The 57,671-nt window shown below is 71.7% G+C and carries 50 protein-coding genes (1 of these 50 running past the window's edge); 35 read left to right on the top strand and 15 right to left on the bottom strand.

The window, feature by feature from the left end; genetic code table 11:
* Positions 1-467, bottom strand: a 467-nt coding sequence (locus ON36_RS34450) for a hypothetical protein (protein WP_218001163.1), incomplete at its 3' end; no start/stop codon positions are given.
* Positions 468-506: 39 nt separating this feature from the next.
* Here ON36_RS34450 and ON36_RS32515 point away from each other — a divergent pair.
* From ON36_RS32515 to ON36_RS04085, 14 genes are all read left to right on the top strand, one after another.
* On the top strand, positions 507-3,524 hold the full coding sequence (locus tag ON36_RS32515) for a hypothetical protein (protein WP_157224761.1): 3,018 nt from the start codon (positions 507-509) through the stop codon (positions 3,522-3,524).
* Positions 3,525-3,542: 18 nt separating this feature from the next.
* On the top strand, positions 3,543-3,905 hold the full coding sequence (locus ON36_RS04025; protein ID WP_218001164.1) for a toxin-antitoxin system YwqK family antitoxin: 363 nt from the start codon (positions 3,543-3,545) through the stop codon (positions 3,903-3,905).
* Complete coding sequence (locus tag ON36_RS32520; RefSeq protein ID WP_052313624.1) at positions 3,902-5,092, top strand: hypothetical protein; 1,191 nt, start codon at positions 3,902-3,904, stop codon at positions 5,090-5,092. The genes ON36_RS04025 and ON36_RS32520 overlap by 4 nt, the downstream gene beginning before the upstream one ends.
* A gap of 166 nt (positions 5,093-5,258) precedes the next feature.
* Positions 5,259-7,103: a hypothetical protein gene (locus tag ON36_RS04035; protein ID WP_157224762.1), complete on the top strand. Its 1,845-nt coding sequence runs from the start codon at positions 5,259-5,261 to the stop codon at positions 7,101-7,103.
* A complete protein-coding gene (locus tag ON36_RS04040; RefSeq protein ID WP_052313625.1) occupies positions 7,100-7,876 on the top strand; it encodes an ESX secretion-associated protein EspG in 777 nt (258 codons plus the stop codon). The genes ON36_RS04035 and ON36_RS04040 overlap by 4 nt, the downstream gene beginning before the upstream one ends.
* 10 nt (positions 7,877-7,886) lie before the next feature.
* Positions 7,887-8,219, top strand: a complete 333-nt coding sequence (locus ON36_RS04045) for a hypothetical protein (protein ID WP_043647716.1) — start codon at positions 7,887-7,889, stop codon at positions 8,217-8,219.
* A 2-nt stretch (positions 8,220-8,221) separates the two neighbouring features.
* The gene (locus tag ON36_RS04050) at positions 8,222-8,518 is read left to right on the top strand and encodes a YbaB/EbfC family nucleoid-associated protein (protein ID WP_043647718.1); all 297 of its coding nucleotides are present in this window, start codon (positions 8,222-8,224) and stop codon (positions 8,516-8,518) included.
* 99 nt (positions 8,519-8,617) lie between these two features.
* Complete coding sequence (locus tag ON36_RS04055) at positions 8,618-8,929, top strand: type VII secretion target (protein ID WP_043647720.1); 312 nt, start codon at positions 8,618-8,620, stop codon at positions 8,927-8,929.
* A gap of 2 nt (positions 8,930-8,931) precedes the next feature.
* Positions 8,932-10,275, top strand: coding sequence for a hypothetical protein (locus ON36_RS04060; RefSeq protein WP_052313626.1), 1,344 nt, complete (start codon positions 8,932-8,934; stop codon positions 10,273-10,275).
* A 31-nt stretch (positions 10,276-10,306) separates the two neighbouring features.
* A complete protein-coding gene (locus ON36_RS04065) occupies positions 10,307-10,618 on the top strand; it encodes a PE domain-containing protein (protein ID WP_043647722.1) in 312 nt (103 codons plus the stop codon).
* 27 nt (positions 10,619-10,645) lie between these two features.
* The gene (locus tag ON36_RS04070) at positions 10,646-11,635 is read left to right on the top strand and encodes a PPE domain-containing protein (protein WP_043647724.1); all 990 of its coding nucleotides are present in this window, start codon (positions 10,646-10,648) and stop codon (positions 11,633-11,635) included.
* Entirely contained in the window at positions 11,632-12,423 is a 792-nt protein-coding gene (locus tag ON36_RS04075; protein WP_043647726.1) for an ESX secretion-associated protein EspG, read from the top strand. The genes ON36_RS04070 and ON36_RS04075 overlap by 4 nt, the downstream gene beginning before the upstream one ends.
* 47 nt (positions 12,424-12,470) lie before the next feature.
* Positions 12,471-12,803: a WXG100 family type VII secretion target gene (locus ON36_RS04080; protein WP_043647728.1), complete on the top strand. Its 333-nt coding sequence runs from the start codon at positions 12,471-12,473 to the stop codon at positions 12,801-12,803.
* 44 nt (positions 12,804-12,847) lie between these two features.
* Positions 12,848-13,141 (top strand): WXG100 family type VII secretion target, encoded by a 294-nt coding sequence (locus tag ON36_RS04085; RefSeq protein ID WP_043647730.1) that lies wholly within the window; start codon positions 12,848-12,850, stop codon positions 13,139-13,141.
* Between the two features lie 102 nt (positions 13,142-13,243).
* On the opposite strand, the gene eccE (ON36_RS04090) is transcribed toward ON36_RS04085, so the two are convergent.
* Positions 13,244-14,977, bottom strand: a complete 1,734-nt coding sequence (gene eccE / locus ON36_RS04090) for a type VII secretion protein EccE (protein WP_043647732.1) — start codon at positions 14,975-14,977, stop codon at positions 13,244-13,246.
* Between the two features lie 136 nt (positions 14,978-15,113).
* Between eccE (ON36_RS04090) and eccB (ON36_RS04095) the strand changes: the two genes are divergently transcribed.
* Positions 15,114-16,616 carry a type VII secretion protein EccB gene (eccB, locus tag ON36_RS04095; RefSeq protein WP_043647734.1) on the top strand — a complete coding sequence of 501 codons (1,503 nt, stop codon included), beginning with the start codon at positions 15,114-15,116 and terminating at the stop codon, positions 16,614-16,616.
* 13 nt (positions 16,617-16,629) lie between these two features.
* On the opposite strand, the gene eccA is transcribed toward eccB (ON36_RS04095), so the two are convergent.
* Positions 16,630-18,465: a type VII secretion AAA-ATPase EccA gene (gene eccA, locus ON36_RS04100; protein ID WP_043647737.1), complete on the bottom strand. Its 1,836-nt coding sequence runs from the start codon at positions 18,463-18,465 to the stop codon at positions 16,630-16,632.
* A gap of 158 nt (positions 18,466-18,623) precedes the next feature.
* Between eccA and eccD (ON36_RS04105) the strand changes: the two genes are divergently transcribed.
* The 3 genes from eccD (ON36_RS04105) to ON36_RS04115 are packed head-to-tail and all read left to right on the top strand — an operon-like array spanning position 18,624 to position 25,573.
* Positions 18,624-20,084, top strand: coding sequence for a type VII secretion integral membrane protein EccD (gene eccD / locus ON36_RS04105; protein WP_373281769.1), 1,461 nt, complete (start codon positions 18,624-18,626; stop codon positions 20,082-20,084).
* On the top strand, positions 20,081-21,499 hold the full coding sequence (gene mycP / locus ON36_RS04110; RefSeq protein WP_043647739.1) for a type VII secretion-associated serine protease mycosin: 1,419 nt from the start codon (positions 20,081-20,083) through the stop codon (positions 21,497-21,499). The genes eccD (ON36_RS04105) and mycP (ON36_RS04110) overlap by 4 nt, the downstream gene beginning before the upstream one ends.
* Positions 21,500-25,573 carry a type VII secretion protein EccC gene (locus ON36_RS04115; RefSeq protein WP_043647741.1) on the top strand — a complete coding sequence of 1,358 codons (4,074 nt, stop codon included), beginning with the start codon at positions 21,500-21,502 and terminating at the stop codon, positions 25,571-25,573. It begins immediately after the preceding gene.
* On the opposite strand, the gene ON36_RS04120 is transcribed toward ON36_RS04115, so the two are convergent.
* Both ON36_RS04120 and ON36_RS04125 read right to left on the bottom strand, forming a co-directional pair.
* Entirely contained in the window at positions 25,559-26,128 is a 570-nt protein-coding gene (locus tag ON36_RS04120) for a GNAT family N-acetyltransferase (RefSeq protein WP_052313628.1), read from the bottom strand. The two genes, ON36_RS04115 and ON36_RS04120, sit on opposite strands and share 15 nt — an antisense overlap.
* Complete coding sequence (locus ON36_RS04125) at positions 26,125-26,934, bottom strand: GntR family transcriptional regulator (RefSeq protein ID WP_245557887.1); 810 nt, start codon at positions 26,932-26,934, stop codon at positions 26,125-26,127. Before ON36_RS04125 ends, ON36_RS04120 begins: the two co-directional genes overlap by 4 nt.
* A gap of 173 nt (positions 26,935-27,107) precedes the next feature.
* On the opposite strand from ON36_RS04125, the gene ON36_RS04130 reads away from it, so the two are divergent.
* On the top strand, positions 27,108-27,608 hold the full coding sequence (locus tag ON36_RS04130; RefSeq protein ID WP_052313629.1) for a DUF4254 domain-containing protein: 501 nt from the start codon (positions 27,108-27,110) through the stop codon (positions 27,606-27,608).
* 11 nt (positions 27,609-27,619) lie between these two features.
* Here ON36_RS04130 and ON36_RS36735 read toward each other — a convergent pair whose 3' ends face one another.
* Entirely contained in the window at positions 27,620-31,387 is a 3,768-nt protein-coding gene (locus tag ON36_RS36735; RefSeq protein ID WP_306306896.1) for a nucleotide-binding protein, read from the bottom strand.
* Between the two features lie 283 nt (positions 31,388-31,670).
* Between ON36_RS36735 and infA the strand changes: the two genes are divergently transcribed.
* The 11 genes from infA (at position 31,671) to ON36_RS04190 (ending at position 39,764) form a co-directional block, all read left to right on the top strand.
* Complete coding sequence (infA, locus tag ON36_RS04140; protein WP_003418601.1) at positions 31,671-31,892, top strand: translation initiation factor IF-1; 222 nt, start codon at positions 31,671-31,673, stop codon at positions 31,890-31,892.
* Between the two features lie 154 nt (positions 31,893-32,046).
* The gene (rpmJ, locus tag ON36_RS04145) at positions 32,047-32,160 is read left to right on the top strand and encodes a 50S ribosomal protein L36 (RefSeq protein WP_011207363.1); all 114 of its coding nucleotides are present in this window, start codon (positions 32,047-32,049) and stop codon (positions 32,158-32,160) included.
* A gap of 211 nt (positions 32,161-32,371) precedes the next feature.
* Positions 32,372-32,743: a 30S ribosomal protein S13 gene (gene rpsM / locus ON36_RS04150; RefSeq protein WP_043647746.1), complete on the top strand. Its 372-nt coding sequence runs from the start codon at positions 32,372-32,374 to the stop codon at positions 32,741-32,743.
* Positions 32,744-32,752: 9 nt separating this feature from the next.
* A complete protein-coding gene (rpsK, locus tag ON36_RS04155; RefSeq protein WP_019045110.1) occupies positions 32,753-33,166 on the top strand; it encodes a 30S ribosomal protein S11 in 414 nt (137 codons plus the stop codon).
* A gap of 21 nt (positions 33,167-33,187) precedes the next feature.
* A complete protein-coding gene (gene rpsD / locus ON36_RS04160; RefSeq protein ID WP_043647748.1) occupies positions 33,188-33,793 on the top strand; it encodes a 30S ribosomal protein S4 in 606 nt (201 codons plus the stop codon).
* A gap of 91 nt (positions 33,794-33,884) precedes the next feature.
* Positions 33,885-34,943 (top strand): DNA-directed RNA polymerase subunit alpha, encoded by a 1,059-nt coding sequence (locus ON36_RS04165; RefSeq protein ID WP_022567324.1) that lies wholly within the window; start codon positions 33,885-33,887, stop codon positions 34,941-34,943.
* Positions 34,944-34,990: 47 nt separating this feature from the next.
* Entirely contained in the window at positions 34,991-35,500 is a 510-nt protein-coding gene (gene rplQ / locus ON36_RS04170; protein WP_043647751.1) for a 50S ribosomal protein L17, read from the top strand.
* Between the two features lie 129 nt (positions 35,501-35,629).
* Entirely contained in the window at positions 35,630-36,436 is an 807-nt protein-coding gene (gene truA, locus ON36_RS04175; RefSeq protein WP_043647795.1) for a tRNA pseudouridine(38-40) synthase TruA, read from the top strand.
* Between the two features lie 217 nt (positions 36,437-36,653).
* Positions 36,654-37,649: an AraC-like ligand-binding domain-containing protein gene (locus ON36_RS04180; RefSeq protein ID WP_052313630.1), complete on the top strand. Its 996-nt coding sequence runs from the start codon at positions 36,654-36,656 to the stop codon at positions 37,647-37,649.
* Between the two features lie 92 nt (positions 37,650-37,741).
* Entirely contained in the window at positions 37,742-38,746 is a 1,005-nt protein-coding gene (locus tag ON36_RS04185; protein WP_083884893.1) for an AraC family transcriptional regulator, read from the top strand.
* A gap of 70 nt (positions 38,747-38,816) precedes the next feature.
* Complete coding sequence (locus ON36_RS04190) at positions 38,817-39,764, top strand: nitrilase-related carbon-nitrogen hydrolase (RefSeq protein ID WP_052313631.1); 948 nt, start codon at positions 38,817-38,819, stop codon at positions 39,762-39,764.
* A 3-nt stretch (positions 39,765-39,767) separates the two neighbouring features.
* On the opposite strand, the gene ON36_RS04195 is transcribed toward ON36_RS04190, so the two are convergent.
* Positions 39,768-40,109 (bottom strand): metal-sensitive transcriptional regulator, encoded by a 342-nt coding sequence (locus ON36_RS04195; RefSeq protein ID WP_043647755.1) that lies wholly within the window; start codon positions 40,107-40,109, stop codon positions 39,768-39,770.
* Between the two features lie 134 nt (positions 40,110-40,243).
* Here ON36_RS04195 and ON36_RS04200 point away from each other — a divergent pair, with 134 nt between their 5' ends.
* Positions 40,244-41,053 (top strand): S-methyl-5'-thioadenosine phosphorylase, encoded by an 810-nt coding sequence (locus ON36_RS04200; protein ID WP_043647758.1) that lies wholly within the window; start codon positions 40,244-40,246, stop codon positions 41,051-41,053.
* A gap of 2 nt (positions 41,054-41,055) precedes the next feature.
* On the opposite strand, the gene ON36_RS04205 is transcribed toward ON36_RS04200, so the two are convergent.
* Positions 41,056-42,045 (bottom strand): GAF domain-containing protein, encoded by a 990-nt coding sequence (locus ON36_RS04205; RefSeq protein ID WP_043647760.1) that lies wholly within the window; start codon positions 42,043-42,045, stop codon positions 41,056-41,058.
* A gap of 106 nt (positions 42,046-42,151) precedes the next feature.
* Here ON36_RS04205 and ON36_RS04210 point away from each other — a divergent pair, with 106 nt between their 5' ends.
* Positions 42,152-42,712: an NADPH-dependent FMN reductase gene (locus ON36_RS04210; protein ID WP_043647762.1), complete on the top strand. Its 561-nt coding sequence runs from the start codon at positions 42,152-42,154 to the stop codon at positions 42,710-42,712.
* Here the strand turns inward: ON36_RS04210 and eccE (ON36_RS04215) are convergent.
* Positions 42,709-44,352 (bottom strand): type VII secretion protein EccE, encoded by a 1,644-nt coding sequence (eccE, locus tag ON36_RS04215; protein WP_052313632.1) that lies wholly within the window; start codon positions 44,350-44,352, stop codon positions 42,709-42,711. The two genes, ON36_RS04210 and eccE (ON36_RS04215), sit on opposite strands and share 4 nt — an antisense overlap.
* 116 nt (positions 44,353-44,468) lie before the next feature.
* On the opposite strand from eccE (ON36_RS04215), the gene eccB (ON36_RS04220) reads away from it, so the two are divergent.
* Entirely contained in the window at positions 44,469-45,947 is a 1,479-nt protein-coding gene (eccB, locus tag ON36_RS04220) for a type VII secretion protein EccB (protein WP_043647763.1), read from the top strand.
* Here eccB (ON36_RS04220) and ON36_RS04225 read toward each other — a convergent pair whose 3' ends face one another.
* The 3 genes from ON36_RS04225 to eccD (ON36_RS04235) form a co-directional block, all read right to left on the bottom strand.
* Entirely contained in the window at positions 45,948-46,700 is a 753-nt protein-coding gene (locus ON36_RS04225; RefSeq protein WP_043647765.1) for a potassium channel family protein, read from the bottom strand. It lies immediately after the preceding gene.
* A gap of 66 nt (positions 46,701-46,766) precedes the next feature.
* Positions 46,767-48,164 carry a type VII secretion-associated serine protease mycosin gene (gene mycP, locus ON36_RS04230; protein WP_043647766.1) on the bottom strand — a complete coding sequence of 466 codons (1,398 nt, stop codon included), beginning with the start codon at positions 48,162-48,164 and terminating at the stop codon, positions 46,767-46,769.
* A complete protein-coding gene (eccD, locus tag ON36_RS04235; protein ID WP_043647769.1) occupies positions 48,161-49,627 on the bottom strand; it encodes a type VII secretion integral membrane protein EccD in 1,467 nt (488 codons plus the stop codon). Before eccD (ON36_RS04235) ends, mycP (ON36_RS04230) begins: the two co-directional genes overlap by 4 nt.
* Positions 49,628-49,833: 206 nt before the next feature.
* Here eccD (ON36_RS04235) and ON36_RS04240 point away from each other — a divergent pair, with 206 nt between their 5' ends.
* A complete protein-coding gene (locus ON36_RS04240; RefSeq protein WP_043647771.1) occupies positions 49,834-53,874 on the top strand; it encodes a type VII secretion protein EccC in 4,041 nt (1,346 codons plus the stop codon).
* Positions 53,871-55,298 carry a type VII secretion-associated protein gene (locus ON36_RS04245; RefSeq protein WP_043647773.1) on the top strand — a complete coding sequence of 476 codons (1,428 nt, stop codon included), beginning with the start codon at positions 53,871-53,873 and terminating at the stop codon, positions 55,296-55,298. Before ON36_RS04240 ends, ON36_RS04245 begins: the two co-directional genes overlap by 4 nt.
* Before the next feature lie 139 nt (positions 55,299-55,437).
* Here the strand turns inward: ON36_RS04245 and ON36_RS04250 are convergent, their stop codons facing one another.
* The 3 genes from ON36_RS04250 to ON36_RS04260 form a co-directional block, all read right to left on the bottom strand.
* Complete coding sequence (locus ON36_RS04250; RefSeq protein ID WP_043647775.1) at positions 55,438-55,740, bottom strand: WXG100 family type VII secretion target; 303 nt, start codon at positions 55,738-55,740, stop codon at positions 55,438-55,440.
* Between the two features lie 33 nt (positions 55,741-55,773).
* On the bottom strand, positions 55,774-56,097 hold the full coding sequence (locus ON36_RS04255) for a WXG100 family type VII secretion target (protein WP_043647777.1): 324 nt from the start codon (positions 56,095-56,097) through the stop codon (positions 55,774-55,776).
* 322 nt (positions 56,098-56,419) lie between these two features.
* Positions 56,420-57,671 carry the 3' portion of a DUF7373 family lipoprotein gene (locus ON36_RS04260; RefSeq protein WP_043647778.1) on the bottom strand. It continues 17 nt past the right edge of the window, so only the last 1,252 of its 1,269 coding nucleotides appear in the window; the start codon falls outside the window, past its right edge; its stop codon occupies positions 56,420-56,422.

Consider the following 57,671-nt stretch of genomic DNA (forward strand, 5'->3'; position numbering starts at 1 on the left):
CCAACCGCATCGGCCGGGGCGACCCGGACGACCTGACCGGGCCGCTCACCGACTACGTCCGGGCGCTGGCCGCCGTCGACCCGTACACCGACGGCCTCGTCTACGACCCCGCGACCGACCCGCGCGCCCGCGGCGACGACCCGCCGGTGCACGACCGCGACGCCCTCGACTTCCTCCGCGAGGTCGGCGCGACCGACCTCACCGACACCCGCCCCCTGCCCGCGCCCGCGGACGACGCCCTCCCCGGTCCGAGCCGCGACCACGCACGCCTGCTCGGCCTCGACCTCACGGACGCCGAACCGCAGCGCTGGGCCGAGGTCTACGAGAGGTACCGCGACGGCCGCATCGACAAGCACGAGCGCCTCACCCCCGCCCAGCTCGCCGAGGTCCACGCCCGGATCCGCGACGAGATCCGCGCCCGCGCCGCCGACATCGCGTCCCTGCGCGCCCTGCTGAACGAGCCACACGCCCCCCAGCCGGAGGTCACCGGCGGCGATCACCGCGCGTTGCCCGCCACCGCCCCGGCCGCCCCCACCCCTGACGGCGGACTGCCCGGCGGCCCGGACTCCCCGCACCTCCCGCCGGGGCCCGGTGACGGCGCTCTCGCGCGGCCGGTTCCCGGCGACAGCTCCGCCGCGTCCCCGATCGGGGCAGCGCGAGACACCGATGCAAGCGCGGACGGAACGACGGGCGACGCGTCGCGGCAGCGGTCAACGGCCGACGGGGATCGACCCGAGCCTGACGTCGACAAGGCGTTCGACCTGGGCGGCCTCGGCCTGCCCGCGTCGCCGTCCGCCGCCGCACCGACCACCCCTGGCGATCCTCACGGCCGTGGCGTTTTCGACGGTGCGACGGAACGAACCCGCCCGGACAGGCCCCCGGCCGAACCCGGCCCCCGCGCGGACACGGAAGGCACGCCCGCGGAGGACGCCGCCCGCCCGGCCGGCCCGACCGTCGACGGCGCCGAACCTCCGGGCACACAACGCGAACCGAGGAATACCGAGGACCCGAACAGCCGCGACGGCGAGTCCGGCAGCACCGGCGAGGACCGGCCCCGCGTCGCCACGGAAGACCCTGCGGCCAGCGATCGCCGGGGTCGCGATGGCAACAGTGCCGGCAGCGGCGGGGATCGCGACCGCGACGGCCACGGCGACACCGACGGCCGCGACGGCGGTGATCGCGACACGGGCTCCGGCGACGGCCGTGACCGTGGCGGGCGTGGTCGGGATGGTTCGGGCGGTGAGCCGCGTCGGCCACGGGGTGGCGAAGACGACGGGCAGCCGCCGCGCACCCCGGACCGGGGCGAGGACCAGCGCCGCCTGCTGCCGGGATGGGCGGTGCGCTCGCACATTCCGCATCCGCCGCGCGAATGGGAGTACGAGCTAGACGTGCCCGTGTTCGACGGACCGCGCGACTGGCCGGTACCGGTGCCCGCACCGCACGATCCCCCTCAGCCGCAGCCGCAGCCGCAGCCGCAGCCGCAGCCGCAGCCGCCTGTCCCGCCGCAGCTGCCCGTACCTCCGCAATCGCCGGAGCCCCCGAACCCTCAGCCGCCAGTGCCACCGCAACCGCAGCCGCCTGTGCCGCCGCAGTTGCCGACGCCGCCGCAGGTTCCGGTGCCGCCGCAGTTGCCGACGCCGCCGCAGGTTCCGGTGCCGCCGCAGTTGCCGACGCCCCCGCAGGTTCCGGTGCCGCCGCAATTGCCGACGCCCCCGCAGGTTCCGGTGCCCCCGCAGTGGCCGACACCCCCACAGCTGCCCGTGCCCCCGCACCAGCAGCTGCCGCCTCAACTGCCCGAGTGGCCGGACCAGCCCTTCCCGCCTCGTCTGCCGGAACGGCCGGATGATTCCGGTGCTCCGGTGTGGCCGGGCGAACCCCACCTGCCGGGTGTGCCAGGTCTTCCGCTCCCGCCGGGCGCATCGGGGACGCCGGGCCTGCCGGGGTTCCCGCCGTCGCCGGCCGAGCCCGGGCCCGGTGTTCCCGTGACGCTGCCGCCCGGCCTTGTGGATATCGGCCAGGCTTCGTCGCCGGTGTCCACCTGGCCGCCGCAACAGCCGAGTGGGCCCGGCGGTGGCTCGTACCCCTCGGGTCGGCCCGAGATTCCGCTGCCGCCGTGGGGTTCGGATCCGGCCGGCGGCGGACAGTACGCCCAGCAACCGCCCGTGCCCGGCCGGTACCCGTCGGCGGGCAACCCGCCGGACGGCGGGTACGCGCCGAGCGGTGGTGCTCCGTGGGGCTACGGCCATCCGCAGGCCGACGGTCACGTGCCGGGCGTCGGCGAGCAAACGGGCAACGGTTTCGGTCACCCGAACGATGGCCGGACAACGGATGGGACGATGCCGGGCAACGGTTTCGGGTCGCCGAACGGTGGCCGGCCAACCGATTCGGCGGTGCCGGGCAACGGTTTCGGGCCGCCGAACGGTGCTCCGCCGCACGGTGGAACCCTGCCGGGCAACGGCTACGGGCCGACCGAAGGCACGCCGTCAGGTACCGGCTATCACCCGAACGGCGGCGCACCGGTGGGCGACGGCCACACCGCGAGGGGCGGCGACCCGTCGAGCAGTGGGTTCGCGGCGGGTGCCGGAAATCCGTGGGGCGGTGCCTCTGCGCCGAGCAACGCCGAGCAGCCGGGCAACGGCTACGGATCGACCGGCGGCACCCCGACAGGAGCCGGGTACGGCCCGAGTGCCGGCGGTCCGCTCGGAAATGGCTTCGCGCCAAGCGATCACACCGGCCTCGCGAACGGGAGCTACGCGCCGGGCGATGGGCCGGCCAACGGGGATTCGCCCGGTGCCGGTCAGGCGCCGGGCGCCGGCGGCGATCCCTCGGTCAATGGGTTCGGGCCGAATACCGGATACCTTCCGCCCTCCGGCGACCCCTCGAGCAATGGGTACACCCCGAACGCCGGCAATCCGCCGGGCACTGGATACCCGTCGCTCAACGGTCCCGCGGGCCACGGTTACCCGCAGGGCAACAGCTACGTGCCGAGCAACGGTTACGCCCCCGGCACCTGGCCGGGCTCGCCGAGCGACGCGTGCGGGGGAATGTATCCGCCCGCGATGCCGCCCATGAACGGAATGGGGCAGCAGGGGAGCGGGAACGGCCGGCGGTACCAGCCGGTGTACCAGCGGCCGGTGGAGACGCAGCCGCTGGTGGTTCGGCCGTTCGGCGGTGTGGGGCTGGCCGCGCAGTTCGATCCGGTGACGGGGGCGCTGCACGCGGCGCCGTCGACGTTCGCGGCGCCGTCGGGTCTCTACACCGACCTCGGGGACTCGGTGGTCGTGCTCTACCGTGACGGGGACAGGTTGATCCTGCGCGCGGGCAACCGGGCGATCGATCTCGACGGTCCGGTGGAGGTGCGGTGGGAGCGGTCCGCGCAGCGCGTGACGCGGTTCACCGTGCTGGCGGCGGGGCTGGTCCAGTGCGAGCTGGTCTACCGGTCCCTGCCGCCGGAACTCGACCTGGGCCTGCTGGTCCGGGACGTGGTGGCCGACCCGTCCCGCCGGAGGACACTCTTCCAGTGAGACAGTGAGGGGAAGGCCATGACACCGCGCCGTATCGACAGCTCCGCCGACGGGGCCGACATCGGCACCGGCGCCGATCTGCGGCTCGAGTACCGTGGCGAGCCGTTCACCGGCGAGGTCGTCGAGACCGTGGGGGAGCAGCTGCTGTCGCTGACCGCCTACGTGGACGGGATTCCGCACGGCCCGGACCTGGAGTGGTGGGCCGACGGCGGCCGGAAGTCCGAGGGCAGGGTGGAACACGGCCTGCCGGTGGGTGTCTGGCGGCGCTGGCACCACAACGGCACGCTCGCCGTCGAGAAGCACTTCGACGACACGGGCGACCTCGAGGACGTGCGCGCCTGGGACGAGGACGGCAACGAGATCGACGGGGACGCGCTGTGACCGATCCGGATGTGGGGTTCAATCTCGTCGCGGCGGCGGTGCGGGCCGAGGACGTCACCGAGCGGGCCGCCGAGCTGAGCCAGCGGATCGCCAGGGAGCTGGGTGCGCTGGGCCCGGCGGGCTGGCGCAAGGTCGACGCGAGCTTCGCCATGACCGCGGCCGCCGAGGTGACGTTGATCGTCTTCGTCGACGACGTGGACCGGATCGCCCGGGTCTTCCCGAGCGACGACCTGCTCGCCCTGCTGCGGGAGCACCGGCACCTGTCGGCCGACCTGGGCGACGGGCCATGGTGGCGCTACCTGGTGTCGATGACGAGTTCGGGGCGGATGGAGGTCGACTTCGACTACGGCGACGAGCCCTTCCCCGATGATCAGCTCTTCCCGCCCACCGTCTACCGCACGGATCTCGAGTACTACCCGCGCCGGGAGATCCCGGTGTGGCTGGCGGCCTACGTCCATCACGGTGACCGCCAGAAGCGGGACCCCGTCGCCGCGGCCGAGCAGGCCCGCGCGGACGCCGCGGCCGGGCGGCGCCCGAGCGCCTCGGCGCCCGACGAGGAGTTCCCGGCGCTGGATCTCATGGCGCGGCGCTGGGGCCTGATCGCCGCGGGATTCGTGGCGGTCCGGTCGGAGTGGGGGCCGCGCGTCTCGCCCGCGTTCCACGCGTTCGAGGGGTCGACGCACCACGGGTCGACGCTGTGCCTGTTGCCGGGGGACCGCGCGGTCCTGTCCGGCGGCATCTGGCAGGCGCCCGAACTGGACCTGGCCTACAACCACGACGGCGCGCTGCCCCCGCTCTACGCGGGCGCGCCGGAGTGGGTCGCCGACCCGGTGCTGAATCGGCGCGCGGGCAACGGGATGCTGACCTTCTGCTACTGGTGGGAGGCCGGTCGCTGGTATCGGGGTGGTTCGCCGGGCGCCGACGCCTGCGCGCCCGCGGTGCCGGGGATGTGGTCGTCGAGGACGGTGGCGGACCTGCTCGGCAGGCTGCTCGGCGACTCGGCGACGGAGGCGCAGCGCGCGGCGGTGCCCGCCCTCGTGCGCGCGGCCGAACAGGCCGCGGTCGCGCCCGAGACGTTCACCGCCGTGTTCCCGCGCGACCGCTTCGACGTCGACAACGCCTGGTACCAGCTGTTTCTCGCGGGGGTGACCGCGCGCCGCGGCGCGTCGGCGGCCGGGGAGGCGTGATCCGGCTTCCCTGATGGTCGGCCGCCCGCCACCGGCGGGATCGATTCTGTACATGCGGGATTCACACGTGGTCCACTAGAATCGTTGCCACGCCGAAGGAAACAATCGCGTGGTGTATCCCCGGCCGGGGGAGGCTGCGTGGCGGTCAGCAGGAGGACGGTCGTCTATGGGTGAGACAGCTAATCCGTGGAGCGGGCTGCGCACCGAGTCCCGCAACGGGGTGCTGGAATTGCAGCCGGGCGTCATCGAGGGGCTGGTCAACGCCACCATCGACGTGCGGGCCGTGGTGAACACCGCCAAGGGTCATGTGGACAAGGTCAACAAGCTGAAGCCGTTCGTCGACGGCATCGACTCCTCCGCCGCGCTGGCCGAGCGGTTCTCGGCCAAGGGGCGGGATCTCGGCACCATCCTCGACGATCATCTGAAGATCCTCGACGACATGGGCGACACCTTCCTCGCCGCGGGCAAGGCGTACACCGGCACCGACGACGGCAGCAAGACCGACCTGGCCGCGCTGCGTGCGCGGATCGACTCGTCCAAGGACAAGCGCACCGATTTCGGCGCGCCGTGGGGTCCGGCTGACCTCAAGAAGGAGAACGACCACCACACGCCGTCCGGCAAGGAGAAGACCGCGCAGCCGGACTGGAAGGAGGTGGGCAGCCTGAAGGACTCGAACTACGGCCTGCCGTCGAGCCTGTCCAGCCCCGGCAAGTCGCTGACCTTCGACAGCCAGGCCGCGCGCGCCGAGGAGCCGGAGGCGTACTCCTACGACCACTACCACTCCAAGATCATTCCCTCGATCATGAACGGTTCGCCCGCCGCGCCCATCGTCGCGGCACAGGCGGCCTCGGACTGGCGCTGGCTGGCCAGCAAGCTGAACGAGGGCTTCGGCACGCTGTCGAACAAGATGACCGCCACCGAGAACGCCTGGCGCAGCCCGAACAACGAGGGCGGCGCGGCGCGGGCGCAGAAGGCGATCGCGGCCTACGGCACGGGCAACGACAACCTGGTCGAGAGCATGCGCGCCGTCGGTGACGCTCTCGAGTACGTCTCGGAATGGCTGTACACGACCGGTGCCGCGCTGGCCACCGAGGACGCGACCCCCGTCGGCTCGCCCTCGGGCGGCATGTCGCCCGCGGCCTGGGAGGAGCAGTACAAGCGCACCCGCAAGGCGGGTTTCGTCCGGATCATGGAGAACACCTACGTCCCCGGGCTCAACACCACCGCGAAGGTGATCGCGGTGCTGCCGGACCCGATCCCGCCGACGACCGGCGACCGCCCGACCCAGACCGGCGGCGGCACCTCGACCAGCGCGGGCGGCGGCTCGGGTTCGGGGTCCGGCTCGGGCAGCAGCGGCGCGGCCGCCGCGGCGCTGCAGCAGGGCCTGTCGGCGCTGTCGCAGGCGGCGCAGTCCGCGGCTCAGCAGGCCGCACAGAGCGGATCGAGCGGTTCGGGCACCAGCGCGGCCGAGCAGGCGTCCTCGGCCGCCGAACAGATCAGCTCGGCCCTGCAGTCGGGCCTCGAGCAGGCCGGTTCCGCGGTGCAGTCCGGCCTCGAACAGGCGAGTTCGGCCGCGCAGACCGCCGCCGACCAGGCGAGTTCGGGTCTGAGCGGGCTGTCCTCGCTGCCCGGCATGTCGGGCCTGAGCGATCTGCAGGAGCAGGCGAAGAAGGCGATGAGCGCCGCGGGCAAGGGCGGCGGTGGTGGCGGCGGCGCCGGGGCGGGCGGCGGCGGCGCCGGCTCGGGTCCGCAGGCGCTCGACGCCGCCTCGCGGCTGTTCCCGCGGGCCTCGGTGGCCACGGCCGGGCTGGAGTCGGTGGCGCGGGCCGGGGTCGCGTCGTCGGCGAGTTCGCCCATGGGCGGCATGCCCATGTCCCCGATGGGCGGCGCGGGCGCGGGCGGCCAGCAGCAGAAGGAACACAAGCGGGCCGAGTACCTCGACTCGGTGGAGCATCTCGAGGAAGCGCTCGGCGCGGCCCCGATCGTGGCAAGGCCGGTTGTCGAACAGTGACGGCCGTTTTCGAGTTCAGCCCCCTGGAGTTCGTCGGCATGTGGCACGAACTCCGGGCGGGCGGGCTGCCCGATCCGATGACGTACCTGCCCGAGCCGGTGGCCTACGACGAGAGCCAGCGGCGCAAGCGGGAGGCGTGGCAGGCGGCGAGGGAGCGGTCGGGCGCCGAGGTCGACGCGCTGGTCGAGGCGTTGAGCCGCCCCGACATCCGGGTGATCCTGCGCGCGATCGACGAGCGCGACCCGGCGAATCCCGCGCGGTCGATCCGGGTGCACGCGGTGCGCCGGGGCGAGGACGCGTTCGTGGTCGCCCAGCGGCCCGGCGCGGACATGGAGTCCGCGGGCGGCTTCACCGTAACCCGCCACGAGGTGCTCTCCCTCGGTGACGCGGTCGCCGCGGTGCTGCCGGACGTGGAGGCCGGCCGGCGTCGCGACTTCGAACTGGTCGACACCGACTCCGGCCACGACTTCACCTACGGCCGTTCCCTCGTCCACGACGACGGCTACGGCTCGCCCACCTCGCCGAACGAGTTCCTCGCCGAGCCGATGGATCTGAGCGGCACCATCGCGGTCGAGCAGGGCTGGTCGCGGTTCGGTCCGCGCGGCGTGCTGCGCCTGGCCATGGTGTGGCGGGACGTGATCGGGGACGGCCGGTACGCGATCCTGCCCGGTTCGCCGCTGCGGGTGGCGCCGGTGGACCGGCGGCGGCTGGTCGGATTGATCAACGGGCAGATCGCCGAAGTCGTCCGCGCCATCAAGGACGACCGGGCCTAGGGAGGGTGTCGTGGAGGAATTTCCCACCGAGTTCAGCGCGTCGTCGCTGACCGGAACGATCGTCGTGCGCACCACCGAGCAGGGCTTGCCGGTGGGGATCACGGTGGATCCCGAGGAATTGCGCCGGGATCCGTCGGCGCTGGCGGGCGAGATCCTGCGCCTGTGCCAGAAGTCGGCGAAACGGGCCGGCCTGGCGCGACGGAATCAGCTGGCCGAGGCCGGATTCGATCCGGCGCTGCTCGCGGCGACCGGCCTGCCCACCGAGGCCGAGGTCGCCGCCGCGGAGATCGTGGAGGAGCAGGAGTACGACACGGAACCGCAGAGCTGGTTGAGGTCGGTGTGAGCATGGTCGAGACGATGGACGAACTGGTCGCGCGGGTGCGTGACCAGCTGTACCGGCTGCAGGATCTGCAGGAGGCGACGGCGGGGATCCGGGTCGAGGAGACCTCCGCCGACGGCGCGGTCACCGTGGTGGTGGACGGCGCCGGTGCGTTGATCGGACTGGAATTGTCCGGCGCGGTGGGCACATTGACGCCCGCGGAATTCGAACAGGTTCTGGTGCGGACCGCGCACGCGGCATTGTACCGGGCATATGCCGAACGGGGCGCGCTCGTGACGGCTTTCAACGAAGCCAATACGTGAGATTCAACTGATCTTCACCGGGCAGCCCGTAGCGGACCACCCGGCCAGGTAGATAAGGTAACGAAACAGCAAGAGCTGTTTCGAGATTGGACGACGACCATGAACCATGTTGCGGTAGTTCCCGATGCAGTTCGTGCCTACGCCGGGGCCTCGGCCACCATGGCGGCGGGTGTGGCGCAGGCGGGCGCGGTCGACCAGGCGGCCACCGTGGCCGCGGCCGTCCCCGTGTTCGGCCTGATCGGCCAGGAGTTCCTGCTGTCGTTCGCCTACGCCCAGGCCAACCACCTGAGCTCGGTCGCCCAGCTGGCCGCCGTGCACGCGGGCACCGCCCTCACGGCGATGGAGGCGGCGGCCACCTACGAGGGCGCCGACGCCGCGGGCAAGCTCGGAATCAGCACGGTCACGCGGTAGCCATGGTCTATCCCGGGGGAACCTCGGCGTCCGGCGCCTCGCTGGACCCGACCGTCCTGGAACTGCTGCGTGGCAGTTCCCTCGCACCCATGCTCGACCAGCCGGTGAGCCAGGTGCTCACCTCGCTCGGCCTGCCGCAGCTGCCGCAGCTGCCGGAATTCGTGGCGCTGCCCGAACTGCCACCGCTGCCGACCATCGACCTGACCGCGCTGATGCAACCGCTGACGCAGCTGGCCTCGGCCTTCGGCACCGGGCAGCTCGGGTCGACCGGCGCGTCGGGCGCCTCGGCCACCGACGCGCTGTCCAACATCTCCTCGGTGCTGAGCACGGTGATGTCGCTCGGCTCGACGGCGCTCTCGACCGTGATGTCGCTGTGGCAGAGCGCCGCCGCGACCGAGGCGACGGGCAAGGCGACCGCGGCCCAGGCCAACGGCGCCGAGCTCGCCCAGCAGAGCGTGGCGGAGAAGACCGTGCTCACCCAGGCCGCGGGCAGCGTCGCCAAGGGCACCGCCGCGATGTCGGCGTTGCTGGCACGCTACTCGGCGACCATGGCCATGGCGCCGCTCTACGCGATCACACCGGTCGGGCAGGCCGCCCTGGTCGCGGCGACGGTGGAGGCGATCACCGAGGGCCTGGCGATCACCGCCGAGACCAAGGCCGAGCTGCTCGGTCACAGCGCCCAGATGACGACGGCAGGCGAGAAGGTCGAGGTCACCAACGCGCCGTCCGGCGTCGACGGGACCGAATCGCTGACCCAGCTGATGAGCCTGATCACCCCGCTCATCAGCACCGCGAGCACGGTCGCCGAATCGCTGACCTCGCTGGCCTCGCAGACGAGTTCGCTGTCCACCTCGACCACCACCGGCGGCACGCTGAGCAGCATCGCGGGCGACGGGGTGACCACCGAGGGCGAGACCGGCGCCGAACTCGACGCGGCGGAAACAGGCGCGGGCGGCGGCGCGGGCGGTATCGGCGCGATCGGTGGTTTCGGCGGCGGTGGCGCCGCGGCGGCGAGCACGCCGCTGAGCCCCTGGCAGGGCCGCGGGACCGTCGCGGCGGGCACCGGCGGCGTCGGCACCACCGGCACGACGACGACCGGCGGCGGCGCCAATGTGACCACGGCGTCGGCCACGTCGGCCCCGGGCTACATGCCCATGGGCGCGGGCGGCGCCGCGATGGCGCGGCCGGTCGACGGCGCCGCAGGCGAGGCGGTGCATTCGCAGCTGGTGACCGCCACCCACGGCGACGAGGTCGTCGGTCAGCTCGAGGGCGTGGCCACCCCGGTGGTCGGCGCGGCCGAGGTCGTCTCGTCCGAGGCGCCCCCGGACAAGGCCCTCACGCTCTAGACACGCAGACGAACCGCAGGAGGAACAGCCAATGAGCAACACGTTCGAATTCGACGCTGTCGCGGCGGGTAAGGCGGCCGGGTCGCTCGACGCCCTGGTCGACCGGCTCACCGGCGAGATCGAGGCGGTCAGCCCCGCCCTGCGGATCGCGCCCGCGGGCGTGGACGAGGTCTCGGGCCGGGCCGCGCTCACCGCCAACGACGTCGCCGCCGATTTCCTGGCGGGCGCGGACCGTGGCGTGCACGAGATGCGCAAGCTCGCGGCCGGTCTGCGCGCGCAGATCAGCGAGTTCGACCGCATGGAAACCGACAACTCGGTGGGCTTCGGCGGTTCCGCCGCCTAGCCGCCGACCAGGGGGAAGCAGAAGTCGATGATCGAACCACCGCAGCCCGGGTTCACCGGGGTGGTGTGGGAGGCGCGCGAGCCCGCCCGGCTCGCCGCCGACCTCACCACCGGTCCCGGCCCGGTGCCGATGGCCGACGCGGCCGCCGCGTGGACGCGGTTGGCCACGGCCCTCGGCACGGCCGTGCTCGACTACGAGCAGGTGCTGCGGACACTGCGCGGATCCTGGCAGTCCGGCCGCAGTGACGAGGTGTGGGAACGGATCTCGACCCTGCGCGACTGGCTGGTCGAGACCGCCGCCGCGGCCACCGCCAACGCCGCACGCATGCAGGCCCAGGTGCTCGCCTACGAGGTCGCGGCCCGCGCGATGCCCGGCGCCGCCGAACTCGACGCCATCGCGACCGCGCAGAAGGCGCTGGAGAACGTCGGCAGCATGCTCGGCGCGCCGGTGAAGGCCATCGCGGCGCAGACCGACGCCGACGCCGACGCGGCCACCGCCGTCGCCTCGCGGGTCATGCGCAGCTACGAGGCGGCCACCGAACCCCTCGCCACCCCGTGGCTGCACGTGCCGCCGCCGCCGATCGTGCCCGAGACCGCGCTGGCCGCCGAACAGGCGGGCACGAGCGGCGACCCGGCGGCCGCCGCCGCGGGCGCCGCGGCGATGCCCGGTGCCGGGATGATGGGTCCCCTCGCGCTTCCGGCGCTGCCCGGCCCGGTCCAGACCGCCTATCGCGCGCCGGTCTTCGCCCAGTCGACGACGCCGGTGGTGACCACCACGACCACGGCCGCGCCCGTCGCGACGCCCGGCGGCCAGGCGGCCCCGATCGTGCCCGGCGCCATGGCCAACGGCGGCGCGGCCGACGCCGCCCGGTTCCCGCGCGCCGGTCTGGCCTACGAGGAATCCGACCAGCTCGTGGCCGAGGGGGAGATCCAGGCCGCGCCCGCCGTGCTCGGCGGCACGGAACGCCCGGTGCCGCAGGCCGTCACCCGCGAGACCGGCGCCGAGGGGACCGCATGACCACCCTCACCAACGACGCCCTGCTGGCCGTCGCCGACCGGCTCGGCGTGCAGACGCTGCCGCTCGTCCTCGCCGCGGGACCGCGCCAGGACACCATCGACGCCTGGCGGGCCGCGCGCGATCGCGCGGTCGCCGACCTCACGGCCGCGGGCACCTTCGACGGGTACGGCGATGTCACCGGCGACCTCGCCGACGCGCTGTACACCCTCACCCAGCCCGACGCGGAGCTGTCCGGGCGTTCCTACCGCGCCGACGGCACCACCCGGATCTGCGTGGCGCGCCGAGGAACCCGCCACGCCACCGCCGTGCGCACCGGCGACGAGTTCGAGATCGCCACGACCGGCATCGACGGCTCGGACCGGGAACTGGCGCGGTTGCTGCTCGGCGCCCTGCCCGACTGCCCGCCCGCCGAGGTCGCCGCGGCCAGCGTCGCCGCCGACGACCTCGCCCGGCGGCTCGACGCCGCCGACACCACCACCGACTACGTGGACGCGATGTACGCGCTCGGCATCGCCGCGCACGACGCGGCCGTCCTCGGCGCCGCCTTCGGCTCCTGCCACGGCTACGCCGAGATCGTCGCCGCGGTCCACCACGACGGGCTGACCACCCGAGCTCCTGGCGCGGTCGCGGTGTACGACACCGCGCGCGGCCGGATCGTCGTCGCGCCGACCACGGCGCCCGACGGACAGGTGTGGTCCACCATCACGCCGGGCACCGACCACCGCCTCACCCAGGCCGTCGGTGCGCTCCTCGAGGGGCTGCCCGGTGGGAGGTGGCTGCCCTATTAGCCCTATCAGCCATTTCCGCTCCACCCATCACGAAGAAAGGTTCGACAATGCCCCCTCAGGGACCAGTAGGTGTAGAAGCCGGTGGTGTAGACAAGGTCGTCTCCCACATGGAGAGCTCGATCAGCAACCTCCGCAACTCGGTCAAGGAGATCGACGACGCGGCCCAGGCCGTCCTGCGCGGCTGGAAGGGTGACGCGAGCGACGAGTTCGTCAAGGTCGCCCAGGCGTGGCACGACGAGGCCGACGCCCTCAACAAGAAGTTCGACCGCCTCACCGAAGCGGTGAACAACGGTAAGAACACCATCGTGAACATGGACCAGGGTGGTCTGTCCGGTGGCGGAGCGGGCGGCGGCACCCCGCTCACCACGCTCAACATGTAGCGCGTCCGCATGCTTTCGACAATCGATACGAACAGGATCACAGCATGACCATTCTTTACGATCCCGCGGCGATGAACGAGCTGTACAGCGACCTTCAGACCCACGGCGGGAAGATGAAGAGCGAGATCGGCGAGCTGGAGAGCGCCGCGGGCGATTTCCGCAACGCCCTGCAGGGTGAGAAGGCCATCGCGAACTTCGACACCGCGCACAAGGGTGTCACCGAGGAACTGACCGACACCCTCGACAAGCTGGACAAGCTGGCCGGCCAGGTCGAGTCGGCGCTCAACCGCGCCCTCGAGGCCGACGGCAAGGTCGGCGACGGTTTCGCCGACTTTTAGGACAGCGCGGGCGCGCTCGCGTCGCGGTCCCTCGGGTCCCGACGAACGGCGGGGCTGTACGGAGTGCCGGAAGGCACGCGTACGGCCCCGCTTCTCGTCGGCCTAGCGGGCGGCGAGCGATTCGCCGATGTAGTGCATCTCGTCGGGGGTGGTCACCATCGACACGGTGGCGCTGCCCGTGCTCGTGCGCACCGTGATGTGGTTGGGCGAGTGCGGGTGCTGGATCAGGGTCACGTCGGCGGGGGCCGAGTCGGGATCGCGTTCGGTGGTGCGGACCTCGACGATCGTCGCGCCGCCCAGGTGCGCGGTGGGGGTGATGCCGTCGTAGACCAGCACCGTGGTCGTCGGGAACGGCGCGGCGGGCGCCGGGGGCGGCCCGGGTTGCGGCTGCGGCGTCGCGCCCGCGGCGCGGGGCGCGATCGACAGCAGCTGGGGCGTGGCCAGATTCGCGACCATGGTCTGCCACGCGGTCGGGCGGGTGGTGTGGACGACGGCGTGCGCGCCGAGGGCCGTCGCGCGCAGGATCACCTGCTGGGCCAGGTCCAGATTGCCGATGACGTCGACGTGGCGGGTGCCCGCGCCGATGAGGGGGACGGCGATGCCCTGGCCGCGCTCGTCGGCGCCGATGAGCTGGCCGCACCCGGTGGTCGGCACGGCGATGTCGGTGAGCGCGGCGAGCGTGCCGCGGTAGCCGTCGCGGCCGCCCAGTTCGTCGGCGGCGCCGATGGGCAGGGTGTCGAGCAGGATGCGGCGCTGACCGCCGGGCAGTTCGCGCAGCCCGGGCAGCGGGACCTGCTCGGGCGCGGAGGCGGTGTCGAACCGGACGACGGCGTTGAGGACCACGGTGCCCGCGTTGTCGTCGCGGGCGCCGCGCCGCGCGCCGGGATGCAGGCGCAGGGTGACGGTGGTCGACAGGCTGGGCGTCGCCCAGATGCCGGCAAGGCCCGCCGAGGAGATCATCGGCGCGGTCAGCTGGTAGTGGGTCAGGTGGCGGTGCTCGGTGGACAGCCCGTGCGCGGTCTCGGACAGCGTCAGCGGGTCGAAGCCGTGGGTGAGTTCCCGCACGGCGCTGTTCATCTCGTTCGCGGTGAGGATGGTGGTGTCGATGCCCCGGGTGGCCAGCCGGTTGGCGATGCGCCGGGTGGCGATGAGCATGGTGCGCAGCGCGCCTTCCGCGCCGCCGCCGCGTTTGTCCACCGCGCCCGCGTTCGCGACGGGGTCGAGGCGGAGGACCAGCCAGCAGGTGCGGTGCGCGATGGCGGGCAGCGGGCCGATGATCCGGTCGTACAGGTGGGCGGCGGCGCCGGTGCCCGCGGTCCGGGCGCCGGTGGCGATCACGTCGATGCTCACCAGCTCGACGTCGAACTGGTCGAGGCAGCCGGCCAGCTCCGTCAGCGGCAGCAGCTGGTCGGCGCTCAGCGCGCCGCGTTGCAGCAGGGTGAGGCTGTCCGGGGGCGGCGCGACGCGCAGCATGGTCAGCAGCAGGTCGCCGTCCCAGCGCACGCCGCAGGCGCCGCCCTCGGTCAGCGGGACGTCGAACGCCGGTGCCCGGTCCAGCGTTTCGGTCCGCGCGTGCAGGCGGCGGCTCGCCCAGCCCGCCAGGCGGACGGCGGCGCTGCGGCGCCGGACGGGGACGAGCCCGGCGGGCAGGACGACGGCGGCGGTGGCCGCCGCGGCGTACCACGGCGCGCCCGCGGCCAGCACCACCCAGGCCAGGACCGCGGCGAGCACGGAGACGCTCACGCACGCGCGCAGCGGGAACAACCGGAACAGCCAGAATTCGGGATCACGCAGTGTGTCGTAGACGTTGTCGCGTGCGGTTTCCCGTGCGTTCATACCCTCGTTCACATTCGTTGTCACTGCTCGGCATACACCGAATCTCGGCTCGGGGACGAGTACGGAATTACGGTACCGTGTCCGACGAGATGGTGATCTTCACGTTCGAAAGAACACATGCGCCGAGGGGGTCGGAGTGCCGGCACAGCTGACGACCAAGGCTCAGGTCAACGGTTATCGATTCCTGTTGCGCAGGCTTGACCACGCGCTGATCAGGCGCGACGTGCGTATGCTGCACGATCCGATGCGTTCGCAGAGCCGGTCGCTGTGGGTGGGTGCGGTACTCGGCCTGCTGATCGTGGCGGGCGCGGCCATTCTCGGATTCCTCAAACCGCAGGGCGCCATCGGGGATTCGCTCATCGTCAGCGGGAAACAGAGCGGCGCGCTGTATGTCGTCGTGCAGTCCAAGGACGGGACGAAGACCCTGCATCCGGTGCTGAATCTCGCGTCGGCGCGATTGATCGCGGGCAAGGCCGAATCCCCGCACGGGGTGAAGGACGCCAAACTCGATTCGCTGCCGCGCGGGCCGCTGCTCGGTATCCCGGGCGCGCCGTCCGCCCTGCCCGGCTCGGCGCAGGGCCCGAGCTCCGACTGGACCCTGTGCGAGACCACCCAGCTGTCCTCGGCCGGCAGCGCGGCGGGTTCGACCGGCGGCCTGACGACCGCGCTCGTGGGCAAACCCGTACTGGGGGAGCGCATCCGCGCGGCGGGACCCGACGACGCCCTGCTGGTGCGCCGCAACGACAAGACATACCTGGTCTATCAGGGCACCCGGGTCGAGGTCGATCCCGCCAATTCGGTGCTGGCCCGCACGCTCGGCCTGACCGGCCAGAAGCCGCGACCGGTCGGGACGGGGTTCCTCGGGGCGACCACCGAGGGCCCGGCGCTGACCGTGCCCGCGGTGCCCGAGGCGGGCAGGCCCGGACCGGGCAAGCTGTCGAATGTGCCGGTGGGCGGCATCATCTCGGTGCCCGGCGGCGGCCGCGCCGGCGGTGAGCAGCTGTACGTGGTGCTGGCCGACGGCGTGCAGCCGGTCTCGGAGTTCACTGCGGCCCTGCTGCGCAACGCCGACTCGCACGGCATGCGCGAGATCGCCGTCGTGCCGCCGGACATGCTCGACCAGATGTCGGTGCGCCACACCCTGCCGATCGACCACTTCCCGGCGCGCGCGCCGAAACTGCTCGCCGCCGAGGACGCGCCGGTGGCCTGCGTGAGCTGGTCCAAGAACCCCGGCACCGCGGCCAAGTCCGACCGGGTCGACGGGCCCGGCGAACGCGCGACGGTCACCATGCTCACCGGGATGACCCTGCCGCTGCCCGATTCGGCCAAGCCCGTGGCGCTCGCCTCGGCCGACGGCACCGGCGACCGCATGGACGCGGTCTACCTGCGCCCGACCACCGGCGAGTACGTGCAGGTCACCGGCATCGACCCGGGCAGCCCGCGCCGCGAGTCGCTGTTCTACGTGGCCGACAACGGGATCCGCTACGGCATCCCCGACGCCGCCACCGCGGCCGTGCTCGGGCTGGGTGACACCCCGCGGCTGGCGCCGTGGTCGGTGATCGGACAGCTGGTGCCCGGGCCGACGCTCTCGGCGAAGGACGCGCTGACCAGCTTCGATTCCCTGCCGAGCGCGAAGTAGCCCGGCGGGGGCCTCAGAGCGTCGGCTGGCCGACGTTGAGGGTGGCGATGATGCTGGTCACCGCGGTGCGCATGTCGGGTTCCTCGATCCGCATGAGCACCGCGTCGTCGACCTCGGACAGGTCGAGTTCGGTGTCGTTGGCCAGCCGGAACTCGCGCTCCTCCTCGGCCGCTTCGATGACGTTGCGGATGAAGCGGCCGTTGCCCGCCAGGTCGACCCCGCGCACCTTCTGCCCGCTCTGGTCGACGCTCTCGAGGTCGTAGAGGAACCGGCAGTGCTGCACCAGCACCGCCAGCGCCTCCTCCGACAGCTGCGAGTCCCGCCCCTCGGCGACGATCTCGGCGATGCGGCCGAGTTCCTCGGGCGTGTAGGAGGGGAACTGCAGGCGCTTGGCGAAGCGGGAGGCGAGACCGTCGTTGGCGGCCAGCAGGCGGTCGATCTCGCCGTCGTAGCCCGCGATGATGACGACCAGCCGGTCGCGGTCGTTCTCCATCCGGGCCAGCAGGGTGTCCACGGCTTCCCGGCCGAAGGCGTCGCCGCCGGACAGGCCGGTCTGGATCAGCGTGTACGCCTCGTCGATGAACAGCACGCCGTCCATGGCCGAGTCGATCAGCTTCTCGGTCTTGATGGCGGTGCCGCCGAGGTTCTGGGAGACGAAGTCGACGCGCTTGGCCTCGACCACCTTGTCGGTCTTGAGCAGGCCGACGCCGCAGTAGATCTGGGCGACCACGCGCGCGATGGTGGTCTTGCCGGTCCCGGGCGGGCCGGTGAAGGCCAGGTGCTGGCCGCGGGCCTGGCTCGACAGGCCCTTCCCGGCCCGGATCTTGGCCAGCTGCGCCGAGGACTGCAGCTTGGCCACCTGGTTCTTCACCGAGGCGAGGCCGACCTGCTTGTCCAGGGCGGCCCGCGCCCTGGCCAGGATCTCCTTGGCGCGGTCCTCGGCCTGGGCGTCCTCCATCTGGGCCAGGCTCGGGGCCGAGGCGGGATCCCAGCGGTCGGTGCGGGCGTCGATGGATTCGCGGCTGGTCACCACGATGCGGAAGGTGCGGTCGCGCATGGCCGTCGTGTTGGCGGCGAAATCGGGCAGCTGCGAATAGACCTGCTCGAACAGCGCCTGGGCCCGGTCCTCGTCGCCGGTCTCGCGCAGGCAGAGGCCGCGGTTGTACATGGCGGTGAAGCGGGCCGCCGCGATCGGCCCCGCCTCCGCGGCCTCCATCCGCCGGATCGCCTCGCCGAACAGGCCGAGCTGGGCGCAGGCGGTCCCGACCATGACGTGCGCGCCGGTGGCCAGGTAGGGGTCCTTCCATTCGGCCGAACCGGCCAGCACGGTCATCACATCCGGCCAGCGCTGGGTCTTGTAGTGCAGGACGCCGCGTACGTAGGCGGCGATGCGGTTGTCGGTCTCGCGATCGGGGTCGTCGGTGCGGTCGCGGCGCAGCTCGGCCAGTTCGTCGAGGACCTGCTCGGCCTGGGTGTAGTTCTCGTCGGCGATGAGCTGGGCCGCCCAGGCCAGCCAGATCTCGGTCAGCCCGGCCAGGGGGTAGTTGACGTAGAGGCCGGGCAGGAACAGTCCCGCCAGCGCGCGCGGCGCGAGCCCGAGCCTGCGCTGCTCGCGGCCGAGGCTGTCCAGGCTGGTGCGGTGCAGATTGAACAGCACCTCCCGGGTGACCTCCCCGGCGGCGGCGCGGCCCAGCCACGCGTCGCACATGGACGGGTCCCATTCCGTGGCGCGCTGGAAGGCGAGTTTCGCGTACTCCTGATCGCGCTGGGTCTCCTGGCCATCGATGGACAAACCGAGCGACAGAACGCCTGCGTCGAAGGCACGCTGGGCTTGGCGAATGTCAGGCATGGTGTGTCGGACCCCGAAATCTTTGGCTGATGTACAAGTTACGTTCAATCCCATGTGGCAGACCTGCATCGCGCCGGTACGGCCTGTCCGTTAGATTAAGTAACGCTGCCGTGTGGTCGCAACGGAAGTAGTCAGCTACGACTGAGAGTTCATCACTGGTGTCGACGTTGTTAGGCAATGAACCCGAACTGTGCCGGGTTTCGGTGATCGGCGGTGACACCCAGCTCGATATCGGGCTCCCCGCCACGGTCCCGATCGCGGGATTCATCGGGGATCTGGTGACCTTGATCCGCTCGCGCGATCCGCGCCTGCCGGAGGGGGACGAGGACGCCGCGCCGGTCCGTGCCCAGCACTGGACCCTGGCCCGGCTCGGTCAGGATCCGCTCGCGCCCAGCCGCACCCTCACCGAGGCCGAGGTCTACGACGGTGAGTTGCTTGTGCTGAGCCCGGTGACCCGCAAGGAGTCGCCCGCGCTCTTCGACGACGTGATCGACGCCGTGTCCCGGCTCACCGCGCGGGAATTCCGCGCCTGGTCGGGCGGCGCCGCGCGGTGGACCGGACTGGTCGTCGCGACCGTGGCGATCGTGGCCGCGCTCGGGCTGCTCGCGGTGTCGCGGGCGAGTTCGGATCCGCTGCTGCCCGCCTTCGCGCTGCTCGGCACCGCCGTGGTCGCCTCGGCCGCCGCCGGGATCGCCGCCCGCAAGTACGACGACACGCTCACCGCGAACTGGCTGTCCCTGGACGCGCTGCTGCTGTTCTTCGGCGGCGGCGCGCTGGTGGTGCCGGGACCGGTCGGCGCGGGCAGCGTGCTGCTCGGCGGGGTCACCGTGCTGGTCGCCGCGATCCTCGGTCAGCGGGTCACCGGCACCGGGGCGGGGCTGTTCGCCTGCGCGGTGCTGGCGAGCGTGTTCGCCGCGGTACCGGCCACGGTGTACCTGATCTGGCATCCGGGCCTGCCGAAGCTGTTCGCCGGTGTGCTCGTCGCCGGGTTCCTCGTGCTGTCCTCGGTGCAGCGGCTGGCCGCGCTGGTCGCCCGGCTGCCCATCCCGCCCGTGCCGACCGCCGGTGGCGCGATCGACCCGGCCGACCACGAGCAGCGCCCGACCATCGAGGGCATCGGCGCCGTGGGCGCCATCGCCCTGCCCTCGGCCGCCGGCCTCGGCGAACGGGCCCGCACCGCCAACCAGATCCAGACCGGCCTCGTCGTCGCGTGCGCGCTGGCCATCGGGATCGGCGCCTTCGGCGCGGCCGACCCGTTCGGCACCTTCCACTCCGGCGGCGTCGCGCTCGCGATCATCACCGCGATCGTGCTCTGCCTGCGCGGCCGCTCCTACGCCGACCTGGTGCAGGCGGGCACGCTCATCGCCGGCGGCGCGCTCACCGCGCTGGCCGTGGTGACCGGCCTCGGGCTCGGCCACAGCGCGCTCGACTTCGCGGCGGTGGCCCTGCTGCTCGCCACCGCGGGCGCGGTGGTCGCCTTCGGTGTCATCGGCCCGCTCGTCGAGGTCACCCCCGTGACCCGGCGCATGATCGAGATCTTCGAGTACCTGCTCATCATCGCGCTGGTGCCGCTGGCCCTGTGGGTGATGGACGTCTACTCCCTCGCCCGGAACATATGACTCGCAGCGGGGTGGCGCGCGCGCTGCTCGGGGTGAGCTGTGTGGTCGGCGTCCTCGCCGGACCCGCGCTCGCGCCCGGCACGGCGCTGGCCATCGGACCACCCACCATCGACGACGGCGCGCTGGGCGCGGCGCTGGCGCTCAGCGGCAGGCCGGCGCCGCTCGAGCCGACCGAACAGCGCCAGCTGTGCGCCGAACCGGTGCTGCGGGCCGGCGCGCCGACGGAACCACCGGCGGCGCAACGGGTCCTCGATCTGCCCGCCGCCTGGCAGTTCAGTCGCGGCGCGGGCCAGAAGGTCGCCGTCATCGACACCGGCGTCAACCGGCACCCCCGGCTGCCCGCCCTGCAGGCGGGCGGCGACTACGTCAGCGACACCGACGGCACCGTCGACTGTGACGGGCACGGCACCCTGGTGGCGGGCATCATCGCCGCGCGCCCCGATCCGGCCGACGCCTTCGTCGGGGTCGCGCCCGAGGCGGAGATCCTCACCATCCGGCAGCTCAGCCTCGCCTACGAGGCCAAGGACCGGCGCGGCGCGGAGAAGCCGCAGGACCAGTTGCGCAGCGACGGGTACGGCAGCGTGCTCACCCTCGCCGCCGCCGTGGTCCGCGCCGTCGACATGGGCGCCACGGTCGTCAACATCTCCGAAGTCGCCTGCAGCTCGGCCGGTTCCGCGACCGCCGACGGCGCGCTCGGCGCGGCGGTGAAGTACGCCTACGAGCGCAACGTCGTCGTGGTCGCCGCGGCGGGCAACGTCGAGCAGGGCGGGGCGTGCGAGACCCAGAACGCCGGGTCGGGGTGGGCGAGCGTGAGCACCGTCGCCACGCCCGCCTGGTTCAGCCCGTACGTCCTCGCCGTGGGTTCCGTCGACGCCGACGGCACCCCGTCGGCGTTGTCGCTGCACGGCCCGTGGGTCGGCGCGGCGGCGGTCGGGCGCAACATCGTCTCCCTCGACTCCAAGCCCGGCGGCGTCGGCCTGGTCGACGGCGTGCAGACCATGCAGGGCGTGCAGCCCGTCGACGGGACCAGTTTCGCGGCCCCGTACGTCGCGGGTCTCGCTGCGCTGGTGCGCGCGAAGTACCCCGAGCTGACGGCCGCCCAGGTGATCGAGCGGATCACCCGCACCGCGCACGCGCCCGGACGCGGTCGCGACGACGCGATCGGCGCGGGCCTGATCGACCCGCTGGCCGCGCTCACCGCGCAGCTGCCCGCCGACCCGATCGCGGCGGGCGCCGACCGCGGCCACCCGGTGGCGGCGCCGGTGATCCCGCCCGGCCCGGACCCGCGTCCACGCCGGGTCGCGATCATCGGCGCGCTGGTCCTGCTGACCGCGCTGGGACTCGGCGCCGCATTCGGCTTCCCGTTCCGTCCACGGCGGGCCGACCTGAACTCGGAATTCGACCAGGGGGCTTAGATGGCAACCGAAGGTTTCGTCCGGCGGCCGCGGATCGCGCCGCCGCGCGCACCGGGCGGCGAGGTCGCGCTGACCCCGCCGCCGGAGATCCAGCGCGCCATCCCGGCGCCGCTGATGATGAAGCTGATGCCGATCATCATGGTGGTCGCCGTCGTCGGCATGATCGCGATGATGGCCACGATGGGCCGCAATCTGCTGGCCAATCCGATGATGATGATGTTCCCGATGATGATGCTCATGTCGATGGTCGGCATGATGGCGGGCATGCGCGGCGGCGGCCCCAAGCGCGCCGTCGAGCTCAACGAGGAACGCAAGGACTACTTCCGCTACCTGGACCAGGTGCGCAAGGACGTGCGCGGCACCGGAACCAAGCAGCTGGAGACCCTGATCTGGAGTCATCCGGAACCGGCTGACCTGTCCTCGCTCATCGGCACCCGGCGCATGTGGGAGCGCAGGCCCAACGACCCGGACTTCGGGCACGTGCGCGTCGGCGTCGGCAGCCACCGCCTCGCCACGAAACTGGCCCGCCCCGAGACCGGCCCGCTCGAGGACCTCGAACCGGTCTCGACCGTGGCGCTGCGCCGCTTCGTGCGCACCCACTCCGTGGTGCACGACCTGCCGACCGCGGTGTCGCTGCGCGCGTTCCCCGCCATCAACATCGGTGGCGACCCGGCCGAGGCGCGGAAACTGGTGTGCGCCATGCTCATGGAACTCACCACCTTCCACGGCCCGGACAACCTCGCCGTCGCGATCGTCTCCGCTGACCCGGACGGGTACTGGGCGTGGACGAAATGGCTGCCGCACGTGCAGCACCCGAACCTGCGCGACGGCATGGGCTCGGCCCGGATGCTCTACACCTCGCTGGGCGAACTGGAGTCGGCGCTGTCGGCCGAGCTGCTCGAGCGCGGCCGGTTCATGCGCAACCCGCAACCGACCCAGGGCAGGCTGCACCTGGTCGTCGTCATCGACGACGGCTACATCAGCGGCAACGAACGCCTGATCAGCGAGTCCGGCCTCGACTCGGTCACCGTGCTCGACCTCACCGCCCCCGAACACGGCCTCGCCGCCCGCCGCGGGCTCCAGCTGGTCGTCGAGGACGGCGCGGTGTCGGCCCGCAGCGCCGCCGGTGTCGAGCGCTTCGCCACCGCCGACGAGGTGAGCGTGGCCGAGGCGACGTCGTTCTCCCGCGGCCTCGCGCGGTACCGCCTGGCCACCGCCGCCCAGATCGTCAGCCTCGGCGAGGGCGCGGCCTCCGATCCCGGCCTGATGGCGTTGCTGCGCATTCCCGACGCCGCGCAGATCGACCCGGCCCGGGTGTGGCGGCCGCGCACCGCGCGCGAACGGCTGCGGGTGCCCATCGGCATCACCCCCGACGGCACCCCCGTCGAGATCGACATCAAGGAATCGGCGGAGAACGGCATGGGCCCGCACGGCCTGTGCATCGGCGCGACCGGTTCGGGCAAGTCGGAGTTCCTGCGCACGTTGGTGCTGTCCATGGTGACCACGCACTCCCCGGACGCGCTCAACCTGGTGCTGGTCGACTTCAAGGGCGGCGCGACCTTCCTCGGCCTCGACTCGCTGCCGCACGTCGCGGCGGTCATCACCAACCTCGAGGAAGAGCTGTCGCTGGTCGACCGCATGAAGGACGCGCTCGCCGGCGAGATGAACCGGCGCCAGGAGCTGCTGCGCTCGGCGGGCAACTACGCCAACGTCAACGACTACGAGAAGGCCAGGGCCGCCGGCGTGCCGCTCGACCCGCTGCCCGCGCTGTTCGTCGTGGTCGACGAGTTCTCCGAACTGCTCTCGCAGAAGCCCGATTTCGCGGAACTGTTCGTCATGATCGGCCGCCTCGGCCGGTCGCTGCACGTCCACCTGCTGCTGGCCTCGCAGCGACTCGAGGAGAACAAGCTGCGCGGGCTGGAGTCGCACCTGTCCTACCGGATCGGCCTGCGCACCTTCTCCGCCAACGAATCCCGCGCGGTCCTCGGCATCACCGACGCCTACCACCTCCCCAGCGTGCCCGGCGCCGGCTACCTCAAGAGCGACGCCTCCGAACCGCTGCGCTTCAACGCCAGCTACGTCTCGGGCCCCTACGTCGCGCCCGCGGGCACGGTGACCGGCGACGACGGCGTGCCCGTTCGTGGACAGCGCCCGGTCGTCTTCACCGCGAGCCCGGTCGAGGCGCCCGAGCCCGACACCGAGGACGCCGAGGCGGGCGAGTCCGCGCTGCGCGGCCTGCCCGAACTGCCGCCGCCCCCGCCCGCCGACGGCGTGCCCCCGGTCGAGGAGGGCATTCCCGACAGCCTGCTCGACGTCGTGGTCAAGCGCCTGACCGGGCACGGCAGGCCCGCGCACGAGGTGTGGCTGCCGCCGCTGGACGAATCGCCCACCGCCGACATGCTGCTGCCCGATCCGGACTGGACCTCCCCGGTCAACCGGCACGGACAGCTGTGGATGCCGATCGGCGTCATCGACAAGCCCTACGAGCAGCGCCGCGACGTGCTCACCATCAATCTGTCCGGCGCGCAGGGCAATGTCGCGGTCGTCGGTGGCCCGCAGTCGGGCAAGTCGACCACGCTGCGCACCATCATCATGGCCGCGGCCGCCACGCACACCCCCGAGCAGGTGCAGTTCTACTGCCTTGACTTCGGTGGCGGCTCGATGGCGGGCCTGGTCGGCGTCCCGCACGTCGGTTCGGTGGCAGGCCGCCTCGACGGCGACCGCGTGCGCCGCACCGTCGCCGAGCTCACCACCCTCATGCGCCAGCGCGAGGAGCGGTTCGCCGAGCTCGGCATCGAATCCATGGCCGAGTTCCGGCGCCGCAAGTTCTCCGCCCAGGAGGCCCGGCGGATCAACGGCACCACCGCCGCGCCCGGCGACCCCCTGGCCGCCGACCTGTTCGGCGACGTGTTCCTCGTCGTGGACGGCTGGGCCGCGGTGCGCGAGGAATTCGACACCCTCGAGCCCGCCATCAACGCCATCGCCGCCCAGGGCCTCTCCTTCGGCATCCACGTCATGATCGGCGCCTCGCGCTGGGCGGAGATCCGTCCGGTGGTCAAGGACCAGATCGGCACCCGGCTGGAGCTGCGGCTCGGCGACCCCGGCGACTCGGAGATGGGCAGGCGCACCGCGCACCAGGTGCCGGTCGGCCGCCCCGGCCGCGGTCTCACCCCGCAGCAGCTGCACATGCTCATCGCGCTGCCCCGCCTCGACTCCGACTCCGACCCGGCCACCCTCGCCGACGGCGTCACCCGGGCCAAGGAGGGCCTGATCGAGCTCTACGGCGACCGCCGCGCCCCCGAGGTGCGCATGCTGCCGCTGCGGTTCCCGCGCGAACAGGTCTTGGCCGCGGCCGCCGAGGCGGGGCTGGAACTGGGCCCGACCAAGATCGCCGTCGGCCTCGGCGAGTCCGAATTGCAGCCGCTGATCCTGGATTTCGCGGCCGAACCGCACTTCATGGCCTTCGCCGACGTCGAGTCCGGCAAGACGACCCTGCTGCGCAACATCGTCGCGGGCATCGCCGAGAACGCGACCGTGCAGGAGGCCAGGATCATCCTGATCGACTACCGGCGCACCATGCTCGGCGCGATCGAGGGCGACCAGCTCGCCGGCTACTCGACCTCGTCGCAGACCTGCGGGCCGATGATCGCCGAGGTCGCGGGCTACCTGTCCAAGCGGATCCCCGGCTCCGACATCACCCCGCAGCAACTGCGCGACCGCAGCTGGTGGTCGGGACCGGAGATCTACATCATCGTCGACGACTACGACATGGTGGCCACCGGTTCGATCAACCCGTTCGCGCCGCTGGTCGAATTCCTGCCCCAGGCACGGGACATCGGCATGCACCTGATCATCACCCGCCGCACCGGCGGCGTCTCGCGCGCCCTCTACGACCCGATCCTCGGCGCGATGAAGAACCTGTCGGTGCAGGCGCTGATCATGAGCGGCTCGCGTGACGAGGGCAAGCTGATCGGCGAGGTACGCCCCAGCAAGATGCCGCCCGGCCGCGGCACCCTCATCTCCCGCAGCCGGGGGATCGAGCTGGTGCACATCGCGGATCTACCGCCCCTCTAGGACCGCCACCGGTAAGGACCCCTCCTCGAGCACCCAGCTGCTGGTGCGCCGCTCGAACAGCGCGCAGGAGGGTCCGTCCGCGGAGGGGCCCGCGAACCGGGTCAGCGTGAAACCGGCGCGGCGATAGTAGTCGTGCAGGCCCTCGTTGGTGGTCCACGCGTCGAGGCGCACCCACGCCCGGCCCAGCCGGTGCGCCTGGCGCGCGGCGTGGGTGAGCAGGCGGTCGCCGACCCGGCGGCCCGCGAAGCGCAGGTCGACGATCATGAAGTGCACGATCACCGACTCCGCCAGCTCCCAGGGCGTCCACAGCCCCGGGTCGGACCGCTGGTTGACGGTGATGGTCCCGGCGGGCACGCCCTCGACCTCGGCGATCCACGTCTCGCCCGCGTCGATGCCGCGGCCGACGGCGCCGGCGAAGATCTCGATCGGCCGCCCGCGGCCCGCCACCGTCCACTGGTCCGAGCCGCGCGCGGTGAGCCACGCGGTGCGCTGCACGCGCAGCCGGCAGATCAGCGCGAGGTCGCCCAGTGTGGCCGGGCGGATGCCGACGGTCATGGCACCGAAACCGGTGTCCCGGGCGCGATACCGAGGGTGCGGGCGATGACGGCGGTGCCCGCCGCGTCGCCGAGCTGATAGGCCAGCCGGTTGCGGCCCGCCGGGCAGCGGTGGCGGGTCGCCCGGGTGACCCGCTCGTGGTTGGCGCCGATCCGCAGATGGTCCAGCAGTACCGTGCCCGGCGCGACGCCGAGCACGGCGGCCTCGTCGGTGGAGGCGGGCCGGGCCACCACGGTGTCGCGGTGCGCGGTCTCGCCGTGGCCTCGGTCGGCCAGCCTGCGGGTGGTGCCCTCGGGGATGTCGTGGGGAGAGTCGATGCCCGCGGCCTCGGCGAGATCGCGCGGGTAGAAGCTGACCTCCCACGACCAGGGCTCGTTGTCCAGGTACTGGACCACCGTGCGGGCCAGCACCCAGGAGTCCTCGCGCACCCCGAGCCACCGGGCGACCTGGGGGTCGGCGGGCTCCATCCGGGTGCTGAACTCCTTGGCCGGTTCGCGGTTGGCCGCGCGGGCGATCTCGGAGAAGATGTCGTGCGCCGAGGTGGGCCGGTCGGGCCGGATGTGGTCGGTCACCACCGATTCCAGCACCTCCTGGCTGCGCACGATGGTGCCGCGGGAAGTCGCTGTGTAGACCAGGTTTTCGGCGACGAGGATCTGAATGGCGTTGCGCGCGGTGGTGATCGAGACCTGCATCCGACCGGCCAGTTCGGAATGACTCGGCAGCCGGTCGCCCGGCTTCCACGTGCCCGCGCGGATCTCCTCACGGAGGAGGTCTGCGATCCGGAGGTAGGTCGGACCGTCCGCCATCATGCTCCTCGGTAGGTCGTGCAGGTAACGAAGTGTACTCGTCGGGGTTACCTACGGCCGAGTAATGCTTGACAGGTTGCTTGCGAGGTTTATTGTAATGAACGTCCTGATCCGGTGCTGGGCGGTAACGACAGCGAGGCAACGTGGCTGGTTCGGAGAGTTCTACGGTCGTCATGGCTTTCCCCGACACGCTCCGGTGTGTCGACCCCACCGCACCGCCCGAGAGCGGTGGGCTGCTCCCGGTCTCCGATCTCCTCGTCCGGGCGTGTCGCGGGCATCGCGTCGTCGGGGGTCCCCTGCTGTGGTTCGCGCGCGACCTGGCGGTCCTGCACGAGAAGCGGGTGGTCGGGCGCGGCGGCCGCGTCGACGACGATCCCGCCGTGGTGCGCGAGATCGAGTGCCGCCGAGGTGAACTCATCCTCGCCATCGACGACTGGGTGGCCCGCAGCGTCCCGCAGCACCGGCTCGGCGCGACCCTGCACACCGAGACCATCGGCGCCGTCATCGACCGGCTCGCCGAGTCATCGGTCCGCGCGCACCACGCGCTGATGACCCTCGCCGCCAGCGACGAGATGCTGCACTGCGCCTGGCACCATCTGGCCGAACTGGCCGACGCCTACGACGACCTCGTGCGCGACGTGCTCGCCGGGCGACGGCGACTGCCCGAGTGGTGACCGGCGGCCCGTCAGGGAAAGTGCCGGTGATCGGCCGCGAAGTCGTCGGCGACCGTCGCGGCCAGCTCCACGTAGGCGCGCTTGGTCGTCTTGTGCAGCCGGTGGAGATCGATCTCCGCGCCCTCGGACAGGTGCGCGTCGTAGGGGATGATGTGCACCGCGCGGCAGCGCGACAGGAAGTACTCCCGCAGTTGCTGCACACCGACATTCGGTGAACCCTCACGCGGCAGGTTGATCACGACCACCGCGTTGCGCACCAGGTGGTCGTGGCCGTGCAGCGACAGCCAGTCCAGCGTGGCCGCCGCGCTGCGGGCGCCGTCGATCGCCGCCGACGAGATCAGCACCAGCGAGTGCGCCAGATCCAGCACGCCCGACATGGCCGAGTGCATCAGGCCGGTGCCGCAGTCGGTGAGGATGATGTTGTAGAAGCGCTGCAGGATGCGCGCGACCGCGCGGTACTCCTCGTCGTTGAACGCCTCGGATGCGGCCGGATCCCGTTCGCTGGCAAGCACTTCCAGCCGGCTCGACCCCTGCGAGGTGTGCCTGCGCACATCGGAGTAGCGCTCGATGCTCTGGTCGAGCAACAGGTCGCGCACCGTCGAGCGGGTCTGCAGCGAGACGCGCTGGGAGAGCGTGCCGAAGTCCGGGTTGGCGTCGACCGCGATCACCCGGTCGCCGCGGATGGAGGCGAAGATCGAACCGAGACCCATGGTGGTCGTCGTCTTGCCGACGCCGCCCTTGAGCGAGAGCACCGCGATCCGGTAGTCGCCGCGCACCGGCTGCCGGATGCGGGCCACCAGTTCCTGCAGCCGCCGCTCCTCGGCCGACATCCCCGGATTGATCGCGCCGCCGGACATGTGGTGCACGGCCTTGCGCCATCCCGCGCCCGGCGCCTTCTTCGCCCGGCGCACCGGGACGTTGTCCAGCGACGGCGGGTGGAAGCCCTGCACCGGCTGCTGCGGGTGGCCCTGCGGGCCGTAGTGCGGTGCGGGCTGGGCGAATTCGCCGGACCCGTACTGCTGGGGCGCGGCGTACTGCTGCGGCGCCGGTGCCTGCGGGGGATAGGGCGCCTGCGGTGCGCCGGACCGGTCCGGATGGCTCTCCGGCGCCGGCGGACGCTGGTAGGCGACGTTCGGGTCGCCGGTCACGGGCGGCACGGCCTGGGTGCCGTACGGCGAGTCCGGTCCGGGGCCCCCGTACGGGGGAACACCGGCCTGGCCGGCGTACGGCGACCGCGGATCCGGCTGCGCGTAGGGATTGTTCGGGTCGGCGGTGACCGGTACAACCCCGGATTGCGTGGCGTACGGCGAGTTCGGCGCGCCGGTGTGCGGGGCCTGCGGCGGAGAGAAGCGCGGATCCGACGGCGCGCCGTAGGGCGACTCGGGGCCCCGGCCCGCGTACGGGGAGGCCGCCCCCGACAGCGGGTACGGTCCGGGTGCCGCGGTGGTCGAGGCGTACGGGGAGGCGAGCGGGGAAATCGTCGCGCTGTCGACGGGGACGGCGCCACCCGTGCCGGCGCCGGCGCCCGTGCCGTCCGGCCGGCCCGTCTCGGCGGACGGCGCGCGGTGATGGCGGCCCGTCGCCGACGATTCCGCGTGGTCCGGGCTCGTGGCGCCGTCCCTCGCGGAAGTGTCTCGGGCGGAGAGGGTCTCGCGTCCACCGGCGTGGGGACCGTCCGGGTGCCCGGTCCGGGTCGCATCGGGGGTGGGACCGGTCGACGGGTCGCCGAGCGATACCGGGTCGCCGGTGGTGCCGTCCGGCGCGGTACCGGCGACTCTCGGCGCCGCCTGCCCGCCGTCGACGGCCGCCGCGGAGGCGCCGTCCGCGGGCACCGCCGGTCCGGCGCCGCTGTCACGTGTGGGCGCCTCGCCGAGGGCGTGGTTCGCGTCGTCACCGTCGTCCGGCGTGGCCGTCGCGTGGGTGCCGCGCGCCGCCGAGTCCGCGCCGGTAGCCGGTTCGCCCGACGTTCCGCGTGCCATCGCCGGGGCGGACGCGTCGGCCTCGGGTGCCGAGGCCGCCGAGTCTTCTCGGCGGGAAGCGGGTTTCGTGGCGGCATCGTCCACGGGCGCGGTCAGCCTGCGCGGCGGGGTGCGCTCGGCGGCGACCTCGCTGGGCGCGGGCGGGAGCCCCGGGCGCGGCGCGGCGCCCGACTCCGGCTGCGCCGCCGTGGTGGAAGCCCGATCCGCGTCCGGGGTGGCCCACGGGGGCGTGGACCGCTGCGGCACACCGGTTTCCGCGGCCGTGCCGGTCAGCCAGGCGGGGCGGTCGTCCGCGGTCGTCGTGCCGGTCGCCGTGGTCGTGTCCGGGCGGACCGGTGCCTCGGGCGCCGGGGTCGGCGCGGCTTCGGGGCCGGACCGGGTGGGCGATGTCCGGGGGTCTGCGGAGGTGGGCGGGGTTGCCGTCGTATCGGCGGCGAGGCGGTCCGGTCGGGTGGCGTGCGCGTCGGGCGTGGCCGCGCCGGTGCCGTCAGGCCGGGTGCCGGTGGCCCCGGTCGCGGGGGGTGCGGAGGTCGGCGGTACGGCGGTCGTCCGCGCGTCGGGCGCCGGTGACGTGGGCAGGACTCTCGTCGCGTCGGCACCGAGGGTGTCGGGTCGAGCCGAGGGGCTGTGCGTCAGCGAGGTGGGCGGGGTCGTCGCCGCGTCGCTTCCGTGGGCGTCGGGTCGAGTGAGGGCCCCGTATGCGTCGGGGGCCGGTGGTGCGGGGAGCACCGCGGTCGCGTCGCTCGGCTCGGTCGGGAAGACGACCGTGGCGTTGGTGTCGGCGGGGGAGGGCGCGCGGGGGACCTCGCGGTCGGCGGGCGGCTGCTCGGGGAGCGGGGGCGGCGGCGGGAGGTCCGGGCGCGACGGGGTGCCGAGGGGACGGAAGCCGTCGGACAGGGGGCCGGGGTTGCGGGTGGGCAGGCCCGTCTGCGCCGGCGCGGACAGGCGCTCGGGAGCCCGGCGGACCGACTCGGCCGGGTCCTGGGCGAGCTGACCGGTATCCGCCTGCGGACGCTGGTCGGGGTGGGCGGTGGGGGCGGGGCCGGGCCCGACCGGTGCCTGCGGGTGGACGGCGGTCGGCGGGCCGTCGGGGAAGCGCGGGTCGGCGCCGTGTCCGACGGGGGCCTGCGGGAGGGCGTCGGGTCGGGGGTCGTCGCGGAAGGCGGTCGGGGCCGGTCCGTGTGCTACGGGAGCGGGCGGGTAAGCGTCGGGCAGCGCGGGGCCGGGTCCGACCGGTGCCTGTGGCCGGTGGCCGGCCCGCGGGCCGTCGGGGAAGGCCGTGGGCGCGGGGCCGGGCGCCGAGGAGTGGGCGCCGGTCGGCGGGCCGTCGGGAAAAGCGGTGGTCGCTGGGCTCTGCCCGACGGGTGCCGACGGGCGCGGTTCGGGTCCGGGCGGGGACTGGAAGGAGGGCCGGTCACCGTCACTGTGACTCCGGGCGCCGTCGGCGTGCGGGGCGCCGACGGCCGGGCCCGCGCCGAGGGAGCCGGCGTCCTGCGCGGGGTGCCTGCGCGGGGGCACGGACGGCGCTCCCCACGACGAGCCCGTGTGCTCGGTGGTGGTCGGCTCGGCGGGCGCCTCCGGCTCGGGCCGGCGCCTGCCCTTCCGCTTGTCGCGGCGGGATTCGCGGGGTTCGTCGGCGTCACCGCCGCCGCGCCCGAGGAAACGGCGCCGCTTCGGTACCTCGTCGATCAGTTCCTCGTGCGGCAGGTTCTCGACCGGTGCCTCGTAGCCCGCCTGGCTGACGTCGCTCTCGGACAACCAGGGCGGGAGCATGGGGAGACTGTCGTTGTTGCGGCTCACGGCTGTCCTCCGCGCACCAGGTCCCCCTCGATCTGCTCGACCCACTCTCGGACGCCGCAGAGTTTACGCGACAACCCACCGCCCCCGGCGGGCGGTTCGGCGGACCGAAGACCGTCCGGTTCGCGCCCCGAGGGGGCGTTTTTGCCTGAAACCGGGCATGCCGGTAAGCTTGAGCGGCGGTGCACCTATGCGCCGACTGAATGCGCGTGCCCACCCATGGTCACACGTGCTCAGAGACGAGGCAATCCAAGTCAGGTTGAGCGTAACCGGGATCGCGGAGGATATGGCGAAGAAAGACGGGGCCATCGAGGTCGAGGGTCGGGTTGTCGAACCGCTGCCCAATGCGATGTTCCGCATCGAGCTCGAGAACGGCCACAAGGTTCTCGCGCACATCAGCGGAAAGATGCGGCAGCACTACATCCGCATCCTTCCCGAGGACCGCGTCGTGGTGGAGCTTTCGCCGTACGACCTGTCCCGCGGCCGGATCGTCTACCGCTACAAGTGAAGCCCGCGGCGTCGCGAACCCGGTGTGAGCCGGTGGGGCGCGACGCTCGTTCACGTCGTGGCCCAGGTCGCGACGGACAACAGACTTCCCCAGTCGACAGGCTGGGGAAAAACTGTGTTCACACCCCTGTGAACCACAAGAAGATTGGACGGACGTGAAGGTTCAGCCGAGCGTCAAGAAGATCTGCGAGAAGTGCAAGGTGATCCGCCGTCACGGCCGGGTCATGGTGATCTGCGACAACCTGCGCCACAAGCAGCGTCAGGGCTGATCGTCCCTCACCGCCACGCACCGATCGTCTGATCGGATTGGCACATCTGAAGAAACTCCCAGCTCCAGCCACACGCTGTGGGAATTCGGGCACACCCGCGAGGGCGGCCCGGGGCGTGTGCGCCAACCACCGGTACGGAGGCCGGTGCCCCCACCTCAAGACGGGGGGACGGACAGGGAGCAGACCTCCGCAACGATTAAGGAACTGCCACATGGCACGTCTCATGGGCGTCGACCTCCCGCGCGAAAAGCGCATGGAGATCGCACTCACCTACATTTTCGGCATCGGGCGCACCCGCGCCAAGGAGATCCTGGACCAGACCGGCGTCAGCCCGGACCTGCGTTCGAAGGATCTCAGCGACGACGACCTGACCAAGCTCCGCGACTACATCGAGGCGTCGGAGTTCAAGGTCGAAGGTGACCTGCGCCGCGAGGTTCAGGCCGATATTCGCCGCAAGATCGAGATCGGCTGCTACCAGGGCATCCGCCACCGTCGTGGCCTGCCCGTTCGTGGTCAGCGCACCAAGACCAACGCGCGTACGCGCAAGGGTCCGAAGAAGACCGTCGCCGGCAAGAAGAAGTAGGGATAGCGTATGCCTCCGAAGAGCCGGGCCGCTGGCCCGAAGAAGACTCAGAAGTCGCGTCGCCGGGATAAGAAGAACATCCCGCACGGCCACGCGCACATCAAGAGCACGTTCAACAACACCATCGTCTCGATCACCGACCCCGAGGGCAATGTCATCTCGTGGGCGTCGTCGGGTCACGTCGGCTTCAAGGGTTCGCGTAAGAGCACCCCGTTCGCCGCGCAGCTCGCCGCCGAGAACGCTGCCCGCAAGGCGCAGGAGAACGGTGTCAAGAAGGTCGACGTGTTCGTGAAGGGCCCGGGCTCGGGCCGCGAAACCGCGATCCGTTCGCTGCAGGCCGCCGGCCTGGAAGTGGGCTCGATCTCCGATGTCACCCCGCAGCCGCACAACGGCTGCCGTCCGCCCAAGCGGCGTCGCGTCTAGCGGGAAAGGATTTAGCGAACAATGGCTCGTTATACAGGCCCCATCACCCGCAAGTCGCGTCGTCTGCGCGTCGACCTCGTCGGAGGCGACCAGGCGTTCGAGCGTCGTCCGTACCCGCCCGGCCAGCACGGCCGCGCGCGGATCAAGGAGTCGGAGTACCTGCTCCAGCTGCAGGAGAAGCAGAAGGCTCGCTTCTCCTACGGCGTGCTGGAGAAGCAGTTCCGCCGCTACTACGAAGAGGCCAACCGCCTCAAGGGCAAGACCGGCGACAACCTGCTGCGTCTGCTCGAGTCGCGTCTGGACAACGTCGTGTACCGCGCCGGTCTGGCCCGTACCCGTCGTCAGGCCCGTCAGCTGGTCAGCCACGGCCACTTCCTGGTCAACGGCGTCAAGGTGAACGTGCCGAGCTACCAGGTCTCCCAGTACGACATCATCGATGTCAAGGAGAAGTCGCTGCCGACCCTGCCGTTCCAGGTCGCGCGCGAGACCCTGGGCGACCGTCCGGTTCCCGGCTGGCTGCAGGTCGTCCCCGGCCGCCTGCGGATCCTGGTGCACCAGCTCCCCGAGCGTGCCCAGATCGATGTGCCGCTGCAGGAACAGCTCATCGTCGAGTACTACTCGAAGTAAGCAACTGCTGGTGAGGCCGCCGACGGTGGCGGCCTCACAGTCACTGACCAGGCGTCAAATAGTGGGCGCCCTGAACAGGAAGTAGATCCTCATGCTGATTTCCCAGCGTCCGACACTGACCGAAGAGGTCGTGGCGGAGAACCGCTCGAAGTTCACCATCGAACCCCTCGAGCCGGGCTTCGGCTACACCCTCGGCAACTCGCTGCGGCGTACCCTGCTGTCCTCGATCCCGGGGGCCGCGGTCACGAGCATCCGCATCGACGGTGTCCTGCACGAGTTCACCACCGTTCCCGGTGTGAAGGAAGACGTCACCGACATCATCCTGAACCTCAAGGGTCTGGTCGTGTCCTCCGAGGAGGACGAGCCGGTCACCATGTACGTGCGCAAGCAGGGCCCGGGCACCGTCACCGCCGGCGATATCGTGCCTCCGGCCGGCGTCGTCGTGCACAACCCGGACATGCACATCGCCACCCTGAACGACAAGGGCAAGCTCGAGATCGAGCTGGTCGTCGAGCGGGGCCGCGGTTACGTGCCCGCCGTGCAGAACAAGGCGACCGGCGCGGAAATCGGCCGGATCCCGGTGGATTCGATCTACTCCCCGGTGCTCAAGGTGACCTACAAGGTCGAGGCCACCCGTGTCGAGCAGCGCACCGACTTCGACCGTCTCATCCTCGACGTGGAGACCAAGAACTCCATCACGGCGCGGGACGCGCTGGCTTCGGCCGGCAAGACCCTGGTCGAGCTCTTCGGCCTGGCCCGTGAGCTCAACGTCGAAGCCGAGGGCATCGAGATCGGCCCCAGCCCGGCCGAGGCGGATCACATCGCCTCCTTCGGTCTGCCGATCGAGGACCTGGACCTCACCGTCCGGTCCTACAACTGCCTGAAGCGCGAGGGTGTGCACACCGTGGGCGAGCTCGTCGCCCGCACCGAGTCGGACCTGCTCGACATCCGCAACTTCGGCCAGAAGTCCATCGACGAGGTCAAGGTCAAGCTGCACGCGCTCGGCCTCTCGCTGAAGGACTCGCCCGCCTCGTTCGACCCGTCCTCCGTGGTGGGTTACGACGCGAGCACCGGCACCTGGAGCGATTCCGGCACCTTCAGTGACACCGACGGCGGCGAGCAGGACTACGCCGAGACCGAACAGCTCTAGACCGACTCGGGGGGCACCCCGGTCGCGTCTTCCCCAAGGAGAATCCAATGCCCAAGCCCAAGAAGGGTGCCCGCTTCGGCGGGTCGGCGTCGCACCAGAAGGCGATCTTCGCCAATCTGGCCACGGCGCTTTTCGAGCACGGTCGTATCACGACCACCGAGTCGAAGGCCAAGGCGGTTCGCCCCTACGCCGAGAAGCTCATCACCAAGGCGAAGGGCGGCACCCTGGCCGACCGTCGCGAGGTCATGAAGGTCATCCGCAACAAGGACGTCGTGCACGCCCTGTTCGCGGAGATCGGCCCCTCGTTCGAGGGTCGCGAGGGTGGCTACACCCGCATCACCAAGGCGCTGCCGCGCAAGGGTGACAACGCGCCGATGGCCGTCATCGAGCTCGTGCGCGAGAAGACCGTGACCAACGAGGCCGACCGGGCCCGTCGCGTCGCCGCTTCCCAGAAGGCCGAGGCCGCTCCGGCCGAGGCCGCCGAGGAGAAGACCGAAGAGGTCGTCGCCGAGGCTCCGGCTGCCGACGAGGCCGCCGAGGAGAAGAAGGACGCCTGAGCGTTCTCAGCCTGACCGGGCCCGCCCATCCCCTCCGGGATCGGCGGGCTCGGTTCGTTTCGAGCAGGGTGTGAGGAGTCGACTGTGGTGGAGGAACCGGTGGACGAGCAGGTGCGCGCACCGCGGCGGGTGCGGCTCGGAATCAGCTACGACGGCACCGATTTCCTCGGCTGGGCCCGTCAGCCGGGCCTGCGGACGGTGCAGGGCACGCTGGAGGAGTCGCTGTCGAAGGTCTTCCGGGAGCCGATCCAGCTGACCGTCGCGGGCCGCACCGACGCGGGCGTGCACGCCGAGGGGCAGGTGGCGCACTTCGACACCACCGGCGAGCTCGACCCGCCGCGGTTGCTGCACCGCATGGCCCGTTTCCTGCCCAAGGACGTGCGGATCACAGACGTCCGCCTCGCGCCCGCGGAGTTCGACGCCCGCTTCTCCGCGATCCGCAGGCACTACGCCTACCGGCTGACCACGGCCCCCTACGGGGCGGATCCCCTGCGGGCGCGCAGCGTCGTGCCCTGCAAGCCCGGCCTCGATCTGGACGCCATGCGCGCGGCGTCGGGCGCGCTGCTCGGGCTGCACGATTTCGCCGCGTTCTGCCGCCGCCGGGAGGGCGCGACGACCATCCGGGAGTTGCAGCGCTACGACTGGGAGCGGGAGGGCGACGCGCTGACCGCCTACGTCAGCGCGGACGCGTTCTGCTGGTCGATGGTGCGCAGCCTGGTCGGCGCGGTGCTGGCGGTGGGGGAGGGCAGGCGGACCCCGGAGTGGGTCGCCGGGCTGCTGTCGGCCACCGAGCGGTCGAGTGCCGTGACGGTCGCGCCCGCGCACGGGCTGAGCCTGGTCGCGGTGGACTACCCCGATGACGCCGAGCTCGCCGCCCGCAACGCCCAGACCCGCGAAACGCGGAGCGTGCCGGAAGGCGGCTGCTGCGGCAGCTGAGTGTGATATAAACCACAAAATGTTTCGGTCGATCCCGTATCGCCCCGGTGAGCGGCGGGTGCCGGTGCGTGATTCGTTCTGGATATCCATTTGATGGGACGAATCGGTAGCGGCCCCGATGGCGATCTGGAATGCTCGGCCGAACCGGTGGACGTCGTAGTTCGCCACTCTCGGCAGACGTGGGGGTGATGCTGTGCCAGCGCAGTCGGAACCTCTTGTGGGTGGTCACGGTCCCGCCGAGTACACGGTGCGCTCCGACGAGGACACCCCCGTCGCCGAAGCCTTCGGTCAGTGGGAGGCCGCGCTCTCCGCCGGCTATGTCCCCCTGTCCGTGCGGCCGGCCGGATCGCCGGACTTCCGGGGCAGCATCGTCTCCGGCGACCTGGGCGCACTGCACCTGTCCACCGTGTCCTCGGTGGCCCAGCGCGTCCGCCGGGCCAGGGCCGAGCTCGACCGGACCTCCGGGGAGTACCTGCTCGCGGGGATCTATACGCGGGGCACCAGCCGCCTGAACCAGGACGGGCGCACCGCGTTCGTCCGGCCCGGCGAGATGGTCCTGTGCGACACCACCCGGCCGTTCGCGTGGGACGTCGAGGACGAGTTCAGTCAGGTCGTCGTGCGGGTTCCCCTGGACCGCCTGCGCGCGGAGCCGGGCATCGAGGACCTGTGCCTGCCGACCGCCGTCACGATCGCGCAGGGGAGCGCGGCCGCGGTGGTCGCCCGGTTCTTCCTCGAGCTGGCGCGGATACACCGCACCGCGCCCGAGGAGGCACGGGTGCTCGCGGCCGACGGCGTCAAGCTGCTCGCCTCCGCGGTCCAGCTCGCCTCCGGCCAGCGGCCGGTCGAGGCCGTGGCACACGCGGTCACCCGGGAGCAGGTGCTGACGTTCATGCGGCGGCACTGCACCGATCCCGACCTCACGGTCGACGACATCGCCCGCGGCTGCCTGCTGTCGCGGCGCAGCCTCTACCGGCTGTTCGGCGAGTCCGGGGAGGGGCTGGGCGCCATCCTGCGGCACATGCGGCTCGAGCACGCCCGGCAGCTGCTGCTGCGCGACCGGGACCAGTCCGCGACGGCGGTCGCGGCCGCGTCGGGCTTCGCCTCGGAACGCCACTTCTTCCGCGCTTTCCGGTTGGAGACCGGTATGACGCCCGGTGAATTCCGCCTTCTCGGAGGCCCTTCGGAGCCGGTGCGTCGCGTCGGAGTCCGGTGAGGTGATCGATAGAGTGGACGGGCACCGACCGGCATTGTCAGTGGATTGCGCGCGATATCGACCCATTGTCCGAAACGGCGAGGAGAACGGTGATGAGACCCGCACCGGCGGATCCGGATTCTCGTGATCCCGACCCGGTCGCGGTGGTCGATCTGGCGGATGCGCCGGCCGGGGAAATCTTCGATCGCTGGGAAGCGATGATGAGCGAGGCGTATGTTCCGCTGGCGGTCACGCCCACCCGTTCCGGCCTGCGGGATTTCCACGGACGGATCACCAGCGGCGCCTACGGTGACCTCCGCGTATCGCGCTTGATCACCGCCGGGCAGACGGTCCGCCGGACGGCCGGGCTGATTTCCCGGGCCAGCCACGAATACCTCCTGGCCAGTATTCACACGGCCGGCAACGGAATTCTCTACCAGGGTGACCGGGTGGCGAGCGTCGGTCCCGGCGAAATGGTTTTCTACGACACGACGGTGCCCTATCACTGGGAAATCGACAGGGATTTCGAACAGGTCGTCGTGCAGGTGCCGCTGGAGACGATCTTCGCCCGGCTGCGCAGGCGGACGGCCCTGCCGACCGCGGTCACCGTCCCGGCGCACGGGGTCGGGTCGGCGGTCAGCGGCTTCTTCCGCGGGCTCGCCCAGGTGCAGGAACGCGACGCCGCGGACGCGGCGGTCCTGGCCGAACAGGCCACCGACCTGCTGGTGTCCGCGGTCACCATTCTGGGGAACGGCCGGCTGGCGCCGGAATCGGCCGAGGCATTGTCCTGGGAAAAGGTGGTCCGTTTCGTGCGGGACCACTGTGGCGATCCGGAACTCGGCATCGAGGCAATTGCCCGGGCCTGTCATATGTCCCGGCGCACGCTCTATCGGTTGTGTACCGCGCACCACACGACGCCCGGAGATCTGTTACGGCGGTTACGGGTGAGACGGGCCGAGGAACTGATGTGCACGGAAAGGCCGCTGGCGGCAATTGCCGCCGCGGCGGGATTCTCGTCGGAAAGGCACTTCTACCGGGCCTTTCGGCTGGAGACCGGCCTCGCGCCGGGACGGTATCGACGGGTTGGCACGCATGGTCAGTCGTCTGGCACGGTCTGACAGTTTGGAATTCCACTTTCTCCGGAAGAGTAGGGGCGGAGAATCGCAAGCAGAGCGACTAGGGGTCGGAATGAAACAGGTGCGCGTCGCGGCCGTTCAGGCGGAGCCGAAATGGTTGCATCTGGCGGCGGGGGTGGAACAGGCCATCGGCCTGATCGAACAGGCGGCCGCGGGCGGTGCCCGGCTGGTGGCCTTTCCGGAATGCTTTCTGCCGGGGTATCCCTGGTGGATGTGGCTCCCGTCGGTGGACTGGGGTGACGACTTCCTGGCGCGGTACCGGCAGAACGCCCTCTCGGCCGACGGCGCCGAGCTGCGCGCCCTCGCCTACGCCGCGCGCCGCACCGAGGTGCACGTCTCGATCGGCTTCGCCGAGCGGGTACGCGGCACGGTGCTGATGTCGCAGGCGTTCATCGACGCGGAGGGGACGGTGTCGATCTCGCGCAAGGCCGAGCCGACGGGGCTCGAGCGGACCGTGTTCGGGACCGGCAGCGGCGAGCCGTTGGTGCGCGACACCGCCCTCGGCCGCATCGGCGTGCTCGGCGGCGCGGACCACCTGCGCGACGACATGCGCGGCGCGATCCAGGCCGAGCGGGAGCAGATCCACATCGCCTCGTGGTCGGGCTTCACCGCCTACCACGGCGTCAGCAAGGATCGGGGCGCGGAGATCAACCACGCGGCCGACGTCCGCTACGCCATGGACACCCGGGCCTACGTCATCGCGCCGGTCGCGATCGTCCCGGTGGCGGGCTGGGAAGTGGTCGACGCCCGTTCTCCCGAGCGGCGGCTGCTGCGCAGCGGTGGCGGGACCGCCCGGATCCTCGGCCCCAGCGGCCTCGACATGGCGCCGCCGCTGGCGCCCGAGCAGGAGGGCCTGCTCTTCGCCGACCTGGACATGACCAGGGCGCCGCAGCCGCGTCGGGTGTCGGGCGGGCTGCTCGAGCGGGACGTGTGCCGGGTGCCGAGCGGACGGGTTGCCCGCCGCGAACCTGCCCGGCCGCGCGAGACCGAGCCCGCCTGACCGCTAGGACCGGACCAGGCGCGCGATCGCGTCGGTGGCCTCTTTGATCTTGGCCTCCGCCTCGGGGCCGCCCGCCACCGCCGCGTCGACGACGCAGTGGCTGATGTGGTCCTCGAGCAGGCCCATCGCCACCGCCTGCAGCGCCTTGGTCATGGCCGAGACCTGGGTGAGGATGTCGATGCAGTATTTTTCCTCTTCGACCATGCGTTGCAGGCCGCGGGCCTGCCCCTCGATCCGGCGCAGCCGCTTGAGGTAGTCGTCCTTGGCGGTGATGTAGCCGTGGCCGCTGTGGTCGTGTCCCGCGTTGGCCTGCTCGGTCGCGGTCTCGGGCGTCCGGTCGGTCATCGGCCTCTCCTCGCTTGCTCGGGTACCGCCGCAGCGGAAAATACCCCCCTAGGGTACATTGTCGCGCGGCGATTGTCAGTTCGGGTGCTCCCCGGTGTGCGGTTCACCTGGGCGGACGACAAGAATGGACAACCATGAGTTCGCTTCCCCGCCCCGCGCTCGCCATCATCGGCGGCAGTGGCTTCTACGATTTCTTCGACAACGACGCCGAGCACGTCGAGGTAGAGACCCCCTACGGCGCCCCGAGCGCGCCGATCGCCGTCGGCGAGGTCGACGGGCGCGCCGTCGCCTTCCTGCCGCGGCACGGCAAGCAGCACGAATTCGCCCCGCACACCCTGCCCTACAAGGCCAACCTGTGGGCGCTGCGCTCCCTGGGCGTCCGCCGCATCCTGGCCCCCTGCGCCGTGGGCAGCCTGCGCGCCGACTGGGGCCCCGGCACCGTCGCGGTGCCCGACCAGCTGGTCGACCGCACCTCCGGCCGGGAGCAGACCTACTTCGACGGCGGCGGCATCCACGTCTCCTTCGCCGACCCCTACTGCGAGGACCTGCGCACCGCGGTCGCCAAGTCCGGCAACGACGACCTGCCGCTGCGGGATTCGGGCACCATGGTGGTGGTGCAGGGGCCGCGCTTCTCCACCCGCGCCGAGAGTCGCTGGTTCGCCGGGCAGGGTTGGGACCTGGTCAACATGACCGGCTACCCGGAGTCCGTGCTCGCCCGCGAACTCGAGATGTGCTACGCCGCGATCGCCCTGGTGACGGACCTGGACGCGGGCCTGGAGGAGGGCGAGGGCGTGCACGCCGTCGACGTGTTCGCGGAGTTCAAGAAGAACCTCGGCCCGTTCAAGGCGCTGGTGCGCCGGGCGGTGACCGCCATCGACAGCACCGAGACCTGCGCGCGCTGCACCGTGCACACGGGCGTCTCGCTGCCGTTCGAACTGCCCTGAGGTCAGGCGGTCGGCAGCTGGAGCTGCACGAGCGCGAACTCCGGTGTGGCCGAGTCGTTCCCGGTGAGCGCGCCGGGTAGCGGCGAGGCCGCCACGTCGACGGTGAGCCAGCCGCCGTCCTCGGTGGCCAGCCGCAGCCCGGGCAGCGCGACCCGGTTCGTGCCCGCCAGGATCTGCGCGCGGACCTGGTGGATGCGGGCGCGGTCGTCGGGGTGCGGCACGCCGCGCTCGTCGGCGCCGCGCCAGCGCAGGCCCGGCAGCGGCTCGGTCACCCAGCGCACCAGCCGCACCTGCGCGGTGTCGACCACGACCAGGTAGCGGCGCGGCGTGCTGTCGGCCAGCAACTCCAGGGTGGCCGCCTCGACGGACTTGTGCTGTGGGGCAACGCTGTCGGTGACGTCCACCGCGAGGCCGCGCCAGGCGTGCCGCGCCTCGCCCGCGCCGTTGCGGGTGGCGAGCAGCAGCGATCGGGGGCCGGAAGGGGAGCGCACCGTGGCGACGCCGAGCCAGCGTCCGTTCGGCGCGGACCGGGTCACGGTGGCCACCATGTCCAGCGCGCCGTCGAAGCGGACGACGCGCTGGAACGGTTCGGGCACGGTCCATTCGATCTCGCCGTCGCGGTAGCCCTGGCCGAGCGCGGCCGGGCGGATGCGCACCGTGCGGGCGCGCGCGTCGACGTGGAACGGTGCCACGGCCAGCGCGGGCGGCGGGTCGCCCTCGCCCGCCCACACCTGCACGCCGTGCGGCGCCGCCCCCGGCCTGCACACCGGAACCGCCCGCACCCGCAGCCCCGACCACGCCCGCCGCGACACCGGCAGAACCGCCTCGCCCGCCGTCTCGTTCGCGTGCACCTCGGCGACCAGTTGCTGGACCGGCGCCGGGATCGCGCGCAGGTAGGAGGCCCACTCCCGTGGCGCGGTCCCCGCGGTCAGCATGGACCAGCTCTCGGGCGGCCCCAGTGTCTCGACCAGTTGCCAGCGCCCCACGATCACGCAACGCCCCCTTCGTCGGTTGATGCCTGTCATCTATCACAGTCCGCGACGGTCCGTCGGCCGACACGTCCGGAAGGCCCGCCGTAGCCGGCGCTAAGCTCGCGCGATGGACACCCCGCTGCGCCTCGGCGTGATCATCGCCAGCACCCGGCCCGAACGCCTCGCCCCGGTCGTGGCGGGCTGGTTCCTCGAAATGCTGGGTACCCGTACCGGTTTCGTGCCCGACGTGATCGATCTGCAGGGCCTCGACCTGCCCGCCGATCTCACCGAGACCCCCGACGTCCGCGCGCTGCGCGGCCGCCTCGGCGCGGCCGACGCCTTCGTGGTCGTCACCTCCGAGTACAACCACGGCTACCCCGGCTCGCTGAAGATCGCCCTCGACAGCGCCAAGCACGAATGGCGGGCCAAGCCCATCGGATTCGTCTCCTACGGTGGTCTGTCCGGTGGCCTGCGCGCGGTCGAACAGCTGCGCCAGGTGGTGGCCGAACTGCACATGGTCTCGGTGCGCGACTCGGTGTCCTTCGCCCAGGCCAAGCGCGCCTTCGACGCCGACGGGCGCACCACCGACGGCGCCGCGGTCGACGGGTGCGCGCGCATGCTCGGCCAGCTGGCCTGGTGGGCGACGGCGCTGCGGGCCGCCCGCACCGTGGCGCCGTACCCGGGCTAGGCGGGCGCCATCGCCCGCTGGCCGCGCGGCTGGCCGATGTAGGTGGCCTCGCGCGGGATCGACACCAGGCTCAGGTTGACCCGGGTGGTGCCGGTCCGCAGCACGACCCGGTTGCCGACCGCGCCGGGCTGGTAGATCTCGAGGTCCGGCCGCGTGGACGGCCAGGCGTTGGGGTCGGCGGTGAGGTAGATCGTGGTGACACCGGCGTGCGGCGCGGGCGCGAGCACCCCGTCGACGACGGCCGCGGTGAAACCGGCGTCGGACTGGTGGGTCTCGACCGCCAGGGTCAGCCGGTCCGGGTTGCCGATGGTGGTCACCAGGTGCTCCCAGGCCTGCGGCCGGTCGGTGCGCACCAGGATGCGCTCGCCGACGGCCAGCGCGCGGAACACCAGTTGCTGGGCCAGATACAGCTCGCCGGCCACGTACACCGTCGAGATGCCCGCGCCGATGATGCGCGCCGCGACGCCGTTGCCCTCGTCGTCGGAGCCGAGCAGCTGACCGCAGCCCGCCGAGGGCAGGTGCAGGTTGTCGATGACCTCGATCGGATACTCCGCGGCGGGCACCGTGTCGTCAAGGCCGGGCACCGCCAGCGGCAGATGCGCCAGCAGCGCGTCGCGGTGGCGGCCGTTCATCGAGATCATGCCCTTGCCCGCGGACTTCTCGGGCAGCTCGCGGGCGGTGAGCCGCCAGGCCGCGCCGATGTTCACCGCGCCCGCGTGGCTGCCGGGCCGCAGTCGCACCGCGACCGTGGTGCCGCGCGACGGCGCCACCCACAGCTGGGCGAGCAGGTCCGAGCCGAGGTCCTTGGGATCGACCGCGGCGCCGACGTTGACCGCGTTGCCGATCTCGGCGTAGCGCCAGCGCTGGGTCAGCGTGCGCGGGTCGAGCCCGGTCGTGATCTGCTGCACGGCCTTCCGGATCTCGGGCGCGGTGAGGATGCGGGCGCCGCAGTCGGCGTCCTCGAGCGTGCGCATGATCCGCTGGGTGGCGATGGTGACCGCGCGCGAGGCGCCGTCGGCGCCGCCGCCGCGGCGGGCGGTCGCGCCGGGGCAGTCGACCGCGTCGAAGCTGATGGCCAGCCAGACCGTGCGATGCGCGGTCGCGGGCAGCGGGCCGAGCAGCGACTCGTAGATCGCCCCGGCGGGCGTGCCCGAGCGGCTGCGGTGGCCGTGACTGATGATGTCGATGCCGCTGAGCAGGATGTCGTGCTGGTTCAGGCACGCGGCCAGCTCGGGCAGCGGGAGCAGGTGCGAGGAGTGCACGGTGGTGCGGGCGATGCGGGTCAGCCCGCCGCGCGGCGGCAGCACCTCGACGACGGTGACCACGCGGCTGCCGTCCCAGTACAGGCCGAGCGAACGGCCGTCGGGGCCACGGAAATCCACCGTGTCGCCGAGGTCGTACTCCCGCTTGCCCAGGTACTGTCGCAGCGTGCCGATCCAGTCGTAGATCGTGCGCCTGCCGATCGGGACCAGCGGGATCGCCGCGATCACCAGCCCCACGCCGAGCGCGATCCACGGTCCCACCCCGAACAGCAACACCACCGCGCCGGCGAGCAGGCCGAGGGCCTGCGCGACGAGCAGGTTGGGCAACGAGATACGACCGAACAGCGGGCGTGGCCCGGCACCAGGTGTTTCGGCCATCGGTTCCTCCCCCAGATACCGCGAATCGGTCCGGCCGCGCGCGGCCGAGTGCGAACTTCCGTCGCGGGGAACTGTACTGTGTTGCGCGGACGCGAGCACTGTTCGGGGGAGGAACCATGCCTTCAAAGCCCACTACCCGCTGGCAGGTCAGCGGCTATCGCTTCCTGGTGCGGCGCATGGAACATGCGCTGGTCCGCCGGGATGTGCGCATGCTGCACGACCCGATGCGCGCGCAGACGCGCGCCTATCTGGCCGGCCTGATCCTGGCCTGTGTCGTGCTGGCCGGTTGTGGTGTGCTGGCACTGCTGCGGCCGCAGGACAAGATCGGCGACAACAAGATCCTCATCGCCAAGGAATCCGGCGGCAACTACGTCGTCATCGACAACGTCGTGTATCCGGCGCTGAACCTGGCCTCGGCCCGGCTGGCCGCGGGGGAGGCCGCCAAGGCCGTTGTGGTCAAGGAGTCCGAGCTCGGCAAGAAGAGCCGAGGCCCGCTGATCGGCATCCCCGGCGCGCCGTCGTCGATCCTCTACGACAAGGACGGCAAGGGCCGCCCGTGGTCGGTGTGCGACCAGATGAAGGTCGACGGCAGCGCCGACCTGACCACCTCGGTCATCGCGGGCTCGCCCGACCTGGGGGACAAGGCGTCGCCGCTGCCCAAGGAGAAGGCGCTGCTGGTCAAGGGCAAGGACGCCACCTACCTGGTCTACGACAGCAAGCGGGCCCGGGTCGACATGAACGACCGCGCCGTGACCGACGCGCTCGCCCTGACCGGGGTCACCCCGCGCGCCATCGGGGAGGGCACGCTCAACGCGATCCCGGAGGTGCTGCCGATCGCGGTGCCCAAGATCGACAACCCGGGCGGCATCCCGTCCTACCAGGTCAGCGACCATCGCGTCGGTGACGTCGTGCAGGTCATCGGCCACGATCAGCGCTACGTGGTGCTGCAGGACGGGCTGCAGGAGGTGTCGCCGCTGGCCGGCGAGATCATCCGCAACGCGACGCCGACGACCTCGTCCAACACCGTCATCCAGGCGGCCGACCGCACGCACGCCCCGATCTCCACGGCGCTGAAGGTCGGGCACTTCCCGCAGAACCGCCTGTCGCTGGTCTCCGCCAAGGACTCGCCGGTGAGCTGCCTGTCGTGGAAGCCGATCCCCGGCGCCGCCGACAACAAGGACGCCACCGCGCGCGCCGAACTCACGGTGCTCGTCGGCATCGACCTGCCCGTGCCGGACAAGGTGAAGCTGGTCCCGCTCGCCCAGGCCGACGGCTCCGGCCCGAACGCCGACTCGGTCTACATCCCGCCCGCCACCGGCGCCTACATCCAGTCCACCGGCATCGAGCCCGACAGCCGCCGCAAGGACAGCCTGTTCTACATCGCCGACACCGGGGTCCGGTTCGGTATCAAGAACACCGACGCGGTCAAGGCGCTCGGCCTGGAGAAGGTCACCCCGGAGCCCGCGCCGTGGCCCATCGTCGGCCTGCTGGCCGGCGGCCCGAGCCTGGGCCGGGAGGAGGCGATGGTCGCCCACGACGGCGTCGCGCCGGATCCGTCGCCCGCCAAGCAGCCGGTCGCCGCGGCCGACAAGTAGCTACGGCAGGTCGGCCTCGTCGGCGCCGCGCAGCGCCGCGATCTCCGCGCGCAGCTGCCGGACCTCGTCGACGAGGTCCGCGAGGGTCCGCTCGGTGGAGTCCTCGGTGGTCTTCAGCTGATCGACCACCCAGCTGGTGGTGGTGCCGATGGCGAAACCGATCAGGCCGATCCCCAGCGTCATCAGGACCAGCGAGACCAGCCTGCCCTGGGTCGTCACCGGGTAGACGTCGCCGTAGCCGACCGTGGTCACCGACACCGCCGACCACCACAGGGCGTCGCCGAAGGAGTGGATCTTGCTGTCGGGCGCGCCGTATTCGGCGTCGAAGAACGCCAGGCTGCTCAGCAGCAGGATCAGGACCGAACCCGCGGAGACGAACGTGATCAGCCGCGCCCGCGTGCCCGCCGCGCGGTTGAGGGTGTCGAGCAGCAGCAGGGCGGCGCGGACCAGGCGCAGCGGCCGGAACGGCGGCACCAGGACCACGAGCATGTCCAGGGGATGCCTGCGCAGGAACCGCCAGCGATCACCCGAAAGGGCCAGGCGCACCACGAAATCCACCGCGAAGACCGCCCAGATCCCGATGTCGGCCCAGACCAGGGTGCGGTCGAGCGCCGGGGACGCGCCGGTGTCGAGGACCCGCCACGCGTAGACGATCAGGAACAGCACCGCGAGCACCATCAACGGCACGTTGGTGACCTGCTCCCACTGCTGTCTCGGGGTGCGGCGGGCGTCGGCGGGCGGAGCTGTGGTCATGGCGGTACCTGGGTCGTCGGACGTGGCGCGGGCAACGCGCGTCCGCTGACGGTACCGCCCGGCCGGTCAGTCCTCCCGCATCCCGAACCGGCGGCGCAGCGGATAGGCCGCGAGCATGCCGAGCACGAACAGCACCGCCACGATCGACGACCCGATCAGGGCGACGTTGCGCGCCGTGTTGTCGGGCGCCGGCGCGGGCGCGGGCACCGCGAGCTGGTACTTCTGCGCGGGCGACGGCTTCTTCGGCGGCAGCGGCCCGGTCACCTGCGCGGTGAGCGCCGCGAGGGGATCGACCGCGCCGTAGCCGATGTACTGGTTCCAGCCCTCGGCGGGCGCATGTGCGGTGGCCTGCACCCGCTTCATCACCTCCTTGGCGCTGAGCTCGGGGAACCGGGCCCGCACCAGCGCGACCACGCCCGACACCAGCGGGGTGGCGAAGCTGGTCCCCGAGATCGGGCCCGCCTGCCCCTGCTGGTTGTAGGAGGCGGTCGCGGTGCCGGTGCCGCGCGGATTCAGCGACACCATGTTCTCGCCGGGCGCCGCCACGCTCAGCCAGGGGCCGGCGACGGTGAACTTCGACGGCGCGCCGCTGCCGTCGATCGAACCGACCGACAGCACGTACTCGTCCCACCGCGCCGGGCTGACGTTCATGGTCGTCTTGGACCACGGGTCGGCGGTGGGATCCAGCGGGTCGATGACCTTGTTGACCGTCTTGCACGTGTCCGAGTTGCCCGCGGCCACCACGGGAACCGCGTTCTTGACCTCGACCGCGTACTGCAGGGCCGCGCCGATGGCGCCGTCGACGTCGTTGGCGGTACCGCACCACACCTCGGACACGTTGATCACCGACGCGCCGAGGTCGGCCGCCCGCCGGATGGCCGAGGCCATCGTGGCGACGTTGCCGTAGGAGTCGGGCAGGTCGTCGGGCCCCTTCTCCTTGGACCGGCCTTCCTTCTGATACATCTTGCTGGTCTGCCGGATGCTCAGGATCTGTGCTTCCGGCGCCACGCCCGCGAATCCCTGGCCGGGCACCTGCGAAGCCGCGATCAGCCCCGCCACGAACGTGCCGTGCGCGTCGCAGTCCTCGGTGCCGTCACCGGAGTTGGCCACGAAATCGCCACCGGCGACCAGCCCGGGCAGCCGCGGGTGCCGGACGACGCCGGTGTCGATGACCGCGACCAATTGCCCCGCGCCGCGGGAGAACTGCCACGCGCGCTCGAGATCCAGGCTGCGCTGCGCGGTGGGGATGGTCGGTCCCTCGCCGCCGATCTGCACGTCCGCGCAGTTGGAGTTGGCGGGCCGCTCCGTCTTGTCCGGCGGCGCGGCCGGATCACCCGCGGGCAGCAATCCCGGATTCACCGCGGGCGGCCGTTCGGCGACCGCCACGCCCTGTCCCACCCCGAAGGACGCCCCGCAGCCCAGCGCGATCGCGGCGGCGACGACCCGTAGCCCCCGGCCGTTCACAGCCCGCGGACGAGGGAGTAGAGGTCGGTGACCCAGAACACCAGCGGCAGCACCGCCGCGACGAACCCGTACTCGATCAGCTCGGCGGCCCGCCGCATCGGCGGGGTGGCCTGCTGGTTGGGCACGATGATGCCGATGACCAGCGCCGCGACCAGGATGACCAGCGCCGTGCCGAACACCACCAGCGGCTGCTCCATGCGGATGGCCATGCCCGCCAGCATGATCAGCACGATCGCGGCGCCACCGGCGATGAGCACGACGGCCTGCTCGGCGCCCGCGTAGGTGCGGCTGCGGAACATCAGCACGACAGAGCAGACCAGCGCCAGGGCGATGCCCTGCCAGTACGGCGTCTCGGCCGAGGCGTCGACCGCGGCGAGCGCGCCCGCGACGGTCACCAGCGTGGTCGCGGTGACCAGACCGGCCAGATAGTTGCGCGCCCGTTCGGATTTGGCGCGCAGCACGTCCAGCGTCGGCAGGGCGCGGTGGTCGTCGGGATCGTCCTCGGTCGGGTCGATGGGCGTGCCGGGCGCCGGGACCGGCGGCAGCGGCAGCTTGGCCAGCAGCATCGACACCCGCGGCGACAGCGACAGCCCGGCCAGCCCGGCGGCGGCGAGCACCGCGCCGATCGCCCGCACCGGCTGATCGCTGAGCAGCCCGACCAGCGCGGCCGGGATGGTGAACACGGCGACGGTCGCCGAGCCGATGAACAGCGCGAGCCCCACCCCGGTGACGCGCCAGGCCAGCACCGCGGTCGCGCCGAAAAGCGTTGCGCCGAGCAGCAGATGGGCCCAGCCGTAGTGGTCGGGGACGAACAGCATGCCCGCGGTGAAGGCGGCGGGCAGCGCGCAGCCGCCCAGCACCAGCGCCGCGCCTGTGTCGCCGTACATGCGGCTGAGCACCGTGCCCGCGACGACGCACAGGACAGCGATGAACAGCGCCAGCGAACCGCTGACCCACACCGGAAGCGCGTCGGGCGCGGCCAGCAGGCCGAAGCAGCCGACCAGCATCGTGACCGCGGCGAGCACCGACCCGGTCACCCGCGCCGAGCGCGGGGTCCACCCCCGGTAGTGATCGGCGTCGGCGATCGCGACGTTGTACATGATGTCGTCGAACAGCGGCGTCGGCGCGGTGTGCGAGGCGCTCTCGAGCATGAGCAGCTCGCCGTCGCGCACGCCCTGCTCGCCGAGGCTGAGGGAGTTGGAGAACGGCGGGTGGCCGATGCGCGCGAGCACCCATTCGGCGGGCTCGTAGCGTTCGCCCTGGTTGTCGAAGTCGTTGGTGCGGCTGTGCTGGGCGACCATGTCGACCACGCTCGGGATGACCAGCGCGACCGGAACGTCCACCGGGATGGCCATGTCGACCTGAGTGTGTTTGGCCAGAATGGTGACCCGGGCCAGATCCGGCGCGCGTACGATGCCGCGCGCGGAATCCTCGTCCACATGGTCTAGTCGCGCGTGCGTCAAGATTCCCCCAACTCCGTCTCTACCTCGTGATTCCGCGCCGGACCCGTGTCGGTCGACAGTTTGCGGAACCCACCGTTCGGACAGCAGAATGCCTGACGAACTGTACGACATGTCGGCGGCCGGCTCTACACTGAGCCCGGCCCACCGCCACGGGAGTTAGGCGCAGGCCCGGCCGTCGGCATCGTCTGGAGGGGGAGTCTTCGACCATGAGCACCGTGAGGTTCCAGCGCCGTGCGCGCCGCGAGCTACCGCGCACGCCCGGTGGCGAGGTCACCCTGCAGCCGCCGCCCGAGATCCCCCGGATCACGCCGGGCAGCCTGCTGATGAAACTGATGCCGGTGGTCATGGTCATCGGCATGGTCGGCATGATGGCGCTGCTGTTCACCCAGGGCGGCGGCATCGCCTCCAATCCGATGTCGCTGATGTTCCCGCTGATGATGATGATCTCGATGGTCACCATGTTCGGCCAGGGCAGCGGCAAGGGCGCCAAGGCCGCCGAGGCCAACGAGGACCGCAAGGACTACCTGCGCTACCTCGATCAGGTCCGCAAGGACGTCGACGAGACCGCCGCCCAGCAGCGTGCCGCCGTCGAGTGGAGCCATCCCGAGCCGGGGCTGATCTGGATGCTGGCGGGCACCAGCCGCATGTGGGAGCGCCGGGCAGCCGACAAGGACTTCTGCCACGCGCGCATCGGCCTGGGCGGCCAGCGTCTCGCCACCCGCCTCGTGGCCCCCGAGACCGGACCGGTCGAGGAACTCGAGCCCATCGCCGCGGTCTCGCTGCGCCGCTTCGTGCGCACCCACTCCACCGTGCCCGACCTGCCGACCGCCATCGCGGTGAAGGGCTTCGGCACCATCGCCCTCGACGGCGACCGGGTCCAGGCCCGCGACATGACCCGCGCCATGCTGTTGCAGCTGTGCATGTTCCAGGCCCCCGACCAGGTGCTCGTCGCCGTGGTCTGCGGCCCGGACACCGCGCGCGAGTGGGAGTGGACCAAGTGGCTCCCCCACACCCAGCACCCCGACGCCCAGGACGGCATCGGCACCCAGCGCATGTTCTACGGCTCCATCCGCGAGGCCCTCACCAGCCTGCATCCGCTGCTGGGCAACCGCGTGCGCTACTCGCGCAACGCGCCGGCCAACCCGAACCTCGTGCACATCGTCATCGTGGTCGACGGCGGCCTGCTCGAGGCCGAGGACGACCAGCTGCGCGAGTCCGGCTTCGAGGGCGTCACCGTCCTCGACCTGTGCAACTACGCTCCGCGCCTCGCCGTCTCGCGCGGCATCCGGATGGTCGTCGAGAACGGCGAGTGCCTCGGTCGCGGCGCCACCGGCAACCAGGAACGCTTCGCCACCATCGACCGGATCAGCGCCGAGCAGGCCCAGCAGGCGGCCCGCCGCCTCGCCCCCTACCGCGCGGCCACCCAGCGCAGCAGCGACGTCGAGGTCGAGGACACCGAGGTCATCTCGACCTGGAGCCAGCTGATGGGCCTCGGCGACATCGGCTCGTTCAACCCCGAGAGCGCCTGGCGCCCCCGCTACGGCCGCGAACGCCTGCGCGTCCCCTTCGGCGTCGGCGCCGACGGCGTCCCCGTCGAGCTCGACATCAAGGAGGCCGCCGAGAACGGCATGGGCCCGCACGGCCTGTGCATCGGCGCGACCGGCTCCGGTAAGTCGGAATTCCTGCGCACCCTGGTGCTCAGCCTGCTCACCACGCACTCGCCCGACCAGCTCAACCTGGTCCTGGTCGACTTCAAGGGTGGCGCGACGTTCCTCGGTCTGGACGGCGTGCCGCACGTCGCCGCGGTCATCACCAACCTCGAAGAGGAGGCCGACCTCGTCGACCGTATGAAGGACGCCCTGGCCGGCGAGATGAACCGCCGCCAGGAGGTGCTGCGCCAGGCGGGCAACTTCGCCAACGTCTCCGAATACGAGAAGGCGCGCGCCGCGGGCGCCGACCTCGACCCGCTGCCCGCGCTGTTCGTCGTGCTCGACGAGTTCTCCGAACTCCTCACCCAGCACCCGGACTTCGCCGAGCTGTTCGTCATGATCGGCCGCCTCGGCCGCTCGCTGCACGTGCACCTGCTGCTCGCCTCGCAGCGGCTCGAGGAGGGCAAGCTCAAGGGTCTCGAATCCCACCTGTCCTACCGCATCGGCCTGAAGACCTTCTCCGCCAACGAGTCCCGCCAGGTCCTCGGCGTCCCCGACGCCTACAACCTGCCCAACTCGCCCGGCGGCGGCTACCTGAAGTCCGACTCCGGCGAGATCGTCCGCTTCCAGGCGTCCTACGTGTCGGGCCCCTATGTCGGCGGCGGCTCGCAGCGCGAGGTCACCAGCGCGGGCATCGTCGGCGGCGAGATCGACATCAACGCGCGCCCGTTCACCGCGACCCACATCGACTTCCGTTCCGTCGACCGCGTCCCGCTCCCGGTGGCGCCGTCGGGCGAGCCGGAGCCGCTGATGGAGGACGGCGAGCAGGTCTCCAACCTGAACATGCTGGTCTCCCGCATCCACGGCCACGGCCGTCCCGCGCACGAGATCTGGCTGCCGCCCCTGGACGAGGCGTCCACCCTCGACCAGCTCATCCCGCGCTCGGTGCTCACCGGCGAGTACTCGGCCGTGGCCACGCTGCGCGCGCCGATGGGCATCGTCGACCGCCCCTACGACCAGCGCCGCGACCCGTTCATCGTCGACCTGTCCGGCTCCCGCGGCAACGTCGCGGTCGTCGGCGGCCCGCAGTCCGGCAAGTCCACCGCCCTGCGGACCATGATCATGGCGATGGCGCTGACCCACACCGCCGAGCAGGTGCAGTTCTACTGCCTGGACTTCGGTGGCGGTACCCTCGCCAGCCTGCAGGGCCTGCCCCACGTCGGCTCCGTGGCCAGCCGCCTCGACGAGGACCTCGTCCGCCGCACGGTCGCCGAGGCCACCGCCATCGTCCGCGCCCGCGAGGCCCGCTTCCGCCAGCTCGGCATCGAGTCGATGACCGAGTTCCGCCGCCTGCGCGCCACCGACCCGTCGTCGAGCCCCGCCGCGGCGGGCGCCCACGACGACCCGTTCGGCGACGTGTTCCTGGTGATCGACGGATTCGGCTCCATCCGCCAGGATTTCGACGCCCTCGAGCAGACCATCATGAACCTCGCGGTGCAGGGCCTGTCCTACGGCGTCCACGTCGTCATCGCCCTCAACCGCTGGGCCGAGGCCCGGCCCGCCCTCAAGGACCAGATCGGCACCCGCATCGAGCTCCGCCTCGGCGACCCGATGGACTCCGACCTGGGCCGCAAGTTCGCCTCGCTGGTACCCCAGGGCCGCCCCGGCCGCGGTATGACGCCGGAGTGCCTGCACATGCTGACCGGCCTGCCGCGCATCGACGGGTCCTCCGACCCGTCGACGCTGGGCCAGGCGGTCGCCGGCGCGGTGGAGACCATCGCCCGCATGACGCCCGGCAGGCCCGCGCCCCAGGTCCGCATGCTGCCGGAACAGCTGCCGCGCGAACAGCTCCTCTACCTCGCGGGCAACTGGGCGTCGAACCAGGACCGCCAGGGCAAGGTCCTGCGCATCCCCATCGGTATCAACGAGTCCGAGCTCGCCCCGGTGTACCTCGACTTCAACGAGTCGCCGCACTTCCTCATCATCGGCGACACGGAGTCCGGCAAGACGACGCTGCTGCGCGCGATCATGGACGGCATCGCCGCCTCGAACTCCCCGAACGAGGCCCGCTTCATCGTCGGCGACTACCGCCGGTCGCTGCTCGGCACCATCCCGGAGGGATACCAGGCCGGATACGGTTCCACGGCACCGCAGTTCACCCAGCAGATGACCGACCTCGCCGCGTACGTGAGCCAGCGCGGGCCGGGTCCCGACGTCACGCCGCAGCAGCTGCGCGAGCGCTCCTGGCTGCACGGCAAGCCGGAACTCTACGTGATCGTGGACGACTACGACCTGGTCGCGACGAACAGCGGCAACCCGGTCGCCGCGCTGGTCGACCATCTGCCGCACGCGCGCGACCTCGGTTTCCACCTGATCATCGCCCGTCGTTCCGGCGGCGCGAGCCGCGCGATGTACGAGGCGACGATCGCCCGGATGAAGGATCTGGGTTCGGCGGGTCTCATCATGAGCTGCAGCCGGGACGAGGGTGTGCTGATGGGTACCACCCGGCCCGGCGCCAAGCCGGCGGGCCGGGGTACCTACGTCACCCGCAACTCCGAGGGCCTCATCCAGACCGGCTGGATGCCGCAGCCGGAATGAGCGAGATCGAGCTCGTCATCGGCGAGGCGCGGATCTGGGCGCGCGGCGCCCGGACCCATTGGGACGGTGCGCCTTCGGTGGTCCCGAGCAGCGACGGTCGCGGACTGGTCGCCGGGGAGCCGCTGACCCACCAGGGCCAGGCGGCCTCGGTCGTCCAGCACCTGGCCGGTGACCGCATCGCGCTGCGCCCGACGGTGGTGCCCTCGATCGCCGACAGCGCCGTAGCGGTGCTGGGGTCGGTGTTCGACAACCTGCGGGTCGGTACTCCGTGCGACCGGATCACCGTCGTGTGCCCGACGGTCTGGGGTGCGCGGGAGCGTGACGTCTTTGCCACCGCGGCAGCCGGATTCGCGCACGAGATCGCTTTCGAGGAGATCGCCCTCCGGGCGTCGGAGCTCGATCCGGCCACGCAGCGGAGCCGGCGCACCATCGTGATCGAAATCGGCCTGTTGTCGACCGCTGTCTCGGCGGTGACCTACGACCATCAGGGCACGCACATCGAAAGCTCCGAGTACGAGCCCACGCTCGGTGCCGACGATCTGCGCGACGACAGCCGCTCTATCGCGCTCGCCGAGCTGCTGCGCCGGGTGTCGCCGGGTGGCCAGGCCGACGTCGTCCAGATCTTCGGATCTTCGGATCCCGCGGTGCTCAGCCGCATCTCCGGGCTCGTGGAGGGTGTCTACGGCACCGACGCCCAGCTCAGTTCGTTCGCCGAACGGGATCTCTTCCGGGTGTCCTCGGGGACCTCCGACCGGCCCGTGGTCCCGTCGGCGCCCGAATGGATGGAGCCGTTGCGTGCCAGGGCCGCCGCCATCGAGCCGCGCAGCAGGACGCCCTGGTATCTCGCGGCGGCAGCCGCGGCGGTGGTGATCGGCATCGGCGCGGTGGTGGCGGTCGTGGCCGTGTCGAGCGGTGACCCGGATCCGGCGAGCACCGTCGCGGCGGCGACGCCGACCCCGAGTTTCTCCGCGACGTCGTCGGTGCCGCGGCCGACCACCACCGCGCGATCGACCACCGTCGCTCTCGGCAAACTCGAGTCCGGTGTTCCGGCGGGCTGGTCGCGGTCCGACGACCCCGGCCGCCTGATCCTGGTGTCGGACAACGGGACCCGAGGCCGCATCATCGTCACGCAGAAGCCGGTCGACGCGGGGGCGGGATACGACGAGGTCGCCGCCGACCTCGATGCCCAGATCGCCAGGAAGCCGGCGGGCACCGTCACCGCGGTCCAGCGCGACGTGGTGTTCGGAGGACGTCCCGGCCTGGCCTACGAGGAACGACCGGCCGACGGCTCGACGGTCCAGTGGCACGTGCTGATCGACCGAGGCACCCAGATCAGCGTGGGCTGCCAATATCCGGCCGGCGGGCGGGACGTGATCGTCCCCGCGTGCGAGGCGGTCACCGGCTCGGTACGCATCGCCCCCTGAGAGGGTCGGAGCCGGGCGCGGCGTGGCGGTTCGCCCAGCTCGCCGGTGGCCCGAACAAGACAACGGTGGCCGCAGGCGCGCCTCTCGCGAGGGCGCTGCGACCACCGTTGACTGCTCGGGCCGATCGTCGGAGCGACGATCAGAACAGGCCGGCGAGCGCGGTGTCGGTGGACTGCAGGTCCGAGTTACCGGTCGTCACGAGGGTACCGGCGCCCTCGAGGGTGGTGTTGAGCTGCTGCACGTGGGTGTTCCACTGCGCCTGCAGCTGCGTGAACGCGTCGTTCGCGTCACCCTTCCAGTTGTTGGTCACGAAGTCGGTGACCTTCTTGTGGAAGTCCTCGAGCTGGGTCATGATGCTGCGGGCCTCGGCAACGATGGCCTGCGCACCGGCCTCGACCTCGCCGAAGTTCGCTGTGATCCGGCTGGTGTCATTGGCAGCCATGTCGTACTCCTGTTCGTAGAGAGGGGTTGAGGCTCAGAGAGCGGGCAGGTCGAGGCTGGAGACCTGCGTCTTCACCTGCTGGGCGAAGTCGGTGTCCTGGTCCTCGTACTTCGAGCCGGCCTTGATCAGCTTCTCGGAGGTGTCGAGCAGCTTGTCGTTCAGCTTGTCGGCCTGGAAGTAGTAGCGCTCCATGAACGAGTCGAACGCGGCGCGCGCGTTACCACTCCAGGTCGCGGTGGTCTGGTCTTCCTTGGTCTTCAGCGCCTTGATCGCATTCAGGAGATCGGAGTGCTTCTGCGTGACCTCCTTGGCGAAGTCACCGATTGCCTGATTGCTCGCGTCGAGCTGTCCCGCCATGCCGGGGTCCTTTCGAGTTCGGTACGCGTCGCTGGCTGAGGCCAGTTCGGCCTGTTCACTGGGTTGGACGCCGGCCGGAGCCGATCGGTTCCATCCACTTGCCAGAAACTTCGGATGATTCGACCGAGGCCGCACTGCCACTGCCCGGGGTGGGCATCACGCGGTGTGGTCGGTACGCCGCCGGGACCGCGTCGCGCACGGTCCGACGTAGGCTTGCCCCTCCTTCCCCCCTTACTTCCGGCCCTCGCTTCGCACGGGCCGACTGCGGTTCACCATAGCGAAGTGATGTGCCGCCGCGCTATCGCATGCGCGCCATTCGACGCTAGGCGCTGTTGGCGAGCAGCGCGTACTGGGCGGCGGCGCGCTGCTGGGCATCCTGGATCTGCGTGCCCCACACGTGCGCGACATAGTTGCGGTAGCGCAGCACGCACGAGAAGTCACGGGAGTTGCTGCCCGGCCTCGGAATCTCGCCGCATCGGGTGTCCGGCAGCCCGGCGGGAGTCATTCCCGCGTCCGGCTTGTCCATGATCGCGGCCGACAGCTTCTCCGCCGCGGCGTCATCGCGGGTGCGGGTCAGGATCGCGCCCTCCAGCAACCGGCTCGTCGACGTGCCGAACGCCTGCGCGATGCCCTTCGAATAGGTCGTCGTGTATTCCGAATAGGCCTCGGAGAACGTGATGTATTCGGCACCCGCTTCCGCGTAGATCCGGCGCGCCCTCTCCCGGTCCGGCTGGAAGTGCAGGAAGCCGTTCAGCCGGTAGGTCGCCAGCGAGCCCACCGAGGGCACCCCGATCTTGTTCGGATTGAGGATGCGCTGCTTCATCCCCTCGGGGTCGAGGTCGAGGCGCATCACCTGTTCCTTGGTCAGCGGCGCGAGCTTGTCGAGTTCGGGGAACTGGGCCGCATAGGTCTTCTCCACCAGGGACGTGAGCAGTGCCAGATCTGCGCTCGCGGTCGAGGCGAAGACATTCACGACGTAGTTGCCGCGCGCCGCGGTCGAGCCGATCGTGGGCGTGCCGGGACGCCAGTGCGTATACGCCTCGGGGTATTTCGCCAGGGGCACGCGCTGATTCGTGTCGGCCGCCACCGCGAAGTCGGCGTCCTCGAACTCCCGCGCGGCGTTGGCCGCCGACCCGGCGTCCGGGAACTGCATGACGGTCACCGTGGTCAGGGTCGCGGAGGCGGGTACCTTCTGGTTCGGGATCGGCTCGACATCGCTGCTGCCCGACATCCAGCCGAACATCAGCCCGTTGCGCTCGGCGACCGCCACACCCTGATCGGAGAGCGCGTTCTTGACGTCGCCCGGCCGGGTGATCGATTGGATACCGGTGCCGTAGGCCAGTTTCGGATCGATCCGGTCGCCCAGGACGACGCTGTCGGCCAAGCGCGTCACCGCGAGACTGGTGCCGCTGCGCACGGAGTGGCCGTACTCGTAGTAGTCGCCCAGCGGCATGGTCGGGAATCGGCCGACATCGAGCTTGCGGACGTCGATCTCGCCGGGCGCGGCCGTGCCGGTGATGGTCTGGCCGCAGCCCGCGATACCCAGGGTCACCGCGGCGAGCGCGACGAAGCGC

This window comes from Nocardia thailandica NBRC 100428 (genome assembly GCF_000308795.1).
Taxonomy (GTDB): domain Bacteria; phylum Actinomycetota; class Actinomycetes; order Mycobacteriales; family Mycobacteriaceae; genus Nocardia; species Nocardia thailandica.

Bases quoted from the DNA above. Each gene is read 5' to 3' on its own strand.
- ON36_RS04025 (WP_218001164.1), top strand. From the start codon at position 3,543: ATGACACCGCGCCGTATCGACAGCTCCGCCGACGGGGCCGACATCGGC.
- ON36_RS04035 (WP_157224762.1), top strand. From the start codon at position 5,259: ATGGGTGAGACAGCTAATCCGTGGAGCGGGCTGCGCACCGAGTCCCGC.
- ON36_RS04050 (WP_043647718.1), top strand. From the start codon at position 8,222: ATGGTCGAGACGATGGACGAACTGGTCGCGCGGGTGCGTGACCAGCTG.
- ON36_RS04055 (WP_043647720.1), top strand. From the start codon at position 8,618: ATGAACCATGTTGCGGTAGTTCCCGATGCAGTTCGTGCCTACGCCGGG.
- ON36_RS04060 (WP_052313626.1), top strand. From the start codon at position 8,932: ATGGTCTATCCCGGGGGAACCTCGGCGTCCGGCGCCTCGCTGGACCCG.
- ON36_RS04065 (WP_043647722.1), top strand. From the start codon at position 10,307: ATGAGCAACACGTTCGAATTCGACGCTGTCGCGGCGGGTAAGGCGGCC.
- ON36_RS04070 (WP_043647724.1), top strand. From the start codon at position 10,646: ATGATCGAACCACCGCAGCCCGGGTTCACCGGGGTGGTGTGGGAGGCG.
- ON36_RS04075 (WP_043647726.1), top strand. From the start codon at position 11,632: ATGACCACCCTCACCAACGACGCCCTGCTGGCCGTCGCCGACCGGCTC.
- ON36_RS04080 (WP_043647728.1), top strand. From the start codon at position 12,471: ATGCCCCCTCAGGGACCAGTAGGTGTAGAAGCCGGTGGTGTAGACAAG.
- ON36_RS04085 (WP_043647730.1), top strand. From the start codon at position 12,848: ATGACCATTCTTTACGATCCCGCGGCGATGAACGAGCTGTACAGCGAC.
- eccE (WP_043647732.1), bottom strand. From the start codon at position 14,977: ATGAACGCACGGGAAACCGCACGCGACAACGTCTACGACACACTGCGT.
- eccA (WP_043647737.1), bottom strand. From the start codon at position 18,465: ATGCCTGACATTCGCCAAGCCCAGCGTGCCTTCGACGCAGGCGTTCTG.
- mycP (WP_043647739.1), top strand. From the start codon at position 20,081: ATGACTCGCAGCGGGGTGGCGCGCGCGCTGCTCGGGGTGAGCTGTGTG.
- ON36_RS04115 (WP_043647741.1), top strand. From the start codon at position 21,500: ATGGCAACCGAAGGTTTCGTCCGGCGGCCGCGGATCGCGCCGCCGCGC.
- ON36_RS04120 (WP_052313628.1), bottom strand. From the start codon at position 26,128: ATGACCGTCGGCATCCGCCCGGCCACACTGGGCGACCTCGCGCTGATC.
- ON36_RS04125 (WP_245557887.1), bottom strand. From the start codon at position 26,934: ATGGCGGACGGTCCGACCTACCTCCGGATCGCAGACCTCCTCCGTGAG.
- ON36_RS04130 (WP_052313629.1), top strand. From the start codon at position 27,108: ATGGCTTTCCCCGACACGCTCCGGTGTGTCGACCCCACCGCACCGCCC.
- infA (WP_003418601.1), top strand. From the start codon at position 31,671: ATGGCGAAGAAAGACGGGGCCATCGAGGTCGAGGGTCGGGTTGTCGAA.
- rpsM (WP_043647746.1), top strand. From the start codon at position 32,372: ATGGCACGTCTCATGGGCGTCGACCTCCCGCGCGAAAAGCGCATGGAG.
- rpsK (WP_019045110.1), top strand. From the start codon at position 32,753: ATGCCTCCGAAGAGCCGGGCCGCTGGCCCGAAGAAGACTCAGAAGTCG.
- rpsD (WP_043647748.1), top strand. From the start codon at position 33,188: ATGGCTCGTTATACAGGCCCCATCACCCGCAAGTCGCGTCGTCTGCGC.
- ON36_RS04165 (WP_022567324.1), top strand. From the start codon at position 33,885: ATGCTGATTTCCCAGCGTCCGACACTGACCGAAGAGGTCGTGGCGGAG.
- rplQ (WP_043647751.1), top strand. From the start codon at position 34,991: ATGCCCAAGCCCAAGAAGGGTGCCCGCTTCGGCGGGTCGGCGTCGCAC.
- ON36_RS04185 (WP_083884893.1), top strand. From the start codon at position 37,742: ATGAGACCCGCACCGGCGGATCCGGATTCTCGTGATCCCGACCCGGTC.
- ON36_RS04190 (WP_052313631.1), top strand. From the start codon at position 38,817: ATGAAACAGGTGCGCGTCGCGGCCGTTCAGGCGGAGCCGAAATGGTTG.
- ON36_RS04195 (WP_043647755.1), bottom strand. From the start codon at position 40,109: ATGACCGACCGGACGCCCGAGACCGCGACCGAGCAGGCCAACGCGGGA.
- ON36_RS04200 (WP_043647758.1), top strand. From the start codon at position 40,244: ATGAGTTCGCTTCCCCGCCCCGCGCTCGCCATCATCGGCGGCAGTGGC.
- ON36_RS04210 (WP_043647762.1), top strand. From the start codon at position 42,152: ATGGACACCCCGCTGCGCCTCGGCGTGATCATCGCCAGCACCCGGCCC.
- eccE (WP_052313632.1), bottom strand. From the start codon at position 44,352: ATGGCCGAAACACCTGGTGCCGGGCCACGCCCGCTGTTCGGTCGTATC.
- eccB (WP_043647763.1), top strand. From the start codon at position 44,469: ATGCCTTCAAAGCCCACTACCCGCTGGCAGGTCAGCGGCTATCGCTTC.
- ON36_RS04225 (WP_043647765.1), bottom strand. From the start codon at position 46,700: ATGACCACAGCTCCGCCCGCCGACGCCCGCCGCACCCCGAGACAGCAG.
- ON36_RS04240 (WP_043647771.1), top strand. From the start codon at position 49,834: ATGAGCACCGTGAGGTTCCAGCGCCGTGCGCGCCGCGAGCTACCGCGC.
- ON36_RS04245 (WP_043647773.1), top strand. From the start codon at position 53,871: ATGAGCGAGATCGAGCTCGTCATCGGCGAGGCGCGGATCTGGGCGCGC.
- ON36_RS04250 (WP_043647775.1), bottom strand. From the start codon at position 55,740: ATGGCTGCCAATGACACCAGCCGGATCACAGCGAACTTCGGCGAGGTC.
- ON36_RS04255 (WP_043647777.1), bottom strand. From the start codon at position 56,097: ATGGCGGGACAGCTCGACGCGAGCAATCAGGCAATCGGTGACTTCGCC.